The sequence below is a fragment of the Collinsella sp. SGI.033 genome (assembly GCF_050315135.1).
In the GTDB taxonomy this organism is placed as follows: Bacteria; Actinomycetota; Coriobacteriia; order Coriobacteriales; family Coriobacteriaceae; genus Collinsella.
Genome location: NZ_JBNPOK010000017.1, coordinates 1 through 46,716, shown reverse-complemented (window position 1 = coordinate 46,716; position 46,716 = coordinate 1). Strand labels below are relative to the sequence as shown.

32 protein-coding genes and 1 tRNA gene are annotated in these 46,716 nt (G+C 61.4%); 5 read left to right on the top strand and 28 right to left on the bottom strand.

All coding sequences use genetic code 11. The features are described 5' to 3' along the window. Positions 1-177 precede the first annotated feature (177 nt). The 11 genes from rpoD to ACQRC0_RS06405 form a co-directional block, all read right to left on the bottom strand. Positions 178-1,521 carry an RNA polymerase sigma factor RpoD gene (gene rpoD / locus ACQRC0_RS06455; protein ID WP_370450567.1) on the bottom strand — a complete coding sequence of 448 codons (1,344 nt, stop codon included), beginning with the start codon at positions 1,519-1,521 and terminating at the stop codon, positions 178-180. A 110-nt stretch (positions 1,522-1,631) separates the two neighbouring features. Next, the gene (gene dnaG / locus ACQRC0_RS06450; RefSeq protein ID WP_427728750.1) at positions 1,632-3,740 is read right to left on the bottom strand and encodes a DNA primase; all 2,109 of its coding nucleotides are present in this window, start codon (positions 3,738-3,740) and stop codon (positions 1,632-1,634) included. Beyond that, positions 3,733-4,740 carry a riboflavin biosynthesis protein RibF gene (gene ribF / locus ACQRC0_RS06445; protein WP_427728748.1) on the bottom strand — a complete coding sequence of 336 codons (1,008 nt, stop codon included), beginning with the start codon at positions 4,738-4,740 and terminating at the stop codon, positions 3,733-3,735. The genes dnaG and ribF overlap by 8 nt, the downstream gene beginning before the upstream one ends. After that, positions 4,737-5,669, bottom strand: coding sequence for a tRNA pseudouridine(55) synthase TruB (gene truB / locus ACQRC0_RS06440; RefSeq protein WP_427728747.1), 933 nt, complete (start codon positions 5,667-5,669; stop codon positions 4,737-4,739). The genes ribF and truB overlap by 4 nt, the downstream gene beginning before the upstream one ends. A gap of 15 nt (positions 5,670-5,684) precedes the next feature. Then, positions 5,685-6,728 carry a DHH family phosphoesterase gene (locus tag ACQRC0_RS06435; protein ID WP_427728745.1) on the bottom strand — a complete coding sequence of 348 codons (1,044 nt, stop codon included), beginning with the start codon at positions 6,726-6,728 and terminating at the stop codon, positions 5,685-5,687. Continuing rightward, positions 6,721-7,131 (bottom strand): 30S ribosome-binding factor RbfA, encoded by a 411-nt coding sequence (gene rbfA / locus ACQRC0_RS06430; RefSeq protein ID WP_006234038.1) that lies wholly within the window; start codon positions 7,129-7,131, stop codon positions 6,721-6,723. Before rbfA ends, ACQRC0_RS06435 begins: the two co-directional genes overlap by 8 nt. Positions 7,132-7,142: 11 nt before the next feature. Then, the gene (gene infB, locus ACQRC0_RS06425) at positions 7,143-9,818 is read right to left on the bottom strand and encodes a translation initiation factor IF-2 (protein WP_427728743.1); all 2,676 of its coding nucleotides are present in this window, start codon (positions 9,816-9,818) and stop codon (positions 7,143-7,145) included. 91 nt (positions 9,819-9,909) lie between these two features. Further along, positions 9,910-11,157, bottom strand: a complete 1,248-nt coding sequence (nusA, locus tag ACQRC0_RS06420; RefSeq protein ID WP_154515419.1) for a transcription termination factor NusA — start codon at positions 11,155-11,157, stop codon at positions 9,910-9,912. Between the two features lies 1 nt (position 11,158). Next, positions 11,159-11,653 carry a ribosome maturation factor RimP gene (gene rimP, locus ACQRC0_RS06415; protein ID WP_427728741.1) on the bottom strand — a complete coding sequence of 165 codons (495 nt, stop codon included), beginning with the start codon at positions 11,651-11,653 and terminating at the stop codon, positions 11,159-11,161. Between the two features lie 256 nt (positions 11,654-11,909). After that, a complete protein-coding gene (gene leuS / locus ACQRC0_RS06410; protein WP_427728739.1) occupies positions 11,910-14,486 on the bottom strand; it encodes a leucine--tRNA ligase in 2,577 nt (858 codons plus the stop codon). Positions 14,487-14,745: 259 nt separating this feature from the next. Beyond that, on the bottom strand, positions 14,746-16,257 hold the full coding sequence (locus tag ACQRC0_RS06405; protein ID WP_154515410.1) for an IMP dehydrogenase: 1,512 nt from the start codon (positions 16,255-16,257) through the stop codon (positions 14,746-14,748). Between the two features lie 193 nt (positions 16,258-16,450). Between ACQRC0_RS06405 and ACQRC0_RS06400 the strand changes: the two genes are divergently transcribed. Next, positions 16,451-16,795: a winged helix-turn-helix domain-containing protein gene (locus tag ACQRC0_RS06400; protein WP_427728737.1), complete on the top strand. Its 345-nt coding sequence runs from the start codon at positions 16,451-16,453 to the stop codon at positions 16,793-16,795. 101 nt (positions 16,796-16,896) lie between these two features. On the opposite strand, the gene ACQRC0_RS06395 is transcribed toward ACQRC0_RS06400, so the two are convergent. The 11 genes from ACQRC0_RS06395 to ACQRC0_RS06345 all read right to left on the bottom strand — a co-directional run bounded on the left by ACQRC0_RS06395 (position 16,897) and on the right by ACQRC0_RS06345 (position 32,400). Beyond that, entirely contained in the window at positions 16,897-17,889 is a 993-nt protein-coding gene (locus tag ACQRC0_RS06395; protein WP_427728735.1) for a PLP-dependent transferase, read from the bottom strand. 66 nt (positions 17,890-17,955) lie between these two features. After that, positions 17,956-18,621, bottom strand: coding sequence for a DUF4956 domain-containing protein (locus ACQRC0_RS06390; RefSeq protein WP_427728733.1), 666 nt, complete (start codon positions 18,619-18,621; stop codon positions 17,956-17,958). 3 nt (positions 18,622-18,624) lie between these two features. Further along, positions 18,625-19,416, bottom strand: a complete 792-nt coding sequence (locus ACQRC0_RS06385; protein WP_427728731.1) for a polyphosphate polymerase domain-containing protein — start codon at positions 19,414-19,416, stop codon at positions 18,625-18,627. Continuing rightward, positions 19,403-21,172, bottom strand: a complete 1,770-nt coding sequence (locus tag ACQRC0_RS06380) for a CotH kinase family protein (RefSeq protein ID WP_427728729.1) — start codon at positions 21,170-21,172, stop codon at positions 19,403-19,405. Before ACQRC0_RS06380 ends, ACQRC0_RS06385 begins: the two co-directional genes overlap by 14 nt. Before the next feature lie 76 nt (positions 21,173-21,248). Beyond that, entirely contained in the window at positions 21,249-22,706 is a 1,458-nt protein-coding gene (gene pelG / locus ACQRC0_RS06375; protein ID WP_427728727.1) for an exopolysaccharide Pel transporter PelG, read from the bottom strand. Positions 22,707-22,709: 3 nt separating this feature from the next. Next, positions 22,710-24,137 carry a GT4 family glycosyltransferase PelF gene (gene pelF / locus ACQRC0_RS06370; RefSeq protein WP_427728725.1) on the bottom strand — a complete coding sequence of 476 codons (1,428 nt, stop codon included), beginning with the start codon at positions 24,135-24,137 and terminating at the stop codon, positions 22,710-22,712. Continuing rightward, entirely contained in the window at positions 24,134-26,014 is a 1,881-nt protein-coding gene (locus ACQRC0_RS06365; protein ID WP_427728722.1) for a DUF2194 domain-containing protein, read from the bottom strand. Before ACQRC0_RS06365 ends, pelF begins: the two co-directional genes overlap by 4 nt. Then, positions 26,011-26,916, bottom strand: a complete 906-nt coding sequence (locus tag ACQRC0_RS06360) for a hypothetical protein (protein ID WP_427728720.1) — start codon at positions 26,914-26,916, stop codon at positions 26,011-26,013. Before ACQRC0_RS06360 ends, ACQRC0_RS06365 begins: the two co-directional genes overlap by 4 nt. After that, complete coding sequence (locus ACQRC0_RS06355) at positions 26,913-29,051, bottom strand: DUF4118 domain-containing protein (RefSeq protein ID WP_427728718.1); 2,139 nt, start codon at positions 29,049-29,051, stop codon at positions 26,913-26,915. Before ACQRC0_RS06355 ends, ACQRC0_RS06360 begins: the two co-directional genes overlap by 4 nt. An 880-nt stretch (positions 29,052-29,931) precedes the next feature. Beyond that, the gene (gene thrS, locus ACQRC0_RS06350) at positions 29,932-31,695 is read right to left on the bottom strand and encodes a threonine--tRNA ligase (protein ID WP_117820318.1); all 1,764 of its coding nucleotides are present in this window, start codon (positions 31,693-31,695) and stop codon (positions 29,932-29,934) included. A gap of 273 nt (positions 31,696-31,968) precedes the next feature. Further along, positions 31,969-32,400, bottom strand: a complete 432-nt coding sequence (locus ACQRC0_RS06345) for a double zinc ribbon domain-containing protein (RefSeq protein WP_006234085.1) — start codon at positions 32,398-32,400, stop codon at positions 31,969-31,971. Between the two features lie 815 nt (positions 32,401-33,215). Here ACQRC0_RS06345 and ACQRC0_RS06340 point away from each other — a divergent pair. The 4 genes from ACQRC0_RS06340 (at position 33,216) to ACQRC0_RS06325 (ending at position 38,067) form a co-directional block, all read left to right on the top strand. After that, positions 33,216-34,688 (top strand): NAD(P)/FAD-dependent oxidoreductase, encoded by a 1,473-nt coding sequence (locus tag ACQRC0_RS06340; RefSeq protein WP_427728714.1) that lies wholly within the window; start codon positions 33,216-33,218, stop codon positions 34,686-34,688. A gap of 1 nt (position 34,689) precedes the next feature. Continuing rightward, on the top strand, positions 34,690-36,111 hold the full coding sequence (locus tag ACQRC0_RS06335) for an NAD(P)/FAD-dependent oxidoreductase (RefSeq protein WP_427728712.1): 1,422 nt from the start codon (positions 34,690-34,692) through the stop codon (positions 36,109-36,111). Positions 36,112-36,113: 2 nt separating this feature from the next. Continuing rightward, complete coding sequence (locus ACQRC0_RS06330; protein WP_427728710.1) at positions 36,114-36,512, top strand: DUF1667 domain-containing protein; 399 nt, start codon at positions 36,114-36,116, stop codon at positions 36,510-36,512. Between the two features lie 466 nt (positions 36,513-36,978). Beyond that, a complete protein-coding gene (locus tag ACQRC0_RS06325; RefSeq protein ID WP_427728707.1) occupies positions 36,979-38,067 on the top strand; it encodes a M24 family metallopeptidase in 1,089 nt (362 codons plus the stop codon). A 239-nt stretch (positions 38,068-38,306) separates the two neighbouring features. Here the strand turns inward: ACQRC0_RS06325 and ACQRC0_RS06320 are convergent, their stop codons facing one another. From ACQRC0_RS06320 to ACQRC0_RS06295, 6 genes are all read right to left on the bottom strand, one after another. Next, the gene (locus ACQRC0_RS06320) at positions 38,307-39,650 is read right to left on the bottom strand and encodes a bifunctional folylpolyglutamate synthase/dihydrofolate synthase (RefSeq protein WP_427728705.1); all 1,344 of its coding nucleotides are present in this window, start codon (positions 39,648-39,650) and stop codon (positions 38,307-38,309) included. A 277-nt stretch (positions 39,651-39,927) separates the two neighbouring features. Further along, on the bottom strand, positions 39,928-42,624 hold the full coding sequence (locus ACQRC0_RS06315; RefSeq protein ID WP_427728702.1) for a valine--tRNA ligase: 2,697 nt from the start codon (positions 42,622-42,624) through the stop codon (positions 39,928-39,930). A 309-nt stretch (positions 42,625-42,933) separates the two neighbouring features. Beyond that, a complete protein-coding gene (clpX, locus tag ACQRC0_RS06310) occupies positions 42,934-44,349 on the bottom strand; it encodes an ATP-dependent Clp protease ATP-binding subunit ClpX (RefSeq protein WP_154515377.1) in 1,416 nt (471 codons plus the stop codon). A 1-nt stretch (position 44,350) separates the two neighbouring features. Next, on the bottom strand, positions 44,351-44,971 hold the full coding sequence (locus ACQRC0_RS06305; protein ID WP_022095182.1) for an ATP-dependent Clp protease proteolytic subunit: 621 nt from the start codon (positions 44,969-44,971) through the stop codon (positions 44,351-44,353). Between the two features lie 163 nt (positions 44,972-45,134). Next, on the bottom strand, positions 45,135-46,436 hold the full coding sequence (tig, locus tag ACQRC0_RS06300; protein ID WP_370450562.1) for a trigger factor: 1,302 nt from the start codon (positions 46,434-46,436) through the stop codon (positions 45,135-45,137). An 88-nt stretch (positions 46,437-46,524) separates the two neighbouring features. After that, positions 46,525-46,608, bottom strand: a tRNA-Leu gene (locus tag ACQRC0_RS06295). Positions 46,609-46,716 lie beyond the last annotated feature (108 nt).

Sequence of the window (46,716 nt, the reverse complement as noted above, 5' to 3'; positions counted from 1 at the left end):
TTTTGGGACGGGGCTTTTTTAGCTACCCTATCTCAATGAGCGGCTCAAGCTTTAAAGGCCCCAGATTGGGTAGCTAAAAAAGCCCCGTCCCAAAAAGACTACCCGTGCCTTAACTGCCGGCCCTTGTTACATGAAAGCGCCCTCAAGCGGATGTGCTTGAGGGCGCTTCTTGCATGACTAGCTTTCGATATAGTCTTTGAGCTTGCTGGAGCGGCTGGGGTGGCGGAGCTTGGCCAGGGTCTTGGACTCGATCTGGCGGATGCGCTCGCGCGTGACACCAAACTCGCGGCCGACTTCCTCGAGCGTGCGGGGATGTCCGTCGACAAGTCCAAAGCGCAGCTCAATAACCTTGCGCTCACGATCGGCAAGCGAGTCGAGCACCTGGGTGAGCTGCTCCTGCAGCATGGAGAAGCTGGCGGCATCGGGCGGAACGATGGCCTGGGAGTCCTCGATAAAGTCGCCCAGCTGGGAATCCTCTTCCTCACCGATAGGAGTCTCGAGCGACACGGGCTCCTGTGAGATCTTCTGAATCTCGCGGACGCGGTCGGCACTCATGTCCATCTCGGCACCTATCTCCTCGGGGGTCGGGTCGCGACCCAGATCCTGGAGGAGCTGGCGCTGCACGCGGACAAGCTTGTTGATGGTCTCGACCATGTGTACGGGAATACGGATGGTACGGGCCTGGTCGGCGATAGCGCGCGTGATGGCCTGACGGATCCACCACGTGGCGTACGTGGAAAACTTGAAGCCCTTCTGGTAGTCGAACTTCTCGACGGCGCGGATCAGACCGAGGTTGCCCTCCTGGATCAGATCCAGGAACAGCATGCCGCGACCGACGTAGCGCTTGGCGATGGAGACGACCAGACGGAGGTTGGCGCTGATGAGCGCCTGCTTGGCCTCGAGGCCCACGTTCTCGATACGAGTCAGACGACGCATCTCGGCGCGAGTGAGCTCGATCTCGCCCGCCTCGGCGGCCTCGAGCTTCTCGGTGGCCTCGAGACCGGCCTCGATCTTCATGGCCAGATCGACCTCTTCGGAGGCAGTCAGCAGGTCGACCTTGCCGATCTCCTTAAGGTACATACGAACCGGGTCACCGGTCAGCATCACCGTGGAGGCATCGATGCCACGCACGCGAGAACGCGAACGGGACGTGCGGACGGTGCGCTTCTTTTTGCTCTTGCAAGAACCCATCTCGGCATCGGCCTGACGGGCCATTTTAAGCTCATGATCGTCGAGCGAGCCAGAATCATGCTCCTCGTCGTCATCGAAATCGTCGGTATCGTTATCGTCATCGTCGACGTCCATGGGGGCGTCGTCGTTTCCGCTCGCGGAGATAATCTGGATGCCGCTGTTGCGCAGCGCGGAATAGACCGCGTTGAGCTGCTCGTCAGAAACATCGATATCCTTCAGGACGACCTGGATCTCGTCCTCGGTTACCGAAGTCCTGTTTGAGCCGTTGCCCATGAGCTTAGCAACGTAGGATTCCAGCCCAGTACCCGTGCTCTCAGTCTTATTTGGCACAGATTCTCCCTTCGTAGTCCACAGGACACATTACTTTAGCACACACTTACACGTCTATACCCAAAATTCAGACTGGATATAGCAGATAACATGCCGATTGACCACAACATCTAGGCCTGATCGGGACCCGCGGCCTCCAAACCAATCAACCGGAACGGATCGGCCACGCCGCCAATCGATTTCTGGAGCTCGCGCTGGCGCAAAGAATCCTGCGCGGCCTGCATGGTCAATGCACGGCGCGCGTCATCGTCGAGCGACCGGTCCTGGCGCAGCTTGGCCTGAGCAGCCCGCATACGGCGCTTGATGGTGTAAAGCTCAAGCGTATCGAGCATAAAGACGATGTTCGTTTCGGTGGGGTGCTTGCTCGTCGCCGAGATGCGCCCGGCGCTGACAAGCGAAGCCGCCTCGGGACACACCGCGCGCGCGGCGTCCATGCACGCCGCGGGGTCGGTGCCCGGCGGCGTCGCGAGCACGGCCCACGCGATGGACTCGTGACGGGGGTCTACCCACTCAATCGAGCAGATGCGATCGGTGTACGTGCGGAATAGGTCGGGGTAGCTGGTGAGCATCGTCAACAGCTCGCGCTCCCCCGCCAGAGACTTCCGCTCCAGATCGGTCAGCACAATCGGCGTCGCCGGAACGGAAGCGGTCGAAGCAGACCCCGCGGGCGCCGCGTCCATGCCAGCAGGCACATCGATCGGCGGCATATCGTCGACGACCTCGACCGGCGCGGCCCCGTAGGCCTCGAGCGGCACATAGTCGTACGGTTCCTCCTCGACCGGTGCGGATACCGGCGGCGTCGTCCCCGACGCCCAGGCGCCGCGAGATGCCCCCTGCGGACCGGACACCCGACCGCCCGCGCTGCCTGCGCGCTCGGCCTGTGCCCGCTGGCGCTCGTAGTTCTGCTCGCGACGACGCTCGGCGTCCTCGCGCTTGGCGACATCGCGAAACACACGGCCCGAGCTCGAGCGTACCGTCTCCAAATCCAGGCCCAGAAGGTCGGCGATCTGGATAAAGTACGTATCGATCATGTAGCTATCGCGCAGCGGATAGATGAGCGTCAGCGCATCCTCGAGCGCCTTGGCGCGACCGCCCGGCGTGGTAATGTCGCTCGACTCCTGCAGTGAGCGGTACACAAAGTCCATGAGGGGCTCGGCGGCGGCGATACGCGCCTGCAGTGCCTCGCCACCATGCGCGGAGATGAACTCCATAGGGTCGTTGCCGTCGGGAAGCACCACGCAGCGCAGGTCCATCGAGTCCTGCTCTATAAACTGAATCGCGCGGCGCGCGGCCTTTTGACCGGCGGCGTCACCATCGAACATATACACGATGCGCTTGGCAAAACGGGTGAGCGTCTTTACGTGATGTTCCGTCAGCGCCGTACCCAGCGTGGCGACGACGTTTTTGATCCCCGCCTCCCAGCAGGCGATGCAGTCGGTATATCCCTCCACCACGATGGCGGTATCCTGCGCGACGATAAACTCCTTGGCCCAGTTAAAGCCGTAGAGGTTTCTCTTTTTATGAAACACGCTCGTCTCGGCGGTGTTGAGATACTTGGGTTGGCCGTCGCCCATAATACGACCGCCAAAGGCGATGTTATGACCCTGTTCGTCAAAGATGGGAAACATCACGCGGTCGTAAAAACGATCGGCAAGCTGTCCGCGCCCGCGGCTCACGGCCACGTTGGCGTCGATCATCTCCTGCGGGGTAAAGCCCTTCTGCGACAGATGGGCCACCAACATATTGCGACCCGGCGCAAAGCCCAGGCAGTAGCGACGGCAGACGTCGCCACCCATACCGCGGCTGGCAAAGTACTCGCGCGGACGGCTGTCCTTACCGCGCATGAGCATGGTGTGATAGAACTGGGCCGTCTCGGCGCACAGGTCATAGATGCGGGCGCGCTTGGTGCCGCGATCGCGCTGCGTGCCGGTATCGTGCAGCTCAATGCCGGCACGATCGGCCAGGTAACGAATCGACTCGGGAAAGCTCAGGTTCTCGCGCTTCATGATGTAGGTGAAGACGTCGCCGCCCTCGCCACAGCCAAAGCAGTGCCACACCTGCGTAGCGGGGATAATGTGAAACGATGGGGTCTTTTCGCCATGGAAGGGGCAGCAACCCCAAAACTCATGGCCGCGGGGCTTGAGCTCAACCGTTTCCTGCACAATGGCAACCAGGTCGGACGCAGCGCGCACCTGGTCTTTCTCCTCATCGCTAATCACGGATGCCCACCCCCTGCTCACCCAAGTTATGACGGATGTCGTCAATATTACCCTCGACGGTCGCGATAAGCTCGTCCAGCGAATCAAACACGCGCGAAGGACGCAGCCAACGCGTAAACGCCAACGAAACCGAACGTCCATACAGGTCGCCCGCATACCCGATCAAGTTGGCCTCGAGATGCGCCGAGGCGGCATCGTCGGCATACGTCGGCGGCAGGCCCACGTTGACGGCAGCGGGCCACACGGTATCGTCGACCAGCACAAGGCCCTCGTAGACGCCATCGGCAGGCAGCTGGATTCCGTTTGGCACCAGCAGGTTTGCCGTCGGAAATCCCATATCGGAGCCCTCGTGGCGACCGCGAATCACGCCGCCGCGCACCATATAGGGACGGCCGAGTAGATCGGCTGCCAGCTCAACGTGGCCCAAGCTCAGCTCACGTCGAATGCGGGTGGCGCAGATAGCCTCGCCGGCCTCGCACAGCAAATTGTGCCCATACACGTCAACACCGCGCTCGACACCCCATGCCTTCATCTCGGCAACGCCCGAGGCACCGCCGCGGCCCAGCCTAAAATCGCTGCCAACGCGAATGGAGCGAATGTCGACAGCATGCGCCAACAGCTCAAGAAAGCCCACGTGGTCGAGCGACGCTACCGCAGGCGTAAAGGGAACAGCCACCACGGCATCGACCCCAGTCTGAGCCAGGGCATGTAGGCGGTCGGCCGTCGTCATCAATTTTTGAGCGGGCGCAGGGCTCACCACAACATCTGGATCAGGGTCAAACGTTACGACAACCGCTTTGCAGCCGTGGACGCGCGCATCGCGAATGACCGCATCGATCAGCTCACGATGTCCCCTATGCACGCCATCGAACACGCCGATGGCAATCGAGGCGGCACCCATAGACTCGCAGTCACCAAAAGCATCAGCCAAAACGATGCGGGCCTCCGCCGCCGCGCCCACAAAAAATGTGCGCGCGAGCTCGCGAGGGTCCAGCATCATCGAACACCGCCGATCGCCTGCGGAAAGACGTGCTCCATCACAAAGCGACCATCCTCGATACGAGCCAAAGCCTTGAGCCCGCCATCGAGCACCAGCGCAAACGGTGCCTTCGACGCATCGAAGCCGGCGAGCGCGCGATCAATAGGAATACGACGTCCGCACAGTAGATCGTCCGCAAGATTGCCCGGCAAGTCGACACGCGTGGCGCCGAGGGCCGCAATGGGGTCCAAGGCAAAGCCGGCAGCGGACTCGGGAGAAAGCTCCTCGACTGCATGGCAGGCACCGATGGAGACAATGCCAGAAGCGGTACGGCGCAGCGCGGAAATATGCGCGGCACTATCGCAGGCGCGACCCAGGTCGCGAGCGAGCGCACGGATATAGGTGCCCTTGCTCACCGAGAAGGCAACGGTCCAAATGCAGGAATCGCCCTCGCCACTCACGGCGATCAGGTCGGCAGAATATACCTCGACCGGGCGCGCAGGCAACTCAACGGCATTGCCCTCACGTGCAGACTTATAGGCGCGCACGCCGTTGACCGAAATAGCCGAAAACGCCGGCGGAACCTGCATCTGAGGGCCCAGCATGGCGCTCAAGCGCTCACGGGCATAGGCCGGATCGCGCAGCTCGGGTGCAATGGCAACCGTACGGATGGCCTCGCCTTCCGCATCGTCGGTATTGGTCTCGGCGCCAAACGAGATATCGGCGACGTAACTTTTGGTATCGAGGGTAAGCATGCCCAGCAGACGCGTAGCCTGGCCCACGCCCACCACCATGACACCCGACGCCATGGGGTCGAGCGTGCCGGCATGACCGACGCGCCGCTCATGGAGGGCGCGCCGGCACCGCGATACCACGTCGTGGGACGTGCAGCCCACCGGTTTATCGACGGCGAGCAGCATATTCAATTGAGAAGGCGTACGACGAGCCATGTACCATCCAAAAAGTTAAAGCTCGACGGTCACCGAAGCGGGATCCTCCCCCACCAGCTCGGCCAGCATGGGAAGTGCCGCGGTGAGCGTCTCGAAAATCGTTCCGTTATTGGTAAAGCCGGCGGCAGCGTGATGTCCGCCTCCGCCAAAGTTGGCCGCAATCTCGGAGACATCCATGTCGCCCTTGGAGCGCAGGTTTCCGCGCACCTTGGTATCGCCCTCGATGCCCTTAAGGAACAGGCAGACCTCGACACCCATCACCGAGCGCACCACATCGACCAAGCCGTCGCACTCATCCGAAGTGACGCCACATTCCTTAAGGTCGCTTTCGTACGCGTAGCTATACGCCACGCGCCCGTGCGCGACCGTCTTGATGCGGCCCATGACGATGGACTTGAGGTGCAAGAACTCGACGCGCATGCTCTGATAGACCTCGAGCGCGACACGCGCCGGGTCGGCACCGTGCGCCACCAGGCGCGAAGCCGCATGGAACGCAGCGGCATCGGCATTCTGATACTGAAAACGACCGGTATCGGTAACCAGGCCACAGAGCAGACAGGTGGCGATGCGATCGCGAACGACAATGCCGCAATCATCCAAAAAGTGGTCGATGATCATGGCGCACGCCGCAGCATCGACACGCCTCAGGCTTACCTCGGCAAACTCCTCGCGCGCCGGATGGTGGTCAAAGCACACCACATGTTTGGAGCGGCGGAGCACGTCGGCCGAGTTGTTCAGACGCTCGACAACCGGCACATCCACCGAGATAAACAGGTCGGGATCGCCCGTAAAGCTCGAAGCCGGCACCAGACGATCGGCGCCTTCCATAAAGCGGTAAATACGCGGAACGGGATCGTCGTCTGCGAGCAGCAGCGCGATGTCCTTGTCGGGGAACGCCTTCATGAGCGAGAGACCCAAGCCCAACACGGAGCCCAGGGCATCGCCGTCGGGAGAGGTATGACCCGAGATCGCAATGGAGGACGCACCCTCGATAAGCTCGAGGATGCGTCGTTTAATATCTGCAGACTCGCACGAGACGAGGTCGGCGGAATTAGTCATCTAAAGCTGCCTCCTGGGCGGCATCCGCTATGGGATAGCCGTCCTCGTCCTTTTCGATCGCCAGCGTGGCCGGGACATTCTCCAGCGCACGCGTAATGCGCTCGGCCTCATCGGTCGAGCGATCGATGCGAAAATCGAGCTCGGGCGTGACGCGCCAGTCGAGCGAGCGAGCCAACAGGCTGCGAATGCGGCCCTTGGCGCTGGCGAGCGCCTCCATGACCTCATCGTAGCGGCTCGCATCGCATGACACGTACACGCGCGCGAACGAACGGTCCACCGCGACCTCGACCGCGGTCAGGGTGACCAGGTCGAGACGCGGATCGGAAACCTCAAAGAGAAGGATATAACCGAGCTTCTCGCGAAGCTGCTCGCCCAGACGGCGGGTTGCCTGCGTTTGCTTCATAGCGCTACCCCCTACTCGGTACGGGCAACCTGGTCGATACGGTAACCCTCGATCTGGTCGCCGGGCTTGATGTCCTGGAAGTTCTCCAGGCCAATGCCGCCCTCGGAACCGCTCTTGAGGCTCTTGGCCTCGTCCTTGTAGTGGCGCATCGAGGCGATCTTACCGTTAAAGACAACGATGCCGTCGCGCACCAGGCGCACGGAATCGTTCGCGGCGATCTCGCCCTCCTCGACGCGGACACCGGCGGCGATACCGACTTTGGGCACCTTAAAGGTGTCCAGGACGGTCGCGGTACCCGTGGAGACCTCGACCTCGGTGGGCTTGAGCATGCCGATACGGGCAGCGTCGAGCTCCTCGAGGCACTTGTAGATAACGTCGTAGCAACGAATCTCGACGCCCTCGCGCTCGGCAGCGGAGCGGGCCTTACCGTCGGGACGCACGCCAAAGCCAATAATGATGGCGTTGGAGGCGTCGGCCAGGACGACGTCGGTCTCGTTGATGGCACCGACCGCGGAGTGAATCGTGTTGATGCGGACCTCGGACTGATCCATCTTGTCGAGCGAGTCCTGAAGGGCCTCGATGGAGCCCTGGACGTCGGCCTTGATGATCAGGTTGAGCTCCTTGACCTCGGCGTCGGCGATGGTCTCGAAGAGGTTCTCGAGCGTGACGTGCTTCACGCGGCTCTGCTCCTCGATACGGGCCTTGAGCGAGCGCTCATCGGCCAGGGCGCGCGCCTCGCGCTCGTCCTCGAACACGCGGAACTCGTCGCCGGCGTTGGGGACGGACTGCAGGCCCAGGATCTCGACGGCGTCGGAGGGACCGGCCTCGGTGACGGCGCGGCCCTTGGGGTCGAGCATGGCGCGGACGCGGCCATAGGTAAGGCCGGCGACCAGCGTATCGCCCACATGCAGGGTACCGCGGGTCACGAGCACGGTAGCGACCGAGCCGCGGCCCTTGTCGAGCTTGGCCTCGAGGACGTTGCCCGAGGCGAAGGTATCGGGGTTGGCCTTGAGCTCGAGCACGTCGGCCTGGAGCAGCACGGTCTCCAGAAGGTCGTCGATACCGATCTTCTGCTTGGCCGAGATGTTGACGAACATGTTCTGTCCGCCCCACTCCTCGGGGATGACGCCGTACTCGGTGAGTTCCTGGCGCACGCGGTCGGGGTTGGCGCCGGGCTTATCGATCTTGTTGACGGCGACGACGATGGGAACGCCGGCGGCCTTGGCGTGGTTGATCGACTCGACCGTCTGGGGCATGACGCCGTCGTCGGCGGCGACGATCAGGATGACGATGTCGGTCACCTTGGCGCCACGGGCACGCATGGCCGTAAAGGTAGCGTGGCCCGGGGTATCGATGAAGGTGATCTTGCGGTCGTTGATCATGACCTGCGATGCGCCGATGGCCTGGGTAATGCCGCCAGCCTCGCCGGCAGCGACGCCGGTGTGGCGGATGGCGTCGAGCAGGCTCGTCTTGCCGTGGTCGACGTGACCCATGACGGTGACGACCGGGGCGCGGGGCTTAAGGTCGGCGGGATCGTCGTAGAACGAGAAGGTGTTCTCCTCCTCGGGGGTGATGATCCTGATCTGACGGCCCAAGTCGTCGGCAACGAGCTCGACAAGGTCGTCGGACATGGACTGCGTCATGGTGAGCGGGGTGCCCAGCAGGAACAGGCGCTTGATGATGTCGTTGGCCGGAACGTCGAGCGCCTCGGCAAGCTCCTGGACGGTAACGCCCTGGGAGACCTTGATGGCGTCGAGCTCCTCGGGGTTCACGCCCTGGGCCAGCGCCTCCTCAATCTTGCGCTCCTCCTGAGCCCTAGCGGCCTCGCGCTCGCGCTTCTCCTTGCGCTTCTTGCGGCGACCGGTGGACTCGCGAGAGGCCTCCTCGACGGCGGCACGGGCCTCCTCGAGAACCTTCTCGCGGCTGTACTCCTCGGCCTCGCGCGCCATGCGGCTGTAGTGGTCCTCTTCGCTGTTGTGACCACCCTTGCGCTTCTTGCCCTTGCCCTGCTTATCGGGGTTGGGGAAATCCATGCCGGCAGCGACATTGTTGCTGGCGTTGGTGCGATGGCTGTGCGGGCGGCTCTCGGAGGCGTTGCGGTCGTTGCGACGGCCGCCACGACGATCGTTGTTGCCGCCGCGACGGTTGCCGCGCTCGGCCTTGGCCTTGTCCTCGGCGTCCTTCTTCTCCTTGAGCACGGTCTCCTGTGCGGCGATCTGATCGAGCAGCGAACGGAAGCGCGAACCGGAGTCGGAAGCGGGAACGGCGCGGCGCTGGGCCTCGCGAGCAGCCTCCTCCTTTTCGCGGGCAAGGCGCTCCTGCTCGGCCTTCTTCTTGGCCTCGGCCTCGGCACGGGCTGCCTCCTCAGCGGCCTGGGCGGCGGCAAACTGGCGGCGCTCCTCCTCGCGTGCCTTCTCGGCGGCGATGCGCTCGCGCTCGGCCTCGGCGGCACGCGCTGCCTCCTCGGCGGCGGCAGCCTCCTCCTCGGCCTGCTTGGCGGCCTCGACTTCCTGGGCGCGGGCCTCGATCACCGAGGCAAGCTGCTTGCGGACCATGGCAACATAAGCGTCCTCCAGCGCGGAGGAAGCAGACTTAGCGGGAATCTTCATTTCGGCGAGGTGACCCATCAGTTCCTTGGAGGTCATGCCGAACTCTTTGGCCAGGGTGGACACACGGACTTTTGCCATATGACTTCACCTACCCTTTCTGGCACCTTGGGTGCCTAGAGACTGAACGAGCGTGGGATGTGCGCCGGAACCTGTCCAGCGCAACCGCGCGCTAGATCAGGTCCTCCGCATCATCGAAGGCGTCGGTGTCGTGGACACCGCAGAAACGGGAACCGGGACGGGCCTGGTTGCGGCACTGGATGCCGTCCTCGGACACGTACTCGCAGCGACGGGCGTCGTCATCCTCCTCGTCACCGATCAGGTCGGCGGCAGGCTCCTCGTGAACGGGAACGTTCTTGAGGATGTCGGCGGCAAGGGTCTCGGACTTAATGTCGATGTGCCAGCCGGTCAGGCGTGCGGCCAGGCGGGCGTTCTGGCCCTCCTTGCCAATGGCGAGCGAAAGCTGGTCGTCGGGCACGATGACGCCGGCATAGGCCTTCTCCTCGTCGATAAGGACGCGAGTGACCTTGGCGGGCGACAGGGCGTTGGCGACGTAGACGGCCGGATCGGCATCCCAAAGGATGACGTCGACGCGCTCACCGCGCAGCTCACCCACGACGGCGCGCACACGGCTGCCCTTGGGACCGACGCAGGCGCCCACGGGATCCAGGCGGTCATCGAGCGAGTGGACGGCGACCTTGGAGCGCTGGCCGGGCTCGCGGGCGATCGACTTGATCTGGACGGTGCCCTCATAGATCTCGGGCACCTCCTGCTCAAACAGACGACGCATGAGCTCGGGGTGGGTACGCGAGATAACGATCGGCGGACGGCTGTGCTCGCCGCGGACCGGCGGAAGCGTGGAGTTGGGGTCGCGAACGTCAATGATCACGGCCTTGATGTGCTGGTTGTGCAGATAGCGCTCGCCCATGGGGCGCTCGTTGCGCTCGTTCTCGTAGCGGCGCTGATCAAAGTGCGGAAGCTCGGCCTCGACGCCTTCGCGGATCTTGACGATCGTAAAGTCGGGTGTGGACTGCAGTACGGTACCGCTGATGAGGTCGCCGATACGGCCGGAGAACTCCTCGTAGATCTGCTCGCGGGCGGAGTTGCGCACGATGGCGTTGATCTCGGCCTTGGCGTGCTGGGCGGCGATGCGGCTGGTGTTCTTGGGGGTGACGTCGATTTCCTCGAACTCGGTGAAGTTGCCCTCCTCGTCCATGGAATCGTCGATCGGCTCCAGGCGGTAGACATAGATCTTGCCGGTGGTGCGGTCGATGGTCACCTTGGCGCCCCACTCAAGATGCAGGATCTCGGCATAGCTCTTGGCGAGCGACTGCTCCAGACGGTCGATCAGGTAGAGCTGGTCGATGTGCTTCTCCTGGCAAAGCTCCATCAGGGCGGACATCATGTCGGATGCTGCCATGTTAGTTTCCTTCCTTCGCGGGCTTGAAGTCATAGACGGGCTTCAACTTACACTTTTTAACATCGGAAAAATCGAGGGTGACAGACTCGCCGTCCTCGAGCTCGAGGGTTACGTTGGTCTCGGTCGCGGCGGCAATCTTGCCGGAGTACTTGCGACGGCCCTCGGTGGCGGTGGAGGAAAGCTCGCAGTCCTCGCCCACAAAGCGGACAAAGTCACGCGGACGGCGCAGCGGGCGCGCCATACCCGCGCTCGACACCTCGAGCGTATAGCTCGAAGAGATGGGGTCGAGCTCCTCGATCACGTCGCCGACCCACTTGGTGTTGGCCGTGACGTCGTTGAGCGACAGGCTCTGACCCTCGGCACCCTCGATACGCACACGCACGCAGGGGGCCTTGGTGGCACCCACGAGCTCAACGTCGACAATATCGACATCGTGCTGGGGGGCGACGGCCTCGAGCGCGTCGATGATCGCCTGCTCGGTCTTGGTCTTGACCATTGCGGCACCTCCATCCATACAAAAAAGAAGCGGGGCCGAAACCCCACTTCTTTCAATTACAACTTCATTTGCAAGCAAACTATACCAATACCTGCGAAAACGTGCAACCATAGCACAAACCCGCAGGTCAGCGTGAGCACAGGTTCTCCACAAGAAATGGATAATTGGGTGTAGTCGCAAGTATCCATATCCAAAAAGAGGGACGACCCAGCCGGATCGTCCCTCGTCTATTGTGCATCAACTATATGCGCAAGGTTTACTTAACCACCAGGTTGACCAGCTTGCCGGGCACGCAGATGGCCTTGACGACCGTCTTGCCCTCGAGCCACTTGGCAACAGCGGCCTCGGCGGCAGCCTGCATCTCCTCGTTGGAGGCATCGCGGGCCACATCGATGCGGCCGCGGACCTTACCGAGCACCTGGACCACGATCTGCACCGTGTCCTCGATGGACTCGGCCAGGTCAAACTCGGGCCAGGCGGCGGTGTAGGCGTTGCCCTCGCAGCCGAGTGCCTCGTGCCACAGCTCGTCGGCCCAGAACGGGCAGATGGGGGCCAGGACGCTCACGATGTCCTTGGCCACGCCGTAGCACAGTGCCTTGTCGCGCGATGCGCCCTCGGTGGCGTTGAGGTAGGCGCTCGCCGCGTTGACGAGCTCCATGACGGCCGAGATCGCGGTGTTAAACTGGCCGCGATCGAAGTCCTCAGTGCACTTGGCGATGGTGCGGTGACGCTCGCGATAGAGCTTCATCGCGGTCTCGTCGAGCACGGACTTGTCGAAGGCAACGTTGGCATCACCCGACTGGACAAGCTGCCACACGATACGCCAGGCGCGCTTGATAAAGCGGTTGGCACCCTCGACGGCCTTGGGATCCCAGTCAAAGTCCTTCTCGGGCGGGGCGATAAACAGGATCGCCAGACGCATGGTGTCGGCGCCGTAGGGCTCGATAACCGAGCTCGGAGGCACGACGTTGCCCTTGGACTTGGACATGGTGTCGCCGTTCTCGTCCTTGACCATGCCCTGGCACAGCAGGTTGGTAAAGGGCTCGTCCACGCTGAGCAGACCCAGGTCGCGCAGCGCCTTGGTAAAGAAGCGGCTGTAGAGCAGGTGCAAAATGGCGTGCTCGATGCCGCCGATGTAGTTATCGACGGGCATCCAACGGTCTGCCGCCTCGCGGGAGAAGGGCAGCTCGGTGTTGTGCGGGTCGGTATAGCGCAGGTAATACCAGCTGGAGCAGGTGAAGGTGTCCATGGTATCGGTCTCGCGCTTGGCCGGGCGGCCGCAGACCGGGCAGGTGGTCTCGTAGAAGTCCTTGCACTCGGCGAGGGTCTCACCGGCGCCCAGGTCCAGGTTCTCGGGCAGCGTCACCGGCAGCTGGTCCTCGGGCACGGGCACAATGCCGCAGTGCTCGCAATGGATGGCCGGGATGGGGTTGCCCCAATAGCGCTGACGGCTGATGAGCCAGTCACGCAGGCGGAACTCGACCTTGCGACGACCGCAGCCCATGGCCTCGAGGTCAGCCACGATGGCAGCCTCGCCCTCGGAGTGCTTACCGCCGCGCATGCCGGTGTACTTGCCGGACTGGACGAGCGTGCCCTCGGCAGCGTGGGCGCAATCCCAGTCGACGGTCTCGGCATGGAAGGTATCGATGGTCTCGCCACTGGCCTCGACGGCAGCGCGGTCGTTATCGTCCAGGATGATCGGGACGATCGGGAGGTCGTACTTGCGGGCAAACTCAAAGTCGCGCTGGTCGCCGCAGGGAACGGCCATGACGGCGCCGGTGCCGTAATCGGCAACGACATAGTCGGCAACCCACACGGGAACCTTCTCGCCGTTGACGGGGTTAACCACGTAGCGGCCCGTAAAGGCACCGTGCTTCTCGAGGGTGCCCTGGGCACGCTCGACGGCAGAGATATGCTTGGAGTCCTCGACGATCTTGGTCACGGCCTCCTCGTACTCCGTGCCCTCGACGAGCTCGTGCAGACGAGCGTACTCGGGAGCCAAGACAAAGAAGGAGACGCCAAAGAGCGTGTCGGCACGCGTGGTGAAGACGGTGATCTTGCCCTCGTCGCCCTCGATGGGATCGCCGTTGGCATCACACAGGGTAAAGTCGACCTCGGCGCCCTCGGAGCGGCCGATCCAGTTGGCCTGCATCTGCTTAACGCGCTCGGGCCAGCCGGGGAGCTTCTCCAGATCGTCGAGCAGCTCCTGGGAGTACTCGGTAATCTTGTAGTACCACTGCTCAAGGTCGCGCTTCTCGGGCTCGGTGCCGCAGCGCCAGCACTTGCCCTCGGTAACCTGCTCGTTGGCCAGAACGGTCTTGCAGTTGGGGCACCAGTTGACCGGGTTCTTCTTGCGGTAGACCAGGCCCTTTTCCCACATCTTCTCAAAGATCCACTGACCCCAGCGGTAGTAGTCGGGGCTGCAGGTCTTGACCATGCGATCCAGATCGTAGGAGAAGCCCATGCGCTTCATCGTGGCGAGCGCCTGGTCCATGTTCTTATACGTCCAGGCGGCAGCCTGCGTGTTGTGCTTGATGGCGGCGTTCTCGGCGGGCAGGCCAAAGGCGTCAAAGCCAATGGGATGCAGCACGTCAAAGCCGCGCATACGGGCCTGACGGGCCATGGCATCGCCGATGGTATAGTTGCGCGCGTGGCCCATGTGCAGATCGCCCGAAGGATACGGGAACATCTCGAGCACGTACTTCTTGGGCTTGCTGGCGTCGGTATCGACGGCAAAGAGGTTGGAGTCCTCCCAGGCCTTCATCCACTTGGACTCAATGGCCTGCGCGTCGTAGGCAGGGATCTCGTCCTTATGATCTGTGCAATCGCACATATCAGCTCCTTTAATCTTAGCTGGGGTCGGTCGGCTTGGCTTTGTTCGCTACTGCGGACAGTCCTGCGCAAGACGAAGAGCACATTAAGTGCTCTTCTTTGCGTGCGGAACTTGTAGCGAACAAAGCCAAGCCGACCGACCCTAAGGTTAACTTGACTGATGATAGCAAATACGACAAGCGAGATGCCTGCGACTTGCAGGCATCTCGCTTTATCTTAATAACGTGGTTGGAACTCAACCTTTATGTGCGGCTCTTATCCTATCGATAAGACACAGACTGCTGCGAATCCTTGACGACTACGTCGTGGGCGCCGCCTTCGACGATCGAGGTCGAGCTCACCAGGGTCAGGCGTGCCTTTTTCTGGAGCTCGGGGATCGAGAGGGCGCCGCAGTTGCACATCGTGGACTTGATCTTGTAGAGCGTGCCGCCCACGCCGTCCTTAAGGGAGCCGGCGTAGGGAACGTAGGAGTCGACGCCCTCGACGAAGCTGAGCTTTGCGGCGCCGCCCAGGTCGTAGCGCTGCCAGTTGCGGGCACGCGCAGAACCCTCGCCCCAGTACTCCTTCATGTACTGACCGTTGACGTTGACGCGCTCGGTCGGGCTCTCGTCAAAGCGGGCGAAGTAGCGGCCCAGCATCATAAAGTCGGCACCCATGGCAAGGGCGAGCGTCATGTGGTAGTCGTAGACGATACCGCCGTCGGAGCACACGGGAACGTAGACGCCGGTCTCCTCGTAGTACTCGTCGCGAGCGCGGCAGACGTCGATCAGCGCGGTAGCCTGGCCACGGCCGATACCCTTGGTCTCGCGGGTAATGCAGATGGAACCGCCGCCGATACCGACCTTGATGAAGTCGGCACCGCAGTCGGCCAAAAAGCGGAAGCCCTCGGCGTCAACGACGTTGCCGGCACCGACCTTGACGTCCTCGCCGTAGTTGGCGCGGATCCACTCGATGGTGCGCTTCTGCCACTCGCTGAAGCCCTCGGAAGAGTCGATGCACAGGACATCGGCGCCGGCCTCGATGAGCAGCGGCACGCGCTCGGCATAGTCGCGGGTGTTGATGCCGGCGCCGACCATGTAGCGCTTGTCGCCGTCGAGCAGCTCGTTGGGGTTGGTCTTGTGGCTGTCGTAGTCCTTGCGGAAGACAATGCCCATAAGGTGATCGTTGTCGTCGACGATGGGCAGGGCGTTGAGCTTGTTGTCCCAGATGACGTCGTTGGCAACCTTGAGGCTGATGTTCTTGTCGCCCACGATGAGCTGCTCACGCGGGGTCATGAACTCGGAGACCTTCTTTTGGTGGTCATCGCGGCTGGGACGATAGTCACGGCTGGTAACGATACCCAGGAGTTTGCCCTTGGGAGTGCCGTCGTCGGTGACCGGCATGGTGGAGTGACCGGTCTTCTCCTTGAGCTCGATGACCTGCTCCATGGTCATGTCGGGGGTCAGCGTGGAATCGGACTGGACAAAGCCGGCCTTGTGATCCTTGACGGCCTTGACCATGGCGGCCTCGGACTCGGGGGTCTGGGAACCGTAAATGAAGGACAGGCCACCCTCGGTAGCGAGCGCGACACCCATGTCGACGCCCGAGACGGACTGCATGATGGCGGAAACCATGGGGATGTTCAGGGTGATTGCCGGCTTCTCGCCGCGCTTAAAGCGGGTTAGCGGCGTCTTAAGAGAGACGTTGTTGGGGATGCACTGCGAGGACGAATAACCAGGGACCAGCAGATACTCCGAAAACGTGTGGGACTCACCGGGAAAGAACGTAGCCATGTTTCTCCTTTTTCCATGCGACCGGTCGGCTGCAGGCCTCGTAGGACCCAGCCCAACCTTGGGCGCCCAATACTGGGCAAGTATCTTAACGCACTTTGACTGCTACAATGCATGACTTAAGAAGAGCACACGAGGGTTTAACGCAGGCTTTGCGTTTGCCCAGCAAACACTTTAGCGGAGAGACGTGGAGCGCATGGAGTACAAGACGACGGCAAAACTGGTCATTCAGTCGTGCGACAAAGATCTGCCGGGCGTGTTCGGCCACGGCTGCGTCTTGCTGCTGCAGGGTATCGCCCGCGAACACTCGCTCAACCGCGCCGCCAAGAGCATGGGCATGGCCTATTCCAAGGCATGGCGCATTGTGAACGAGGCCGAGGGGCAGCTGGGGTGCAAGCTCATCGAGCGCGACGGCGCCCGCGGGAGCTCGCTCACCCCCGCCGGCGAGCGAGCCATAGCGGCCTACGAGGAGCTGCAGGCCGACATCAACGAAGTCATAGCCGCAAGGGCCAACGACCTGATCGACACCATCAAAGAGTAGCTAATTTGGGACGGGGCTTTTTTAGCTACCCATCCAGAGCATTCTTAACTCATAGCCAAAAATTGACATTGGGTAGCTAAAAAAGCCCCGTCCCAAATTAGCTACTTGCGGAGGGCGTTATCGAGGGCGGCGGCTACCGTCAGGGGGTCGTCGGTGCCGGCGAAGAGGCGGATGGTGTCCCCCTGCTTGCCACGTGGGGCCGAAAGACGCGTCGTTGCGCCGCCGGCAGGCGATGTGCGAAACTCCCCCGGCAAAGCGTCGAACAGCTCTCCCGCGCTACGCTCGATAAGGTCAAACTCAACTGCCGGGCCAAAGCCATGCTCGAGGATTCCCGTTGCAACCGCATGGTCAGGATGCGAGCTCAGCCCGGGATAGCGCACGTTGCACACCATCTCGTTCGCGGCCAGATACTCGGCCAGCGCACGGGCGCGGTCGAAATGCGCCTGCATGCGAGCGTTAAGCGAGGAAAACCCGCGCTCCAGCACGTCGGCCTCCTCAGCAGAAAGATCGAGCGCCGACGCACCGCAGCCCGCAAACAACGCATGCGCGCACTCAGCCGCGGCATCCACACGATGGCGCTTGAGCTGCGATCGCGCCACCGAAGCGGCAACGAGCTTACGCGGGGCCTTACCGGCACACACGCGGTCGAGTGCCTCGAGCGACAGCACGGCGCCCAAGCTCAGCGGATTGCAGCCAAAGACGTCAGCCACGGTGTTGTCAACAACCAGCAGCGCATGGGCCTCACGCGCGGCGCGGCCTAACGCGCGCAAATCGGGCACACGCAGACCGAACGCGCCAATGGAGTTGGCGAACCACCACAGGTGCGGCCCCTCGGCATCAAGCGAAGCATCAAAGCCCTCGGACGCAGCAGCAAACGCCTCGGCGGACGGCGAGCCCACCAGCACGACATCGCAGCCCTCAAAGGCGCAAGCAAACGCTTCGGCAAAGTCATCCGCAAAGGCCACCAGGCGATCGCCGGGGCGCACAATCCCCAACAGAGACAGCGCCGCCGGCACATGCGAGGCTGCAACCAGTCGCGCCTCGCGCGCGCCAGCCCTTGCAGCCCAGGCCTCTTCTAGCTGTTGTGCGTCCACGTGACACCGTCCCTTCAAAACAAAAGCCCACGATGCGGATGTTTCCCCAATCTACTCGCTAGGGTTCTAGCCGTGGTATTCGCCGTTGTATTGGATGAGCGTTAGGTCCTCCACGCCATCGAGGGCACGGATGGCGTCGGCATAGGGCATATCTACACCGTCAGAGAACACCTCGACGGCCATCTCCACCTTGTCGCCGCGCATAGTCTTGGACTTAACGGTGAACTTGGTGCGCCCAAACGCGCGCACGATATCGTCGCCAGTGGTCTGGCCCGTGTAGTGAATGACCATCATGTACACGCGCGACTTGTCCTGGCGGCTCGCAAAGCCGGCGATCATCAGCACGATCACTGCTGCCGTGAGCCCCACGAGTGCATACATGCCGGCTCCCGCCGTAATGCCCGTGGTAATGGACCAAAACAGATACAGCAGGTCGAGCGGGTCCTTGACCGCCGTACGGTAGCGGACGATGGACAGAGCACCGACCATACCAAGCGAGATGACCACGTTTGTCGAGATCGCGAGCGTGACCATGCAGGTGAGCACGCACATGCCCACGAGCGTCACGGCAAAGCTACGCGAATACACCACGCCGGTAAAAAAGCGCTTGTACACGTAATAGATCAGGATGCCCATGGCGAGCGCCACGAGCAGCGACAGGCCGATCTTGGCAGGGTCGACCTGACCAAACGCCTCCAAGACGGAGTTCTTAAAAAAGTCCCTGGTGCTCATGGTCTAAATATCCCCTCGGTTCTCAAAATCCGATTCCCAGTAGTCAAAACCGCGCAGGTAGGCGGTCTTTTCGTAACACAGGCAGTACTTGGAGACCGCCGTAAGCTCGGCCGCGCCCGGCGGCACCATATCGCGCACCAGCTGCGGACAAAACTCGGTAAACTTGACCTCCATCACCAGCTTGCCGGGCTCCAGCACGGGCAGCGCGGGCAAGGTCGCGTCAAAGATGTCAAAGCTACCCACCGCGGCACGCACGTTCATGTCAAACGTAATGCGCACGGTGCCCTCATCCATCACCCACGGCTCGCGCTCGTAGTCCACGATGGTCCGCGGGCGCATCATGTTGCAGATACACTCGATGTAGAACTCGCGGCAGAGTTGGTGCGGGCTCCTCAGCAAAAAGCCGTAGTCGCCAGCCAGGATCTGCTCAAACTCGCCGCGCGTGAGCGGCGCGTCCTCCTTGTAGATCCAGCTGCCGTACTTCTTTTTGCGCTCGAGCTTAATCACCCTGTCGCTGCCGTTATAGATGCGCACGCGATACTTTTTGCGCATGAGAATACCGGCGTCTTTTTCCTCGTAGGCCGAGTTGCAGTAGTCGTCAAAGTACAGGCTGCGAATGGTGTAACCACCCGAGCGCGCATGCTTGTCCAGTTTAAAAACCGGCGCCATGCGACAGGCAAGCGCGGAGTGCTCGCCCTCGTTAATGAGATATTTGAGCTCGTGGCGATAACGCTCCTGCGTGGCACGCGCAGGCGGGGCCGCCAGGCGCTCAAGCAACGCGCTAGCCCTCCTCATACGTGTCCTCCACGACCTTACCGCCGTCTTGCACGTAAAAGCACTTCATGCCGTACTGCTTGCCATCGTCGGTCACATAGCAGTCAAACGCATCTTGCGTATAGCCATCGGAGTTGGTGGCACGCACGCGCACAAAGTACTGGCCGGTATCGGGCGCATCGCACGTTACCTCCGGCAGCAGCACGTCCTCGGCCTTAAAGACCACATCGGTAATGGCATAGTCGCGCGCCAGTTCCACGGTATAGCGAATATCGCGCGCCTCAAAGTCGTAAGACGCATCCCAGTTAATGCGCAGTTTGCCGTTCTCGACCTGCGGCACGCCGATGTAGAACGGCATGGGCTTTTTATAGCTTTCGCAATAGCTCTTGTAGTTCTCCTCGATCTCGGAGGGAATCGCCGCGGCGATCTGCTCGTATTGGTCCTTGGTGACAGGCAGATTGTCGATATCGGGCGAGGCAAAGACCAGGGATTCGGTAACCTCACGGTAGTGCTTGATCATCCTGGCCAGACGTTCCTCGGTCAAATACGAGCGCAAGTCCTTGACGGCACGGTCGAGTTCGCTGCGGAACGACTTACTGCGCAACGCGCGGTTAAACAGCACGTTGCCCCAGTAGTTGCTCACGCCGCGCTCCCAGTTCACAAAGTCCGAGAACCCCTTCAGGCTCAGCTCAAGCTTACGCAGCATGCTGTCGTTATCCCAAGCCAAAAAGTACCAGGTATTTGAGTTGAGCGGGCTGTACAGATAGCAGTTACGGCTCTGCGTATCGCAGTTGCCCGTCAGGATCTGAAACGCCAGCCAATAGACCAGATTCTCGGTATCAAAGTAGGTGTCGAGCACGTCCTCGATCTTTTGAGTGTCATCGTTGAGCGCATCGAGCATCTCGATGAGCTTGGTGTGGTCCGAGTTGCCCTTAATCTCGAGCATGCTCTCAAAAGCCGCCTGGTTGTAATCGGGATCGTCGGCAAGCTTAATGATGTCCTCGTAGCGATAGAACTCAAAGAAGTTCAACTTGTACAGGTGTCCATTCTTATCTAGGCCATGTGCCTTAAGCGCCGTCTTATTAAGCTGCTCTACCTGTGTAAACAGGCCGTAGTCCTCGAAGGTGTCGTTGGACTTTTCGGTCTGGTCGCACACCCACAGGTGCACAAACTGCGTGCGCAGGCCCATCATCTGGGGAATGCCACGGATCAGATCGTAGGCCATCTTGTTACGGAAGCGCAAGCCCTCGCCCATGTGCTTGTTAAGCGCAATCGCGCGCTGCTGGCGCCAGGTACCCTTGCCCTTTTTGAGCTCCACCTTGTAATTTTTCTGACCATAACGGCTCGACGTCTGACCGCGCACTTGCACGGTAGCATTGGGCGCTTCCTCGCCATAGCCAACCTCGCCGGCAACTGGGCCGTCTTCGTCGCCCGCCTGCAAAAGGCCCATAACCTGATAGCGCGCCACGCCCATGTCGGCATAGTCGTACACCGAGTACGTGTTGATCTCGGCCCAGCTGTGGTCCGTGTTCTCGGAGCTGTTGCCGCGCGAGACCGTCAGGTACATGGTCACAATGCCCGAGTCGTCGTAGACCTCGTAGAGCTCGTCCTTGTCGCGCAGGTGCTTGACCTCATTCGAGGCCTCGGCCTTGTTAATCTTGCCCTGCTTTTTGACCTTTTTGGTCGAGGAGTCTTCCTGCACCGAGCAGCCCGAAAGCAACAGCGCACCGGTAGCCGCTTCAATCAGGCGACGGCGAGACATCATCCTATCGGTCATCAGAACCTCCCCAATGGTTGTGATACACACGGACCACCGTGCGTTCAAACGCGCCATGTGGCTCCCGCTCCATGCGCTATTCCTCATAGCGCCCCTCAACATGCTCGAGCATGCGGCCCAACTCGGTAAACCAGCCTTCTTTGTCGGTCGCCACCATGGGCTGTTGACTCAGAATACGATACGGCAAGTTGGCAGTATAGGTATCGAGCCGCATCAGCGCCACGATAAAAAACACCGCCGCACCCAACAAAAAGCCAAAGCCGTAAAACTGCTGCGGCAAGAGCAGCGACACAGCAGTCGCCAGCCCCGCCACACCGGCAAACAGGCCCGAGGCCAGCACGGCCCCTTTGTAGTCGGTAAAGTACAGCAAGATAAGCATCACCGTATTGCCCACGGCATACAGGCCATAGCCCACGCATAGCGTGCGAAAATACCCGTGCATAAGACTGTTAAAGCCCAGCGGCAGGGCCGAGAGTACCGTGGTCTCGAGCGAGATGACCGCCGCGGTCACAAACAGCTGCTTGAGCGCGCAAAAGCGCAGTTCGCTGTTGAGCGTGGAGAGCATCTCCTCCTCGGCCACCACAATATCGCCCACCACGCCACCGTCGTTGAACAGGCTGTAGTAGTCGCGGTAGCGCGGGTAAAAGTTGACCTCGACCGAGACCACAAAGTTGACGGTCGTCACCAGGATCGTCAAAAACGCGATGAGCGCCGGAACATCGTGGTAGGGCGCGCCATAAAACAAGCCCTTGACCTGCACGCCAATGGGGCCGGCCCAAATAATTACCAGGTGCGCAAAGAGTCCCAGGTTGGTAAATAGACCCGTGAGCGCCAGCGGCATAAACTGATCGAGCCAGCGCAAAAAGAGCCAGGGACTGCGGTCGCTCTGTGGAAAATACCGGTACAGCAGCACCACGTCCCAGGCGAGCATGACGCCGTAGCCCAGGGCGATTGATGCCAACAGGCTCTCAACCGGCGGCAGCCCCAGTGCCAGCGCTGCCAGAGCGCACAGGAACGCCACGCCAATGGCAGCCGCAAAGCTGCACAGAATGCCACGGTAATCCTTGATGGCCGTGAGATAGCTCATGCCGTTCCAGTTGACGATCATAATGTTGAACAGCCACAGGCACAGCAGCCCCTGCAGCAGTGTGGCGCCCGAGAACAGCAAAAAGACGCCGTAGAGCACCGTGCCCGCAACGAGCATGATGGCGTTGGAGCCCCAAAACGAGGGCAAGACCTCTTCTTCGCGCTCGGCAAAGAGCATGTCCGCCAAAAAGCGCGTGACGGGCATGGAGAAAAAGCTGGTGAGCGTAAGCGACGCTAGCAGCGTATAGGTCACCATGCACACCAGCAAATCCTGGCTGGCGCGCCCCACGCCCCACAAACCGCACAGCACCAAGATACCCACCTGGAGCAGCACGCCCAGCAGCATGGGGCCCGTGCACACAATGCCGGCGTAGCCGTAGGCGCGCATCGTGGCAAACAGACCCTTGCGCCTAAACAGGCGTTTGAGCTCAAAACCGATTCCGGCCACCGGCTACTCCCCCTCTCTGGACAGGTCAAACGCACGCGCCGTCTCGTCGTACAGCGCGCGATAGTTGGCGAGCATCTGCTCGTGCAAAAAGTACGTGGCAACGCGACGCTGGCCGCGCTCCCCCATCTCAATGCGGCGGGCGCGGCTTGCGCACATGCGCTCCATGGCATCGGCCAGACCTTTGCGATACATGGGCGGGCTCACGAATCCAGCCACACCAAAGTCATCGCCCGGGGCGCCTTCGAGCAGCTCACGGCAGCAGCCCACCTCGGTCGTCACGCAGGGACGACGCGCGGCAAGCGACTCCAGCACGCTGAGCGGCTGGCCCTCGGAGATGCTCGTCAAAATGGTAAAGTCCAGCTTTTCCATGTACTCGACCACGTTGACGCGGCCGGTAAAGATCAGGTCGCGCACGCCCAGGGTATCGACCAGCGCATGGCACTCGGCACCGTATTCCTCGTCGTCCACGCCGCCCATAATGTGCAGGCGCACCTTAGGGACGCGCTCGTGCAGCTCAAAGAACGCATAGATCATGGTCTTGACGTCCTTAATGGGCGCCAGGCGCACCACCGCGCCAATGTCCACCCAGCCGTCATCGGGCTTTAAGGGAATGTCCTTAAAGCGGTCGAACTGGATTCCGTTGGGTATGACCAGGCATTTATCCGCGTCGCAGCCCATATCGATCTGCGTCTTGCGTGCATTGTGAAACAGGCTCGTCACGCGGAAGGCGCGGCGGTAGATCTCCTCCGAAAGCAGGTAGAAATAGCGAATCCAGCGGTCCTTAAACGACGGCACCACCCAGTCGGCGCGAATGATCTCCTCCTCGCGCTCGCGCGTGTAGATGCCGTGCTCGGTGAGCAGCACCGGTGCATGGGAAACGCTAGAGCCCAGGCAAGCGAGAAGGCCGCCGTATCCGGTCGAGATGGCGTGGTACACATCGGCCACCGGCACCTCGCTGCCCAGCAGGTAGAGCACGGGCAGCAGCATAGAGCGCATGGTGTGGAATGCATCGGCAAAGGGCGTGTAGGGGTACTCTGTCAGACACACGTCGCGGAAAATATCCATAAACGTGCGGCTCTGCAAAAACGAGAGTGGATGCACGCGGCGACGCTGGAAGATATCGAACAGCACGTCCCAGTCCGGATTAGAGAGCGACACCAGGCGGCGCAACGCCTTGCGCTCACAGTCATTAAAATCGACCTCTTCTTGCTCGCCCGAAAGATGCAGAGCGTCGTCCAGAAACACCTCGTGCACCTCGGCCACGTTGCCGGGCAGCTCGTAGACAAACTTGCCGCGGTCGGCAGCATGCGCGCCGATCACCCATAGCACAAACTCGTGCTCGGGCATAGCCGTAATGTAGCCGTGCATCCAGTTAGACACGCCGCCGTACACATAGGGGTAGCAGCCCTCGAGCACCAAACAGATTCTCATTGACCGCTACCCTCCTTGCGCGCGATCGTCACCGTCTTGTCCGTGGCTTTGACCAGGTACAGGTCGCCCGTCAGATGCGTAATCTCGCCACCCGTGACTGCTCCCGGCTCGCCGTTGTTGGCACGGAACATGAGCCACGCCTCATCGTGGAAATTGCCCAGGTTGAGCGTCCAGGCATCCACGCTTGTATCCACGCTCACCGTTACGGACGAAAAACGCTGGATGGCGCCCGAGCATTCCGAGCCGGTCTGGCGACGCAGGTCGGGCGCCGACTTGGTAAGCCAGTCCAGGTAGTCGGTCAGGCCGCCCTTGTAGACCTCCCAGCCTTGCCTGGCGCCGCGATCGGGATCGAGCAGGTCGTCCGGGTGCATAAAGTGCGTGCTCACGTAGTGCATGTTGAGCTCGGACACGGCAGCCAGGCGCATATAGGAATCGTCGACCATGCCGCCCGAGACAATACGCGGCTGCTCCACAATGCCATCGCTCGCCACGCCAAACTCCTGCACGTATGGAAGATCCGTACCATCCTCAAAATACGTACTGGCGATGGTCTTAATGCGCGGCACGTCCTCGCCAATAATCTTGCGAGCGCGGACCGAAAGGATGTTTGACGGCGGCACGTAGACCGAGCCGTGCGCGTTGGGCAGCACCTCGTCCTGAAAGGCGATAAGCTCATTAAGCGATGCGACGAGCGTCTCCTTGTTCTTCCACGTCTTGTAATCGTACAGCGTGCCATAGTCGGTGTCCCAAAGCGCCAGCGGCTGATGGTTGTAGCCGCAAAAGCCCAGCTCTCCGCCCATTTGCAGCAGCATGCCGCCAAAATAGCGGAACTGCGTGGTATCGGCCTGGCGCGCGGGCTCGGTCCGATTGACCGCGTCCTCGTAGTTTTCGATCATCACGCCGGTATAGCGAATGCCGTATTTTTGCGCGAGCTTTTGCAGATCGGGCCACCAGACCTTGGCATAAAAGTCGGCGATGGAAAGCCCGTAGTCGCGCTTGATGTAGGTGCCGTCGCCCGAGGGCACGGGGCTGGGAAAGTCATCCAGATAGAAGACGGCGCTGTTGATGACCGGGTAGGCCGTGGCATCGCCGAGCAAGCTGATCGCCGCGGCGTAAAACCCGCGCATGACCTTGCTGTAAATGCCAAAGTTGCACACCACGGTATGTCCGCTGCCGCAATCGCTCGACCAAACAAGGGGCGTACCCGTATCGCCGGTTTTGGCCCACACGTGCGCCGTCTCGCGCAGCGAAACCAGCAGTGACGATTTAAAGGGGTCCGACAACTCGTAGCGCTGGCCACCACCGATCATAAAGTCCTTGCTCGGGACGATACTTTCTGCCGTGGTGTACTCATATCCAACGGTATCGATGCCAAACTTGGGTGCAACGGCTTGCATATAGCCGGAGTTCTCCGGCGTCATACCCAGCATGAGCGAGCCGCCGGCATTCACCCAGCTCATCAGGTCGGTGAGGTGCGTGCCCAGCGCATCGAGGGATGGCATAAGCAAAATCACGCGGTCAAACGACGTCAGCGAGGGAATGGCATCCGCGCCATCCAGGGCAAGGTCCACGTCGCGGTGCGCGATCTTCATGTCGAGCAGAATCTGGTCGAACTGCTCCTTTACGTCCTCGACACCCGCCTGGTCGGAATCAGTAATGACCAGGCACGTGGGCTTTTGACCAAATATTGCCGAGGAGGCCGGCACCGCATCGTTGGCGGCAAGCATCCCCAGCTTATGCTGGCCCGCACTGTACTGCACGCCGGTACGCTCCACCAGCAGCACGGCGGCCATGGCAATAAAGACCGCCCACACCACGAGCAGGCCCCTCCAGCGAAAATGGCCCGCACGGTCGCGGATATGCTGAACCACGCTCATCGGGCCTCCTCCCCGTCGCGCCAAAAAGCCAGCTCCTCGCGGTTGGCGGCGCTCAAGTACACATGCTGTTTGTCGATCGCATCGATCACGCGGTGGACCTCGTCACCGTCGCGGCGCATCACGGCCAGGCGCAGGCAAAGCATCCAAACCTCCTGCTCCTCGGGCGCGTCGAGCACGAGCTGGTCGGTCACGGCCTGCGCCTCGTCGATCTGGTCGACATCGGCCAGCGCCGCGGCATACCGAATGCGCAGCTCAAAGGTGTCCTCGCGCTCACAGCGGCGCGCAAGCAGACGTGCGTACTGTTGACGCTGAATCTGAGCCACGCGCCCCTCAGCCAAACCCGAGTCTAAATACTCACCAAGAAAATCGCAGTATTCGTTGAGGTTTTGCGCGCTCGGGTCGGTCTTAAAGGCGCGCTCCAGCTGCTGCAGTTTAAGGTCGGACTCCTTGGAGATCTGCGCCACCGCCGTCGCGGCATAGTGCGCCACTTCAACGTCGTCGTTCAGCTTAGCCGCCTGCAGCTGCGCCAGGTACGCATCGGGCTCCTCGGTAAGCATGGAGAGCATGAGGCGGCGCCGGTCTGCCGGGTCGTTGACGATGAGCGCCTCCTCGAGCGGGATCACGCCCGCATCGGCTTCACGGTCGTGCACCAAGATGCTGCGATGCAGCTCGTCGTTAATGCGCAGCGACTCTAGCGTGGCGTCCTTAAGGTCCGCGCCAAACACGGCGCTACGCGTGATAAGCAGCACCACCAGCAGCGGTCCCCACAACGGCACGAGTACCATCACGGCCAGCATATGCCCGCGCACCGGCAGCAGGCCCAACTTCATAAGCGTCCACAACACCAGGCAAACCAGCGCATGAATCAGCAGCAAGACGGCAGCAACGACAAGCGAGATCAAGCGACATCCCCCTCACCGTCACCGGTGTCAGCGATGTGCTGCAGAAGCGCCACGATGTCCTCGCCGTCGACGGGCTCCACCGCAATCCGCTTCGCGCTCAGGCGCTCGCGGATAATGGGGAGGTCGCTCGCCTTTGCCTGGCGCATAAGCAGGTAAAGCACGTCACCGTCGACCAGGCCCGCCGCATCGCTCTCGCGGATTGCCGACCCAATTGCGCCCACCAGCTCGCCGACAGGCTCCATGCCCGGCACCACGCGCAGGAGCAAAAAGCTGCCCATCTTGCCATCCGACAGCGCCTGCTCGGCCGCGAGCTCTTGACCAAAGGCCGCCTGCTTGAGCACGCACGTGCCATCGACGCAGCGTTTATCCTGCGCCACCGCCTCATAGTCAAAGGCACGGCCCAGCGCGCTTTCGACCAGTCCGCACAAGATGCGGAACAGGTTTTGGTAATAGAGCGTCATTTGGTTCTCGGCCGCACGACGCACAAAGATCAACACGGCGGGCGCCCCGTCGCGCTCGATCGTATATCCAAACATGGGAAGCCCCGGCGTTAGCTCGCGATTGACCCACAGGTTCGAACGACCCCCGCCGCCCAAAAGGGGTGCAAGTTGCTCAAGCGTGAGCGAGCGCGTGGCGTCTTCGGCAATCACGGGACTCGCCGCCACCAGACGTGCAAACGCCCCGCCCGAAACGTGGTAGATCGTCACCGAATTGTTTTCGAGAATCTCACCCATGAGCTCACAGCACTTGCGGTAGATGTCGCGCGGGTTGAGCACGTCGAGCTCTTGCGTCACGGCAAAGATCTTGCCAAAGCTATCGTGACGCCCCACAATCTGGCGCTTGTAGGTGCGCTTGTCCTCGATAGCATCGTGATAGAGCTGCGTGAGGAACGTATTGCGATTACGCACGAGCTCGTTTTGGTCGCGCTCCACCTTAATGGCCTCGCTATTGCGCAGCTGCACGTAGCCGCATACGGCACCCACCACAAAGTACGCGATAAACGGCAGCCAGTTGGACGGCTCGTAAAAGAGGCCCTGGAAGGTATAGCCATACTGGGTAAAGTAGCTCACAGCCAACCCAACCGATGCCAGCAGCGCCGCAACCAGACCAAAGTCCAGGCCATACAGCGTGCCGATGAGCACGACGTAGAGCAGGCGATAATCGAGCACGTTGAGCTGGGCAGATTGCGAGAACAAATACTCCAGCACCTCGAACAGGACCCAGGCAACGCCCGTCTCCAGGCATTTAATAGGCAGCGTGTGCATCTGGATGCGGTCGATGGCGGCGCGCAAGGGGTTGACCTTCCCTGCGCGGCCAGCATCCCAGCGAGCATGAATGGTCGAAAGATCACGAAACGGGTCGTAGCGCTGAAACCAGCCATAGCGAACGCGAACGATATCGCTGACGGGCAGGGCATAGCCGGCAGAATCGCCATAGGCAACTGAAAGCCCTGGGAACAGCGCCTTGAGGGCCTCGCCCACCTCACCTGACGTGTGATGGAAGGTATCGGCAACATCGAGCGTCTCAAAGGAGGCGTCCCAGCTGTCAAAGATGCGATGCACCAGCACCGCGAGTTCCTCGGCACACAGCAGCGGAAACGGCGCGTCCTCCGCGCCCTGCAAAGCGACCGATCCGGTTGAGCACGCGTCAAATAGCGGCACCAAAAACGGGTCCTCCAGTGCGGCAGACGCGGTATACAGGAACGGCACGCGCAGGATCTTGGTTTGAACGCCCTCGCGAGCAGCGTAGTAGCGGCACAGGTCGTTGGCTGCGCGCGCGATAATGCCCTTGCCCGTTCGCCCCGTGGCATCGGCGGCACCCGCGGCACCCGCGGGCCCCGCTACATACAGCAGCTGGACCCGGCGACCCGCGCACGCACGAAAGACCGAGCGCAGCAGCTCGATATCGCCCACGATATCGGTATGCGGGGTAAGGTAATTGGATAGGTAGACCACGCGGTCGAACTCGTAGGCCTGCTCCAAGTGCTGGAGGAGCTCATTCCACGAGGCATGGGGCGACGATTCATCGCGGCGCGCTTCCGCGGCAGCGACGACCTTAACGTGGTCCCCGGGGAACGCCTTGGCACAAAAGTCATCGTCAACATATGCGGTGTTGCCAACAACCAGCACCTCCACGGCGCACCCCTCCCCTTAATTCCACATTTGCCATAGTCAAACATGCGTATTGTACGCCGTCAACGCGAGCCGGGACGCCTTTAAGGCAGTTTTAAGAACATCTTCAGAGGATGAAAACCAAGCACCCTAAGGCAAAGGCACGATAAGAGACCACTCGGAAAACAACCTTTAGAGCAAATTGACCTAAATCTCCCGAACGACGAGCCCGCCCTGTTAGCGCCGGGCGATTTTAGCCGCTAATAGTCAACCGATTTTGACCAATCCCGGTCACCGAATAATGGCCACCGTGCCTCCCCGCCGCCACTACGCTGGTGGCGCCAACACGCCGCCCTCGACAGGCTGCTCGAAAAGGCGTCGGTGTTCGTGATGCGGGGCCCGAGCTACCGCGGCAGGGGGCTCGACACGTACTCGGTGGAGGCCGTCCCCCAGGCGGTGAAGGTGAGGGGGATCCAGCCCGAGGGGATGTAGGAATGCGATAGGAAAGTCATAGATGCGGGCGTGTTGGCCAAAATGGGTCGGCCGGGATTGGTCAATCTCGGCCGACTATATTTGGCTAAATTTTTCCGACACTAACAGCCCTCCAGCATGAGCTTGCGTGCGCGGTTGCTGCTACGTCCAGCAATACCAAGCGAAGTGCCATAGTAATCAAGAAGGGCGAGTACCTTAGCCACCTCTGACTCGCTAACACCCTTGGCGCCGCATTGTCTGTTCCATCCCTTGCCCCCTTAACTTGCGGCCGCGACACACACGGATGCAGGGGCGTTAAGAACAGGCTTCTCGCTCGCAGCTAGGCGCAGTCGCAAAAGTGTACCTTTTTTCACGACAAAAAGGCGACCGCCCGCGAGGACGATCGCCTTTATTGCTTCTTGTGTTGTTTGTGCTAGGCGCGGGTCTTGATCTCCTCGGTCACCTTAGCCACAAACTCATCGACGCTCATCTGAACGGTCTCGTTGGAACGATCGCGGACGGAGATGTTGCCGGCCTCGACCTCCTTCTCGCCCAGGATGAGCATGTAGGGCACGCGATCGATGCTGCGGGCCTCGCGGATCTTGTAGCCGATCTTCTCGTCGCGGTCGTCGCAGACCACGCGAATGCCGGCCTCCTCCAGCTTGGCGCACACCTCGTGGGCATAGTCGCGGCTCTTCTCGGAGACCGGAAGCGCCTTGACCTGCACGGGAGCCAGCCAGGTGGGGAACTTGCCCGCAAAGTGCTCAATCAGAATACCGATGAAGCGCTCGATGGAGCCAAAGCACACGCGGTGCAGCATAATGGGGCGCTTCTTGGTGCCGTCGGCATCCACGTACTCCAAATCAAAGTTGAGCGGCATCTGGAAGTCGAGCTGGACGGTACCGCACTGCCAGGTACGGCCGAGCGAGTCCTCCAGGTGGAAGTCGATCTTGGGGCCGTAGAAGGCGCCGTCGCCCTCGTTGACCTCGTAGTCCATGTGCAGCTGCTCAAGAGCGGTGCGCAGGCCCTCTTCGGCGCGAGCCCAGTCCTCGTCGGAGCCCATGGAGTCCTCGGGGCGGGTGGAAAGCTCAACGTGATACTTAAAGCCAAACTTCTGGTATACGGAGTCGATAAGGTTGACCACGCCCACGATCTCGTCGGTCAGCTGGTCGGGGCGCACAAACAGGTGGGCGTCGTCCTGGTTAAAGCAGCGCACGCGGAACAGGCCGTGCAGGGCTCCGCGCAGCTCGTGGCGGTGCACCAGGCCAATCTCGCCGGCGCGGATGGGCAGCTCGCGGTAGGAGTGCGGCTTGGAGGCGTACACCAGCACGCCGCCCGGGCAGTTCATGGGCTTAATGCAGTACTCTTCGTCGTCGATGACGGTGGAGTACATGTTGTCCTTGTAGTGGTCCCAATGGCCCGAGGTCTTCCACAGCTGCTTGTTCATGATGAGCGGCGTGGATATCTCCACGTAGCCGGCCTTGTGGTGGATCTCGCGCCAGTAGTCCAGCAGCGTGTTCTTAAGGATCATGCCGTTGGGCAGGAAGAACGGGAAGCCGGGGGCCTCGTCGCGCATCATAAAGAGGTCCATCTCGCGGCCGATCTTGCGGTGGTCGCGCTTCTTGGCCTCCTCCAGCATGTGCATGTGCTCGTCGAGCTCTTCCTTGGTGGCAAAGGCGACGCCGTTGATACGGGTGAGCATCTTGTTGTCCTTGTCGCCCTTCCAGTAGGCGCCCGAGACGCCGGTGAGCTTAAAGGCCTTGAGGGCCTTGGTGTAGCAGATGTGAGGGCCAACGCACATGTCGATGTAGTCGCCCTGCTGGTAGAAGGTGATGCGGGCGTCGTCGTCCAGGTCGCCGATGTGCTCGACCTTGTACTTCTCGCCACGCTCCTCCATAAGGGCGATGGCCTCGGCGCGGGGCTTCTCGTACACGGAGAACTTGAGGTTCTCCTTGACGATCTTTTTCATCTCGGCCTCGATCGCGGGGAAGTCGTCCTCGCTGATCTTGACGCCCTCGGGCAGGTCGACGTCGTAGTAAAAACCGTTGTCGGTCGCGGGGCCGTAGGCAAAATCGGCCTGGGGGTACAGGCGCTTGATGGCCTGCGCCATGATGTGCGCGGCGGAGTGGCGGATGACGTGCGTGACCTCGTCCTGCGGGAGCTCGGCCACCGAACCGTCATTGTAGAGTGCCTTCATGGGTATGTTTTCTCCTCTCGGATGCCTTGTGCAAGTGCTGCTTGGCGCCGTGCGGTGTGCATTGCGCTTGCCGGCGCGTGCGTTTTGACTTGCATCATTATAGGCAGGTTACCTAGGTATACAAGCGCCCGCCGCACCTTAATGGCACGGCGGGCGATTTTCTACGCATGCTTCATCGTGTGGGGGCGGGGCTGCGTGCGGCTTACACGCGGCGCGCGGGGCCCGTGGCTTGCGGCGTGCCCGTGGCTTGCGGCCGGCCCGGCGATGGATGCGCTACTGGATGCGAGTTCGGCAGTAGGGGCAGACCTTCCAGTGTGCGTCGAGCGGGCGATGGCAGCTGGGGCACACGTTGCGAACCTGGGTGTCGCACACCGGGCAGACCACAAAGTCCTTCTCGATGGGCGCACCGCACTGCGGGCAGGTGCCGTACTGGGCAAGCTGACGCTCGCGCAAGGCCATGTCCAGCTCCTGCTCCTCGCGGTCGGCCGCATAGGAGTGCGGGCGCAGGACCAGGTAGGCGATGAGGCCTACAAACGGGATGAGGGCAATGATGCCCCATGCCACGTAAGCGCTGGCGCCGCGGCGACGGGCGTCAATAAACACATAGACGACCGACAGCACGTACAGGGCGATGATAAAGCCAACAAAGGCATAGATGACGCCCATAAGCTGCGGCGACATGAGCTCGGAGATGTACTTGGACATAAGGTGGGCCTTTCGGGGTAGTTACAACTCGAGTTAGTGTAACACGGGGGTTAACGATTTGGCAGGTCGCAGGCATGGGCAGATAGAAACATCTCAATCTGTAACAGGTGAGAGCGGAATCCGGGTCCAGATGTTACAGGATTAGACAAACCGTTCTCTCCCCGACTACAATCTCGATCTGTAACATCTTGGCTCCAGAATCAGTCCCTACTGTTACAGATCGAGATGAGCGGTGAGCCCTCCGTTAAATATCTCAATCTGTAACAACTAGGGGCCAGAACCCCTTCTATCTGTTACAGATCAAGACAAAGGAAAATGTCCAATCTCAATATCTCAATCTGTAACAACAACTCGGCAAAAACAGGTCTAACTGTTACAGATTTAGACATTCGAAACCGACTGATGGGTTCATCTAAATCTGTAACATCTAGACCCCAAAACGGTACCGAGATGTTACAGATCGAGACAGATGACCTCTCCCTGACTTTAAATCTCAATCTGTAACACATAGGAAATCTGTAACACATAGGACCGATTTTCTACTCTTACTGTTACAAATCAAGACAAACAGAGGGCCCGCCTGGCAAACGTCTCGATCTGTAATATCTGGAACCCAACTCTTCTGCTTACCGTTACAGAACGAGACAAACCTTTGATAACAGGGGTGCCAGACGAGGTCACCGATTGACCTGGGTCTCCCCTCGCCTGCCGTTGGCGGGTGTTGCGGGGCTGTTCGCCGCATTGCCGCTGCGCTGAGGGTGTGCAGACCGTAGGATAGTCCTATTGACAGCCTGTCAACTCGTCTGGGAGGCACTGTGACAGAAACGTTTGATATCGCGATTGTGGGCGCGGGCATCACCGGATGCGCCATCGCGCGGCAGCTCGCACGCTATGACCTGTCCATCTGCGTGGTCGAGGCGGCCAACGACATTGCCCTGGGCGCGTCGAAGGCCAACGGCGGCCTGGTGCACGCCGGCTACGATCCGGCGCCGGGCACGGTTAAGGCGCAGGTCAACGCCCGCGGCTGCGAGCTATATGGCACGTGGGCCCAGGAGCTGGGCTTTTTGTTTTGCCGCACCGGGTCCATGGTGCTGGGCTTTAGCGACCAAGACCGCGCGCAGCTGGAGCAGCTGCAAAGCAACGGGCTGGCAAACGGCGTACCCGAGTTGGCGATCATCGGGGCCGAGCGCATCCACGAGCTGGAGCCGCGCGCCAGCGCCCAGGCCACGTGCGCGCTGTGGTGTCCCTCGACCGGCTATGTCGATCCGTTTGAGGTCGCCATCGCCGCGATGGAAAACGCCGTAGCCAACGGCGTGACGTTTGTGCGCTCTGCACCGGTGGAGACGATCGAGGTAGCTCCCGGCGCTGGCGACAGGAGCGGCGACGGGACCGCTCGTTTTACGCTGGTAACACCGGCCGGTGATGTGCGCTGCCGCTATTTGATTAACGCGGCGGGCAACGGCGCCGCAGACATCACGCATATGGCGGGCGCCGAGGAGTTCCAGATGGTCTGGCGCCAGGGCAACATTGTGGTGCTGGACAAGGAGCCGCGCGCACTCATGCCGCTCTACCCCGTTCCCACGCCGGTTTCCAAGGGCGTCATCGTTACGGGCACCGTCCACGGCAACACGGTGATCACCGCGACGGCCGCTGTGCGCGAGGCGGGCGACACGCAGACCTATGCGGGCGACGTAAACGCGCTGCTGGGCGGCGCGCGCAAGCTGGTGCCCGATCTGGATACGCGCCGCGTGGTGCGAGCGTTTGCCGGCGGGCGTCCGGTCATTAAGGGAACGAACGACTTTTTTATTGGACAATCCGCCGTGGTGCCGGGGCTGTTCCAGGCGGCAGGCATTCAGTCGCCGGGCGTAGCGAGCGCTCCGGCCATTGCCGAGCGAATGGAGCAGGTGCTGCGCGAGGCGGGCGTTGCTTTGCGCGAGCGGGCCGATTGGGATCCGATTCGCCGTGCGCCGGACGACTTTGATCGCGCGCCGCTTGCGCGCAAGGAGGAGCTCATTGAATCCGACCCCGCGTGGGGGCAGATTGTCTGCCGCTGCGAGACGGTGCCCGAGGCCGAAATCGTGGCAGCGATCCGACGCCGCCCGGGTGCGGTTTCGGTCGAAGGCGTCAAACGCCGCTGCCGTGCCGGCATGGGTCGGTGCCAGAGCGGCTTTTGCCAGAGCCGCGTGGTGCGGATTCTGGCCCGCGAGCTGGGCTGCGACTCCAGCGAGGTACCGTTGGAAGACGATGGATCCTGGCTGGTAGAGGGACCGTTGAAGGGAGTGCGCTAGGATGGCGACGAGTATCGATATGGGTGCGGTATCGGGCGTCGAGTGCACTTGCGCAGATGCCGACAGGGTATCAATTGCTGCCGGCGCCGTGCAGACGCAGGCGTTCGACGTAGTCGTTATCGGCGGCGGACCTGCCGGCATGGCGGCCTCACTTGCCGCACACAAGGCCGGAGCGCGCGTGGCCATCGTGGAGCGCGAACAGCACCTGGGCGGCATCCTGCGCCAGTGCATCCACCCGGGCTTTGGCCTCTCACACTTTAAGCAGGAACTGACCGGTCCCGAGTACGCACAGCGCTTTATCGACCAGGTGCGCAAAACCGATATCGCACTGTTCCTGGACAGTATGGTGATTGGGATCGACTCAAGCGAGGACAAAGTCGCAGTCGCGGGCGCAAGTGGCGCGGCGAGCGAAGCCTCGACACACACCGTCACGCTCATGAGCCCCGCCGGCATGTTGCAGCTCACCGGGCGCGCCGTCGTCCTTGCCATGGGGTGTCGCGAGCGCACGCGCAGCGAGATCAAGATTCCCGGCAGCCGCCCCGCCGGCGTGTTTACCGCCGGCCTGGCGCAGCGATACATCAACATCGACAACCTCAAGCCCGGCTCGCGCGCCGTCATTTTAGGCTCGGGCGACATTGGGCTCATCATGGCGCGTCGCTGCACGCTCGAGGGGATTTCGGTCGAGGGCGTGTTCGAGCTTATGCCATACGCCAACGGCCTGCGCCGCAATGTGAAGAACTGCCTGGACGATTTTGGCATTCCGCTGCACCTGTCCACCACCGTCACACGCGTGATTGGGCACGACCGCGTGGAGGCCGTCGAGGTGAGCCAGGTCGACAAAAATCTAGCGCCCATTCCGGGGACCGAGCACATCGTTTCGTGCGACACACTGCTGCTTTCGGTAGGTTTGATTCCCGAGAACGAGCTTTCGGTAGGCGCGGGTGTTGAGCTTGACCCGCGCACGCGCGGCGCCGTGGTGGACCAGAGCCTGCAGACGGGCGTGCCGGGCATCTTTGCCTGCGGCAACGTGCTGCACGTGCACGACCTTGCCGATAACGTGACAGCCGAGTCCGAGCGTGCCGGTGCAGCCGCGGCGACGTACGCGCTGGGGACCGGCACGGATGTCGAGACGGGCGCTGGCTGCCAGCTCACGGTCTCCCCTGCCGACATTGCCGGCTACGCGCTGCCAGGACGCATTACGGCCGTGGCACTCACCAGGCTCAACTTCCGCGTGCGCCGGCCGGTCGATGCCGCCCGCGTGCGCATTCTGGCGGACGACGAGGAACTGCTTACGGGCAAGGTCCGCGCGTTTAAACCGAGCGTTATGGAAAGCTTCCCGCTGCCGGCAAAGGTGATACAGCGAGCGCTCGACCTGGGTGCCAGCGAGATTATCCTTTCCGTCGAGCCCGTCGAGGAGGCATAGCCATGAGCACAAATGCGATCGAGACGCTACAGTTCAACTGCACCACCTGCCCATCCGAGTGCCTCCTTACGGTGGAAGTGGAGCGCGGGGCCGACGACCGCGTGGCGACGGTGCGCGCCGTGACCGGCAACAGCTGCCCGCGCGGCGATAAGTTCGCACATCAGGAGCTCACCTGCCCCATGCGCGTCCTCACTACCACCGTGGCGGTATCAGGCGGCGACGAGGCGCTGCTGCCCGTCCGCACGGCCGAAGCCATCCCGCTCGAACTCCATGCCCAGACCATGGACCTCATCCGCGGCCTAGTGGTCAAAGCCCCCATCCGCATGGGCGATGTAGTCCTCCCCAACCTCCTAGACACCGGTACCGACCTCATCGCCAGCATGGACATCGACCCGGCCTAAGCAGCTCGTTTGGGACGGTGCTCTTTTAGCTACCCCGCATCCGCCCCGCCCCTCCTCAATTGCGGTGAAATAATTCACGATTTCCGCCAAAACCCCGGCATCAAGGAACTATTCCACCGCAACTTGCCTTGGGATCGGTATTTAGCTTGTGCCTACTTTAGTGCCATTTCAAAACTATGCCGGATTACGGGGCTGATTCGGAGATCCCCACCCATACCGGCAATTTTCGATTTTTGATAAGCCTTCTACCTGCGGTTTTAATTTCGCTATTTTTCCCATGGTCAAGTAATACAGGTCCAGCCCCGTAATCCGCCATAGTTTTGAAACCAGCCCATTTGGGACGGGACCATATTGACTACTTTTACCTATCAGCTCGCATGTTTGACGCAGCTAAAAGAGCCCCGTCCCAAATTGACTACCCTGGCATTGGGGATACCATGGTGGCAACCTAACGAAAGGACGATGTATGGCACATGTCGATGACCAGCGCGTGGCACGCGTGCTCGATGCGCTCGAGGCTCAGCACCCCGGCGCGCAGCTGCTCGTAAACGACCCGTGGTCGATTTATTACCTGACCGGCTTTTATGCCGATATGTTCGAGCGTTTTTGCGGCGTACTGCTCGCACGCGGTAGCGAGCCCGTGATCTTGGTCAACGCGCTGCATCAGTTGCCCGAGTATGACAATGCCCGCGTCGCGTACCACACCGATACCGACGTCGTGGCCGACGCCATCGCTCGCGAGGTTGATCCGACCAAACCGCTCGGCATCGACACCGTCATGCGCTCCGGCTTCTTGATGCCCCTCATGGATCGTCATGCCGCGAGCGAATTCTTCCTAGGCGATTTTGCCGTGACCGCCGCGCGAACCTACAAAGACGCCGCCGAGCAGGAGCTTATGCGCGTGTCCTCGGCCGCTAACGACGCCGTGATGGCCGACGCGATCGAGCTCGTCCACGAAGGCGTGACAGAGCGCGAGATCGCCGACCAGATGCTTGGCCTGTATCGCAAGCACGATTGCGAGGGCTTTAGCTTTCCGCCCATCGTGAGCTTTGGCGCCAACGCCGGCGACCCGCACCACGAGCCAGACGATACGGTACTCAAGCGTGGCGACGTGGTACTGTTCGACATTGGCGGGCGTCGCCGCAACTATTGCTCGGACATGACGCGCACGTTCTTTTGGGGCGAGCCGGACGAGGAGACGGCACGCATCTACGACATCGTGCGCCGCGCCAACGAGGCCGCCGAGGCGCTCATCGCCCCGGGCGTGCGCATGTGCGACCTGGACCGTGCCGCGCGCGACGTGATTGAGGACGCGGGTTATGGCAAGTACTTTACGCACCGTCTGGGACACTCGATCGGCCTGCAAGACCACGAGCCGGGCGACGTCTCGCTCGTCAACGAGCAGGTCGTGGAGCCGGGCATGACGTTTTCCATCGAGCCGGGCATCTACCTCCCCGGCCGCACCGGCGTCCGCATCGAGGACCTTGCCCTGGTCACCGAGAGCGGCGTCGAGATCCTCAACGCCTACCCCCACGACCCAGTCCGCCTAGACTAGGCAATGCGGCAAAGGGACAGCCCCTTTGCCGCATCACATGAATGCCGCCACGAAATGGGCCTATCTACTACGTTTAACCCGCATGGGGCGACCATGCGGGTATTTTTTGAAAATTTACAAGCCTTCTACCTGCGGCTTTGATTTTGCGATTCTCGGCATGGTTGAGGGTAGCCGGTCAAACGTAGTAGATAGGCCCATTTCGTGGCGAGCAGGCAAACTAGCTACCCTGCGGAAGGGATCTAGCGGAGCAGACCGGCAACTTCGCCGGCCAGGGTGATGGTGCCTGCTGCTACGAAGGGCTCGCCTGCGGCCTCAAAGGCTGCGAGGGCCTCGGACACGCTGGGGTACACGCCTGCGAGCTTATCGGAGTCCACCAGGGCAGCAAGCTCCTCCGCCGGCAGGGCGCGATCGGAATCGGTCTGTGTGACGACCACGCGCGGGAAGGCCGGGATCAGCACGTCGACGATACCCGCCACGTCCTTGTCTGCCAGCGCGGCGCACAGCAACGTGGGCCGATTCTCTACGCACGGATCGATCTCGTCCAAGGCGCTCACAAAGTTCTCGCAGCTCTGGGGGTTATGGCAGGCGTCGATCAGCTTGAGCGGGTCGGTTCCCAACACATCAAAACGGCCCGGCGTGGCACAGCCCATAAGCGAAGCATCAAGCGCCTCGTGGTCGAGCTCGCGACCCAGATACCCCTCGCAGAGCATAATCGCGCACGCGGCATTCTGCGGCTGATACGCCGGCTTAACCATGCTCGACGTATAAATCGCACGCGTCGTGGTACAGCTAAACTCAACCGTATCGCCCACATGCGCCGGCACCTTGGTCGTGGTGTGGCTCACCACCAGCGGCACCACACCACACTCGCGACAACGGGCATCCATAACGCGCTGAACGCTCGGCTCATGCGTGCCCTCGCCCAGCACAACCAGGCGTCCGGGCTTAATGACGGCGGCCTTCTCCCCCGCAATGGCCTCGAGCGTATCGCCCAGAATGCGCGTGTGATCGAGTCCGATGCCCGTGATGGCAACGGCAACGGGATCGGTCGCGCTCGTGGCGTCCCAGCGACCGCCCATGCCGACCTCGAGCACGGCAACATCCACGCGAGCCTCGGCAAACACCACAAGCGCGGCGGCCGTCAGCAGGTCAAACGGCGTGATGGTATAGGCACGCTCCCCCGCCACCACGCGGCGCGCATTCACTCGATGCCCCGCCTCAACAGCAGCAGAAACGCCACGGGCAAACGCCTCATCGCTCACGACGTGCCCATCGACCTCCATGCGCTCGGGATAGCGAACAAGCTGCGGCGACGTATAAAGCGCAGCCTTGAGCCCCTCGCCGCGAAGGATAGCAGCCGAAAAACGCGTCGTCGAAGTCTTGCCATTGGTACCGGCAACCTGAATGCAATCAAAGTACTCGTCCGGCCGCCCCAGCTCATCGAGCATATCGACAACTGTCTCGAGCAGAGGACCAGCATCCCCAGAAATCCGCCCCGTATCGGCAGCAAGCCCCACAGCCTCACTAAACGAAAGCAAATCAAACGAGAAAGGAACGACATACGACCCAGAACGCTTAGCCATAACCCAAAGTCCCCTCAACATAAAAAGAGGCCCGAATCAACAACGAGCCCTTCCCATTCAAAATATCAGCCAAACACCGCTTTGCAGCAGAATCAAGGCCACAGCCAAGTGGCCTAACCCACCAGTTGCAAACAACCACGTAAACGACCTGGGAGCGGTTTGGGGCTTTGCTCGATACAAGTTCCGCACGAGCCGAAGGCCACTTAATGTGGCCTTCGTGCGAGCAGGACTGTCCGCAGTAGCGAGCAATGCCCCAAACCGCGTCCCCCAGTAACGCCTACGAGAAGTCAGCAACCTGAGCAGTCAGCGCCTCCAGGATCTCCTTGAGCTCAGCTGCACGGTCCCTCTTCTTCTGGACCACCGCGGGCGCGGCCTTGGCCACAAAGCCCTCGTTGGCGAGCGTCTTCTCGCAGCCGGCGAGCTCCTTCTGGGCCGCGGCAATCTCCTTCTCCAGACGTGCCTTCTCGGCCGAAAGGTCAACCTTGCCCTCGAGCACCACAAAGACCTCGACGCCGCTGTCGACCACGGCGATGCTCGCGGCCGGCTTCTCAACATCGGTACCCATGACCAGCGAGGCGGTATTGGCCAGCGGCTCGATGGTCGAGCGCAGGCTCTCGAGCTTCTCGATGTCCTCGGCACCGGCACGCACGACCACGTCGAGCTCGGCCTTGGGGCTCAAGCGATAACGCGAACGCGTGGCGCGGGCGGCAGAAACGACGGTGCGACACAGCTCAAACGCGCGCTCGGCGTCCTCGTCGACATACTTGACATAGTCGGCGGGCTCGGGCCACTTGGCGATCATGAGCGCCTCGGCGCGGTCCACGTTGCCCTCGGCGTCCAGGTCGAGCACGCTCGCCGGCATGTTGTCCCAGATCTCCTCGGTGACAAACGGCATGAGCGGGTGCATCAGACGAATAGAGGTATCGAGCACAAAGATCAGGTTTCGCTGCGCCTGCAGACGGCCCTCTCCCTTCAGGCGCGCCTTGGTGACTTCGACGTACCAGTCGCAGACCTCGTTCCAGAAGAACTGCTGAACACCGCGGGCCATGTCGCCAAAGGTGTAGTTCTCGATGCCCTCGGTGACCATCTTGACGGCCTTGGCCAGACGGCTGAACATCCAGGCGTCGGCCGGCGTCTCCACGACAGGCTCGCCGGGCGTGTAGCCCTCCATGTTCATAAGCAGGAAGCGGCTGGCGTTCCAAATCTTGGTCACAAACGACTTGGCCTGCTCGGTACGCGGGCTGTCGATAAGCTTCTTGGTCTTCTTATCGATGTTCGCGTCAAACTTGACGTCCTGGTTGTTGGTGCAGAGCGTCAGCAGGTTGAAGCGCATGGCGTCGGCGCCGTACATGCCAATGAGGTCCATGGGGTCAACGCCGTTGCCCTTGGACTTGGACATGCGGCTGCCGTCCTTGGCAAGAATCGTCGGGTAGATGACGACATCCTTAAACGGCACCTCGTCCAGGAAGTACAGCGAGCTCATGACCATGCGGGCGACCCACAGCGCGATGATATCGCGCGCGGTGACGAGTGCCGTCGTGGGGTGATGCCCCTCGAGCAGCTCCGGCTTTTGGGGCCAGCCCTGCGTGGCGAAAGTCCACAGCTGCGAGCTGAACCAGGTGTCCAGCACGTTCTCGTCCTGATGCACGTGACGACCGCCGCACTTAGGGCACACGTCGGTGTCCTCGGTAAGGGCATCCTCCCAGCCGCAGTCCTCGCAGTAGAACACGGGAATACGGTGGCCCCACCACAGCTGGCGGCTGATGCACCAGTCCTTGAGGTTCTCCATCCAGGTGGTATAGGTCTGCGTCCAACGCGCGGGGTGGAAGGTCACCTTGCCGGAGTTGACGGCATCGAGCGCCGGCCCCTTGAGCTTGTCGACGGCCACAAACCATTGCTCGGACAGCCACGGCTCCAGTGCAGAGTCGCAACGGTAGCAGTGCATGACGGAGTGATCGTGATCCTCGACGTGATCGAGCAGGTCGTGCTCCTCAAACCACTTGATGACGGCCTCGCGGCACTCCTCGCGGGTCATGCCGGTAAACTCGCCGTAGCCCTCGACGACCACCGCATGCTCGTCAAAGATGTTGATCTGCGGCAGATCGTGGGCCTGCCCCATGGCGTAGTCGTTGGGGTCGTGGGCCGGGGTGACCTTGACAAAGCCGGAGCCAAAGTTGGCGTCGACATGCCAATCCTCAAAGATGGGGATCTCGCGGTCGACGATGGGGAGCTTGACGGTCTTACCCACAAAGGCGGCCTTCTCGGGGTCCTTCGGGGAGACGGCCACGCCCGTGTCGCCGAGCATGGTCTCGGGGCGCGTAGTGGCGACGACGATGTAGTCCTGGCCGTTGACCGGCTCGGTCAGCGGGTAGCGCAGGTGCCACAGGTGACCCTTCTCGTCCTTGTACTCGGCCTCGTCGTCCGAGATGGCGGTGGTGCAGTTGGGGCACCAGTTGACGATGCGCTTGCCGCGGTAGATCAGGCCGTCGTGGTACCAGTCGCAGAACACCTTGCGCACGGCCTGGGCGTAGTCCTCGTCCATGGTAAAGCGCTCGTTATCAAAGTCGACGGAGCAGCCCATACGCTTGATCTGCTCGACGATGATGCCGCCGTACTCGTGGGTCCAATCCCAGCAGGCGTCGACAAACTTATCGCGGCCGATCTCCAGGCGGCTGATGCCCTCGCTCTTGAGCTTCTTGTCGACCTTGGTCTGCGTGGCGATGCCGGCGTGGTCGGTACCGAGCACCCAGCGGGTGGACCTGCCGCGCATGCGGGCCATGCGGATGATGGCATCCTGGATGGAATCGTCGGTGGCGTGACCCATGTGGAGCTTGCCGGTCACGTTGGGAGGCGGAATGGTGACAGTGCAGTCGCCCACGCCCTCACGGCGCTTGTAGTAGCCGCCGTCGAGCCACTTCTGCAGAATCGCCGGCTCGTTGGTCGACGGATCGTAGTTTTTGGGCATCTCTTCCATATATCTCTCCCGTCCCACCGGGGAGGAATGTAGGCCCGCCAGGGTCTGCATTCCTCCCCTTAGGTATCGATTACTTCAGACTGATACGACTTCGCTGAGGCTTAAACAATCACACAGAATAACACAGGTAGTTGGGGTTATTGCGTATATATAAAATAGCCTCCGACCGCGGGTGGTCGGAGGCTATTCAAATTCACATTTGCGAAACCTACCATTTAGGGACAGGTTTATTTTGGTCGGTTTTATATGGGCAAACATCATTCTCCCTGATAAAACCTGCCAAAATAAACCTGTCCCTTTTTGGCAGGTTTACCCGTAGATGCGCTGGGGCTGTTCGGTGCCCTTTACGGAGGCTTCGGTCACGATGACCTTGGCGACTCCTTCCTCGCTCGGCAGGTCGAACATCGTCTGCTGCAGCACGTCCTCGCAGATGGAGCGCAGGCCGCGGGCGCCGGTCTTGCGGGCAAGCGCCATGCGGGCAATCTCGTGCAGGGCGGCGTCCTCAAACTCAAGTTCAACGTCCTCGAGCTGGAACATCTTGCGGTACTGACGCACAACGGCGTTCTTTGGCTCGGTCAGGATCGACACCAGGTCGTCCTCGTCGAGCGCCTGTGTCTGGGTGACGACGGGCGTACGTCCCACAAACTCGGGGATCATACCAAAGGCGTTGAGGTCCTGCGGGAGCACCTGACGCAGCAGGTCGTTCTCATCGACCGAGGTGGGGCCGGCGATCTCGGAGTTAAAGCCCACGCCCTTGTTGCCCACGCGATCGGCGATAATCTTGTCCAGACCCACAAAGGCACCGCCGCAGATAAACAAGATATTGGTCGTGTCGATCTGCAGCAGCTCCTGCTGGGGGTGCTTGCGGCCGCCGGTGGGCGGAACGCTTGCCACCGTGCCCTCAAGGATCTTAAGCAGCGCCTGCTGAACGCCCTCGCCCGAAACGTCGCGGGTGATGGAGAGGTTCTCGGCCTTGCGGGCGATCTTGTCGATCTCGTCCACGTAGATGATGCCGACCTGCGCACGCTCGATATCGCCATCGGCAGCATTGATGAGCTTGAGCAGGATGTTCTCCACGTCCTCGCCCACGTAACCGGCCTCGGTGAGTGCGGTGGCGTCAGCGATGGCAAACGGTACCTCGAGGATGCGCGCGAGCGTCTGGGCGAGCAAGGTCTTACCGGTACCGGTGGGACCGAGCAGCAAGATGTTGGACTTGGCGAGCTCCACCTCGTCCATATCGTCGTCGAGCCGCGAACCCGCACCCGAGGCCTCGTCAAAGGCCGAAAGCGCGGCGCCGCCCTCGATCACGCGACGGTAGTGGTTGTACACGGCAACCGACATGGCGCGCTTGGCGTCTTCCTGACCCATGACATAGGCCGAAAGCTCGTCATAGATCTCGTGCGGGGTCGGCACGTGCGTAATGACCTGACGCACGTCGTCCTCGAGCTCAAAGCCCTCGGCCTCGGGATCCATGGCAGGCTGCCCGGCAGCCTGACCGTGGTCGTTGAGGAAGCCCGGCAGCTTGCCGTTGCAGGCGGCATCCATAAAGTCCGAAGCCAGCGACTCCTCCAAGATCTCGGAACAGGCGGCAACGCACTCGTCGCAGATAAAGATGTTGGTAGGGCCCTTTACAAGGCGGCGCACCTGACCCTGCTCTTTTCCGCAGAAGGAGCAGCGGATGGGGTTGCCGTTCTCGTCAAAGTTGTCCTGCATGTTACCGGCCATCCTAGGCGTCCTTCGCGGCAAGATCGCGCGAGGTAACGATACGGTCGATCAGGCCATAGTCGAGGGCCTCGGCGGCAGTCAGGTAGTTGTCGCGCTCGGTATCGGCCTGGACCTTCTCGATCGGCTGACCCGAGGCGTCGGACAAGATCTGGTTGAGCTCGCGACGGGTCTTCTTGATCTCCTCGGCCACGATCTCGATCTCGGTCTGCTGACCCTGGGCACCGCCACTGGGCTGGTGAATCATGACCTTGGAGTGCGGCAGGCAGAAGCGCTTGCCCTTGGCGCCGGCCGAAAGCAGCACGGCGGCCATAGACGCAGCCATACCGACGCAAATGGTGGAGACCTGCGGCTTGATAAAGTTCATAGTGTCCAGAATCGCCAGGCCGGAGTAGACCTCGCCACCGGGCGAATTGATGTAGAGCGAGATATCCTTCTCGGCATCCTGGCTCTCAAGATGCAGCAGCTGGGCAACGACCAGGTTGGCGCTGACGGAGTTGATCTCCTCGCCCAAGAAGATGATGCGGTCGTTGAGCAGGCGCGAATAGATATCGTAGCTGCGCTCGCCGCGCGGCGTCTGCTCGATAACGTATGGCACGAGGGCGGAATCGAACTTAGCGATCATACGCATCTCCATTTCTCTCTTGCGGACCAAATTGGTTCTAGATAAACGTACGGTGCCCGCATGCTATGCATTGGCTGGCACCGTACGAAGCAACCGAATAACCGGTTTATAACTTTACCCCATCACGGGCGCCTGCATGCGCTCGCGGGAAAGGTGGCGAGAATTACTCGGCGTCCTTGGCGGTCTCGTCGACCTCGGTCACCTTGGCGTTCTCGACCAGGTGGTCGACGGCCTTGGAGCGACGGATGGACTCGCGGACGGCAGGCATGCGTCCATCGGCGATGAACTCGGCCTTGGAAGCCTCGACGTCCTTGACGCCGGCCTTCTCGAACTCGGCGTTGACGTCGTCCTCGGTGACCTCGATCTTGAGCTCACGGGCGAGGGCGTCGAGCGCCAGGGACTCACGGGCAACATCGTTGGCCTGCTTGTGCAGGTCGCCGATGAACTGCTCCATGGTCAGGCCGGAAGCGGGCAGCCAGGTGTCCAGCGTCATGCCGCGGGCAGCGAGGTTGGACAGGAAGTTCTGGCCAAGCTCCTCAAAGACAGACTGCTCGTAGTCGGCGTCCATCTCCTCGAGCTGCAGACGCTCGGCGAGAGCGGCGACGCAACGGTTCTCTTTCTCGGCCGGAAGGCGGGAAGCCTTGTCCTGCTCGATCTCGAGCTTGATGGCATCGCGCATAGCGTCGATGCTGTCGAAGCCAAAGTCGGACTTGACGAGCTCGTCGGTGAGCTCGGGGGTGTTGCGGACCTTGATGCCCTTGACGGTGACCTCGACGGTGTGGGTCTCGGCCTCCTCGCCATCCTCGACCTCGTCGGTCCAGGTGACGGTCTTGACGTCGTCGACGTTAGCACCGATCAGAGCCTCGTTGAACTCCTTGGGGTTGCTGTCGCTACCGGCGATGAGCATGCGGCCCTCGGCAGCGAAGTTGTCGGCGTTCTCGACGGCCTTGAGGTCGACGGTAACGTAGTCCTCGGCCTCGACGGCACGATCCTCGACGTCCTCGAAGGTGGCACGGTAGTTGAGGAGCATCTCGACCTGGTTGTTGATCTCGGACTCGGTGACCTCCGCGGGAGGCATCTCGATCTCGACGGCGTCGTAGGAGGAGAGCTCGGCGGCAGGACGCAGAGAGAACTCGACGGTGTAGGTGTAGTCCTCGTGATCCTTGGCGAGGTCGAGCTCCTTGTAGTCACCGTTCTTAGTGGGGACGATGTCCAGCTCGTTGAGGACGGCGGGCTCGTTGGCGGCGATCAGATCGTTGGTGGCCTGGGCGAGGGTGGCCTCGGCGCCAAGAGCAGCGTCGATGACCGGACGGGGAGCCTTGCCGGCACGGAAGCCCGGGAAGCGGTACTTCTTGGCGGTGTCCTTGTAGGCCTTCTTGATCGCGGCGTCGACGTCGGCGGCCGGGATGGTGACCGTAGCGGTGAGCTTGGCGTCCTTGACGTCAGAAGCGGTGATGTTCAACACGTTCCTCCTCATACTGCCCAGCTTATCTGAGGTGCTGGTACCTTTATGCAACAAAGTGTCGCGACGGCCGAGGCCGACGCAGGTGCGTTGGTGCGGGCGAAAGGACTCGAACCTTCACGGGAATCCCACCAGAACCTAAATCTGGCGCGTCTACCAATTCCGCCACGCCCGCATGAGCGCACAGACTAGGAATGATAGCAGATACGAACGGCAAGCGCACGCACACCTTTTTAGGCCCACGACCTCACCACGAGTTACAGCGGAACAGGGTAGCTAATTT

Bases quoted from the DNA above. Each gene is read 5' to 3' on its own strand.
- ACQRC0_RS06365 (WP_427728722.1), bottom strand. From the start codon at position 26,014: ATGAGCGTGGTTCAGCATATCCGCGACCGTGCGGGCCATTTTCGCTGG.
- ACQRC0_RS06435 (WP_427728745.1), bottom strand. From the start codon at position 6,728: ATGACTAATTCCGCCGACCTCGTCTCGTGCGAGTCTGCAGATATTAAA.
- thrS (WP_117820318.1), bottom strand. From the start codon at position 31,695: ATGAAGGCACTCTACAATGACGGTTCGGTGGCCGAGCTCCCGCAGGAC.
- truB (WP_427728747.1), bottom strand. From the start codon at position 5,669: ATGGCTCGTCGTACGCCTTCTCAATTGAATATGCTGCTCGCCGTCGAT.
- rimP (WP_427728741.1), bottom strand. From the start codon at position 11,653: ATGGTCAAGACCAAGACCGAGCAGGCGATCATCGACGCGCTCGAGGCC.
- ACQRC0_RS06330 (WP_427728710.1), top strand. From the start codon at position 36,114: ATGAGCACAAATGCGATCGAGACGCTACAGTTCAACTGCACCACCTGC.
- ACQRC0_RS06390 (WP_427728733.1), bottom strand. From the start codon at position 18,621: ATGAGCACCAGGGACTTTTTTAAGAACTCCGTCTTGGAGGCGTTTGGT.
- ACQRC0_RS06305 (WP_022095182.1), bottom strand. From the start codon at position 44,971: ATGATCGCTAAGTTCGATTCCGCCCTCGTGCCATACGTTATCGAGCAG.
- ACQRC0_RS06315 (WP_427728702.1), bottom strand. From the start codon at position 42,624: ATGGAAGAGATGCCCAAAAACTACGATCCGTCGACCAACGAGCCGGCG.
- ACQRC0_RS06325 (WP_427728707.1), top strand. From the start codon at position 36,979: ATGGCACATGTCGATGACCAGCGCGTGGCACGCGTGCTCGATGCGCTC.
- ribF (WP_427728748.1), bottom strand. From the start codon at position 4,740: ATGATGCTGGACCCTCGCGAGCTCGCGCGCACATTTTTTGTGGGCGCG.
- ACQRC0_RS06400 (WP_427728737.1), top strand. From the start codon at position 16,451: ATGGAGTACAAGACGACGGCAAAACTGGTCATTCAGTCGTGCGACAAA.
- ACQRC0_RS06380 (WP_427728729.1), bottom strand. From the start codon at position 21,172: ATGACCGATAGGATGATGTCTCGCCGTCGCCTGATTGAAGCGGCTACC.
- leuS (WP_427728739.1), bottom strand. From the start codon at position 14,486: ATGTGCGATTGCACAGATCATAAGGACGAGATCCCTGCCTACGACGCG.
- rbfA (WP_006234038.1), bottom strand. From the start codon at position 7,131: ATGAAGCAAACGCAGGCAACCCGCCGTCTGGGCGAGCAGCTTCGCGAG.
- ACQRC0_RS06335 (WP_427728712.1), top strand. From the start codon at position 34,690: ATGGCGACGAGTATCGATATGGGTGCGGTATCGGGCGTCGAGTGCACT.
- ACQRC0_RS06320 (WP_427728705.1), bottom strand. From the start codon at position 39,650: ATGGCTAAGCGTTCTGGGTCGTATGTCGTTCCTTTCTCGTTTGATTTG.
- ACQRC0_RS06385 (WP_427728731.1), bottom strand. From the start codon at position 19,416: ATGAGGAGGGCTAGCGCGTTGCTTGAGCGCCTGGCGGCCCCGCCTGCG.
- ACQRC0_RS06405 (WP_154515410.1), bottom strand. From the start codon at position 16,257: ATGGCTACGTTCTTTCCCGGTGAGTCCCACACGTTTTCGGAGTATCTG.
- ACQRC0_RS06345 (WP_006234085.1), bottom strand. From the start codon at position 32,400: ATGTCCAAGTACATCTCCGAGCTCATGTCGCCGCAGCTTATGGGCGTC.
- pelF (WP_427728725.1), bottom strand. From the start codon at position 24,137: ATGAGAATCTGTTTGGTGCTCGAGGGCTGCTACCCCTATGTGTACGGC.
- nusA (WP_154515419.1), bottom strand. From the start codon at position 11,157: ATGGCAGCATCCGACATGATGTCCGCCCTGATGGAGCTTTGCCAGGAG.
- clpX (WP_154515377.1), bottom strand. From the start codon at position 44,349: ATGGCCGGTAACATGCAGGACAACTTTGACGAGAACGGCAACCCCATC.
- infB (WP_427728743.1), bottom strand. From the start codon at position 9,818: ATGGCAAAAGTCCGTGTGTCCACCCTGGCCAAAGAGTTCGGCATGACC.